The sequence below is a fragment of the Nocardia sp. NPDC004260 genome, from assembly GCF_053603155.1.
This window is the reverse complement of the sequence record NZ_JBSGEZ010000008.1, coordinates 1-55622: the sequence shown is the minus strand read 5'-3', so window position 1 is coordinate 55622 and position 55622 is coordinate 1. Positions and strand designations below refer to the sequence as shown.

General features: G+C 66.7%; 60 protein-coding genes and 1 pseudogene (1 of these 61 running past the window's edge). 31 read left to right on the top strand and 30 right to left on the bottom strand.

The features are described from left to right. From ACWEO7_RS07240 to narI, 4 genes are all read left to right on the top strand, one after another. Positions 1-2537, top strand: the 3' portion of a protein-coding gene (locus ACWEO7_RS07240; RefSeq protein WP_452421521.1) for a nitrate reductase subunit alpha. It extends 1174 nt beyond the left edge of the window; the window shows 2537 of its 3711 coding nt (coding positions 1175-3711); its start codon lies beyond the left edge, outside the window; the stop codon is at positions 2535-2537. Between the two features lie 65 nt (positions 2538-2602). Next, positions 2603-4342: a nitrate reductase subunit beta gene (narH, locus tag ACWEO7_RS07235; RefSeq protein ID WP_452421519.1), complete on the top strand. Its 1740-nt coding sequence runs from the start codon at positions 2603-2605 to the stop codon at positions 4340-4342. Then, a complete protein-coding gene (gene narJ, locus ACWEO7_RS07230) occupies positions 4339-5019 on the top strand; it encodes a nitrate reductase molybdenum cofactor assembly chaperone (protein ID WP_452421518.1) in 681 nt (226 codons plus the stop codon). The genes narH and narJ overlap by 4 nt, the downstream gene beginning before the upstream one ends. Continuing rightward, positions 5016-5774 (top strand): respiratory nitrate reductase subunit gamma, encoded by a 759-nt coding sequence (gene narI / locus ACWEO7_RS07225; protein ID WP_452421516.1) that lies wholly within the window; start codon positions 5016-5018, stop codon positions 5772-5774. The genes narJ and narI overlap by 4 nt, the downstream gene beginning before the upstream one ends. A 77-nt stretch (positions 5775-5851) precedes the next feature. Here the strand turns inward: narI and ACWEO7_RS07220 are convergent, their stop codons facing one another. After that, the gene (locus ACWEO7_RS07220) at positions 5852-6307 is read right to left on the bottom strand and encodes a VOC family protein (RefSeq protein WP_452421514.1); all 456 of its coding nucleotides are present in this window, start codon (positions 6305-6307) and stop codon (positions 5852-5854) included. Between the two features lie 308 nt (positions 6308-6615). On the opposite strand from ACWEO7_RS07220, the gene ACWEO7_RS07215 reads away from it, so the two are divergent. From ACWEO7_RS07215 to ACWEO7_RS07170, 10 genes are read left to right on the top strand one after another with little or no spacing between them, the layout of a single operon-like run. Further along, positions 6616-7359, top strand: coding sequence for a hypothetical protein (locus tag ACWEO7_RS07215; RefSeq protein ID WP_452421510.1), 744 nt, complete (start codon positions 6616-6618; stop codon positions 7357-7359). 6 nt (positions 7360-7365) lie between these two features. Further along, on the top strand, positions 7366-8568 hold the full coding sequence (locus tag ACWEO7_RS07210; RefSeq protein WP_452421508.1) for an SRPBCC family protein: 1203 nt from the start codon (positions 7366-7368) through the stop codon (positions 8566-8568). Continuing rightward, positions 8565-8975, top strand: a complete 411-nt coding sequence (gene gvpJ, locus ACWEO7_RS07205; RefSeq protein ID WP_452421506.1) for a gas vesicle protein GvpJ — start codon at positions 8565-8567, stop codon at positions 8973-8975. Before ACWEO7_RS07210 ends, gvpJ (ACWEO7_RS07205) begins: the two co-directional genes overlap by 4 nt. Further along, on the top strand, positions 8975-9733 hold the full coding sequence (locus ACWEO7_RS07200) for a GvpL/GvpF family gas vesicle protein (protein ID WP_452421504.1): 759 nt from the start codon (positions 8975-8977) through the stop codon (positions 9731-9733). The genes gvpJ (ACWEO7_RS07205) and ACWEO7_RS07200 overlap by 1 nt, the downstream gene beginning before the upstream one ends. Positions 9734-9736: 3 nt before the next feature. Beyond that, complete coding sequence (locus ACWEO7_RS07195) at positions 9737-9970, top strand: gas vesicle protein GvpG (protein WP_452421502.1); 234 nt, start codon at positions 9737-9739, stop codon at positions 9968-9970. A gap of 20 nt (positions 9971-9990) precedes the next feature. Then, a complete protein-coding gene (gene gvpO, locus ACWEO7_RS07190) occupies positions 9991-10311 on the top strand; it encodes a gas vesicle protein GvpO (RefSeq protein WP_452421500.1) in 321 nt (106 codons plus the stop codon). Next, complete coding sequence (gvpJ, locus tag ACWEO7_RS07185; protein WP_412807314.1) at positions 10308-10694, top strand: gas vesicle protein GvpJ; 387 nt, start codon at positions 10308-10310, stop codon at positions 10692-10694. The genes gvpO and gvpJ (ACWEO7_RS07185) overlap by 4 nt, the downstream gene beginning before the upstream one ends. Beyond that, entirely contained in the window at positions 10691-11476 is a 786-nt protein-coding gene (locus ACWEO7_RS07180; protein ID WP_452421498.1) for a GvpL/GvpF family gas vesicle protein, read from the top strand. The genes gvpJ (ACWEO7_RS07185) and ACWEO7_RS07180 overlap by 4 nt, the downstream gene beginning before the upstream one ends. Beyond that, positions 11473-11688, top strand: coding sequence for a gas vesicle protein (locus ACWEO7_RS07175; protein ID WP_452421496.1), 216 nt, complete (start codon positions 11473-11475; stop codon positions 11686-11688). Before ACWEO7_RS07180 ends, ACWEO7_RS07175 begins: the two co-directional genes overlap by 4 nt. Continuing rightward, positions 11681-11980, top strand: a complete 300-nt coding sequence (locus tag ACWEO7_RS07170) for a gas vesicle protein K (protein WP_355079762.1) — start codon at positions 11681-11683, stop codon at positions 11978-11980. The genes ACWEO7_RS07175 and ACWEO7_RS07170 overlap by 8 nt, the downstream gene beginning before the upstream one ends. A 76-nt stretch (positions 11981-12056) precedes the next feature. On the opposite strand, the gene ACWEO7_RS07165 is transcribed toward ACWEO7_RS07170, so the two are convergent. Together ACWEO7_RS07165 and ACWEO7_RS07160 are read right to left on the bottom strand one after the other, a co-directional pair. Next, a complete protein-coding gene (locus ACWEO7_RS07165) occupies positions 12057-12239 on the bottom strand; it encodes a DUF397 domain-containing protein (RefSeq protein WP_397276749.1) in 183 nt (60 codons plus the stop codon). Next, entirely contained in the window at positions 12229-13113 is an 885-nt protein-coding gene (locus ACWEO7_RS07160; protein ID WP_397276747.1) for a helix-turn-helix domain-containing protein, read from the bottom strand. The genes ACWEO7_RS07165 and ACWEO7_RS07160 overlap by 11 nt, the downstream gene beginning before the upstream one ends. 264 nt (positions 13114-13377) lie before the next feature. Here ACWEO7_RS07160 and ACWEO7_RS07155 point away from each other — a divergent pair, with 264 nt between their 5' ends. The 4 genes from ACWEO7_RS07155 to ACWEO7_RS07140 all read left to right on the top strand — a co-directional run bounded on the left by ACWEO7_RS07155 (position 13378) and on the right by ACWEO7_RS07140 (position 15307). Then, positions 13378-13875: a DNA-directed RNA polymerase subunit beta gene (locus tag ACWEO7_RS07155; protein WP_452421494.1), complete on the top strand. Its 498-nt coding sequence runs from the start codon at positions 13378-13380 to the stop codon at positions 13873-13875. Further along, positions 13865-14107: a hypothetical protein gene (locus ACWEO7_RS07150; RefSeq protein ID WP_452421492.1), complete on the top strand. Its 243-nt coding sequence runs from the start codon at positions 13865-13867 to the stop codon at positions 14105-14107. The genes ACWEO7_RS07155 and ACWEO7_RS07150 overlap by 11 nt, the downstream gene beginning before the upstream one ends. Further along, positions 14104-14313, top strand: a complete 210-nt coding sequence (locus ACWEO7_RS07145) for a hypothetical protein (protein ID WP_195046694.1) — start codon at positions 14104-14106, stop codon at positions 14311-14313. Before ACWEO7_RS07150 ends, ACWEO7_RS07145 begins: the two co-directional genes overlap by 4 nt. A 271-nt stretch (positions 14314-14584) precedes the next feature. After that, complete coding sequence (locus tag ACWEO7_RS07140) at positions 14585-15307, top strand: TVP38/TMEM64 family protein (protein ID WP_452421490.1); 723 nt, start codon at positions 14585-14587, stop codon at positions 15305-15307. A 74-nt stretch (positions 15308-15381) separates the two neighbouring features. On the opposite strand, the gene ACWEO7_RS07135 is transcribed toward ACWEO7_RS07140, so the two are convergent. Next, positions 15382-15828 (bottom strand): cupin domain-containing protein, encoded by a 447-nt coding sequence (locus ACWEO7_RS07135; RefSeq protein WP_452421488.1) that lies wholly within the window; start codon positions 15826-15828, stop codon positions 15382-15384. 120 nt (positions 15829-15948) lie between these two features. Between ACWEO7_RS07135 and ACWEO7_RS07130 the strand changes: the two genes are divergently transcribed. After that, positions 15949-16644, top strand: a complete 696-nt coding sequence (locus tag ACWEO7_RS07130; RefSeq protein WP_452421486.1) for a TetR family transcriptional regulator — start codon at positions 15949-15951, stop codon at positions 16642-16644. Positions 16645-16871: 227 nt separating this feature from the next. Beyond that, positions 16872-18575: a metallophosphoesterase gene (locus ACWEO7_RS07125; protein ID WP_452421484.1), complete on the top strand. Its 1704-nt coding sequence runs from the start codon at positions 16872-16874 to the stop codon at positions 18573-18575. Positions 18576-18581: 6 nt separating this feature from the next. Here ACWEO7_RS07125 and ACWEO7_RS07120 read toward each other — a convergent pair whose 3' ends face one another. Further along, the gene (locus tag ACWEO7_RS07120; protein WP_452421483.1) at positions 18582-18914 is read right to left on the bottom strand and encodes a TfoX/Sxy family protein; all 333 of its coding nucleotides are present in this window, start codon (positions 18912-18914) and stop codon (positions 18582-18584) included. 358 nt (positions 18915-19272) lie between these two features. On the opposite strand from ACWEO7_RS07120, the gene ACWEO7_RS07115 reads away from it, so the two are divergent. Beyond that, the gene (locus ACWEO7_RS07115) at positions 19273-21594 is read left to right on the top strand and encodes a hypothetical protein (RefSeq protein WP_452421481.1); all 2322 of its coding nucleotides are present in this window, start codon (positions 19273-19275) and stop codon (positions 21592-21594) included. 256 nt (positions 21595-21850) lie between these two features. On the opposite strand, the gene ACWEO7_RS07110 is transcribed toward ACWEO7_RS07115, so the two are convergent. Continuing rightward, entirely contained in the window at positions 21851-22768 is a 918-nt protein-coding gene (locus tag ACWEO7_RS07110; protein ID WP_452421479.1) for an NAD-dependent epimerase/dehydratase family protein, read from the bottom strand. Positions 22769-22909: 141 nt separating this feature from the next. Here ACWEO7_RS07110 and ACWEO7_RS07105 point away from each other — a divergent pair, with 141 nt between their 5' ends. Continuing rightward, a complete protein-coding gene (locus tag ACWEO7_RS07105; RefSeq protein WP_452421477.1) occupies positions 22910-23911 on the top strand; it encodes a GlxA family transcriptional regulator in 1002 nt (333 codons plus the stop codon). 49 nt (positions 23912-23960) lie between these two features. Here the strand turns inward: ACWEO7_RS07105 and ACWEO7_RS07100 are convergent, their stop codons facing one another. Beyond that, positions 23961-26840, bottom strand: coding sequence for a hypothetical protein (locus ACWEO7_RS07100; RefSeq protein WP_452421475.1), 2880 nt, complete (start codon positions 26838-26840; stop codon positions 23961-23963). A 297-nt stretch (positions 26841-27137) separates the two neighbouring features. Here ACWEO7_RS07100 and ACWEO7_RS07095 point away from each other — a divergent pair, with 297 nt between their 5' ends. Continuing rightward, positions 27138-27914, top strand: a complete 777-nt coding sequence (locus tag ACWEO7_RS07095) for an SDR family oxidoreductase (protein ID WP_452421473.1) — start codon at positions 27138-27140, stop codon at positions 27912-27914. A gap of 89 nt (positions 27915-28003) precedes the next feature. On the opposite strand, the gene ACWEO7_RS07090 is transcribed toward ACWEO7_RS07095, so the two are convergent. The 10 genes from ACWEO7_RS07090 to ACWEO7_RS07045 all read right to left on the bottom strand — a co-directional run bounded on the left by ACWEO7_RS07090 (position 28004) and on the right by ACWEO7_RS07045 (position 39143). Beyond that, positions 28004-28273 (bottom strand): metal-sensitive transcriptional regulator, encoded by a 270-nt coding sequence (locus ACWEO7_RS07090; protein ID WP_379256065.1) that lies wholly within the window; start codon positions 28271-28273, stop codon positions 28004-28006. Positions 28274-28528: 255 nt separating this feature from the next. Continuing rightward, positions 28529-29674, bottom strand: coding sequence for an RNA polymerase sigma factor (locus ACWEO7_RS07085; protein WP_452421470.1), 1146 nt, complete (start codon positions 29672-29674; stop codon positions 28529-28531). Beyond that, positions 29671-30078, bottom strand: coding sequence for a YciI family protein (locus tag ACWEO7_RS07080; RefSeq protein ID WP_379256061.1), 408 nt, complete (start codon positions 30076-30078; stop codon positions 29671-29673). The genes ACWEO7_RS07085 and ACWEO7_RS07080 overlap by 4 nt, the downstream gene beginning before the upstream one ends. Positions 30079-30123: 45 nt before the next feature. Continuing rightward, a complete protein-coding gene (locus ACWEO7_RS07075; RefSeq protein WP_452421468.1) occupies positions 30124-30621 on the bottom strand; it encodes a pyridoxamine 5'-phosphate oxidase family protein in 498 nt (165 codons plus the stop codon). Between the two features lie 451 nt (positions 30622-31072). Then, the gene (locus tag ACWEO7_RS07070; protein WP_452421466.1) at positions 31073-31816 is read right to left on the bottom strand and encodes a sirohydrochlorin chelatase; all 744 of its coding nucleotides are present in this window, start codon (positions 31814-31816) and stop codon (positions 31073-31075) included. Continuing rightward, complete coding sequence (locus ACWEO7_RS07065; RefSeq protein WP_355079805.1) at positions 31813-33054, bottom strand: uroporphyrinogen-III synthase; 1242 nt, start codon at positions 33052-33054, stop codon at positions 31813-31815. Before ACWEO7_RS07065 ends, ACWEO7_RS07070 begins: the two co-directional genes overlap by 4 nt. Before the next feature lie 5 nt (positions 33055-33059). Beyond that, positions 33060-33461, bottom strand: a complete 402-nt coding sequence (gene nirD, locus ACWEO7_RS07060) for a nitrite reductase small subunit NirD (protein WP_379256057.1) — start codon at positions 33459-33461, stop codon at positions 33060-33062. A 64-nt stretch (positions 33462-33525) separates the two neighbouring features. After that, positions 33526-36051, bottom strand: a complete 2526-nt coding sequence (gene nirB / locus ACWEO7_RS07055; RefSeq protein WP_452421464.1) for a nitrite reductase large subunit NirB — start codon at positions 36049-36051, stop codon at positions 33526-33528. Positions 36052-36080: 29 nt separating this feature from the next. Continuing rightward, positions 36081-37577: a nitrate/nitrite transporter gene (locus tag ACWEO7_RS07050; RefSeq protein WP_452421678.1), complete on the bottom strand. Its 1497-nt coding sequence runs from the start codon at positions 37575-37577 to the stop codon at positions 36081-36083. A gap of 309 nt (positions 37578-37886) precedes the next feature. Then, positions 37887-39143 carry an MFS transporter gene (locus ACWEO7_RS07045; protein WP_452421462.1) on the bottom strand — a complete coding sequence of 419 codons (1257 nt, stop codon included), beginning with the start codon at positions 39141-39143 and terminating at the stop codon, positions 37887-37889. 65 nt (positions 39144-39208) lie between these two features. On the opposite strand from ACWEO7_RS07045, the gene ACWEO7_RS07040 reads away from it, so the two are divergent. Together ACWEO7_RS07040 and ACWEO7_RS07035 are read left to right on the top strand one after the other, a co-directional pair. Next, complete coding sequence (locus ACWEO7_RS07040; RefSeq protein ID WP_450021686.1) at positions 39209-39880, top strand: FadR/GntR family transcriptional regulator; 672 nt, start codon at positions 39209-39211, stop codon at positions 39878-39880. 194 nt (positions 39881-40074) lie between these two features. Further along, on the top strand, positions 40075-41556 hold the full coding sequence (locus ACWEO7_RS07035) for an MFS transporter (RefSeq protein ID WP_452421460.1): 1482 nt from the start codon (positions 40075-40077) through the stop codon (positions 41554-41556). Positions 41557-41746: 190 nt separating this feature from the next. On the opposite strand, the gene ACWEO7_RS07030 is transcribed toward ACWEO7_RS07035, so the two are convergent. The 10 genes from ACWEO7_RS07030 to ACWEO7_RS06985 form a co-directional block, all read right to left on the bottom strand. Next, positions 41747-42520, bottom strand: coding sequence for an ESX secretion-associated protein EspG (locus ACWEO7_RS07030; protein ID WP_452421458.1), 774 nt, complete (start codon positions 42518-42520; stop codon positions 41747-41749). An 11-nt stretch (positions 42521-42531) separates the two neighbouring features. Then, positions 42532-43875: a hypothetical protein gene (locus ACWEO7_RS07025; RefSeq protein ID WP_452421456.1), complete on the bottom strand. Its 1344-nt coding sequence runs from the start codon at positions 43873-43875 to the stop codon at positions 42532-42534. Next, positions 43875-44258: a hypothetical protein gene (locus ACWEO7_RS07020; protein WP_452421454.1), complete on the bottom strand. Its 384-nt coding sequence runs from the start codon at positions 44256-44258 to the stop codon at positions 43875-43877. The genes ACWEO7_RS07025 and ACWEO7_RS07020 overlap by 1 nt, the downstream gene beginning before the upstream one ends. Before the next feature lie 12 nt (positions 44259-44270). Further along, complete coding sequence (locus tag ACWEO7_RS07015; protein WP_452421452.1) at positions 44271-44801, bottom strand: DUF3558 domain-containing protein; 531 nt, start codon at positions 44799-44801, stop codon at positions 44271-44273. A gap of 176 nt (positions 44802-44977) precedes the next feature. Continuing rightward, the gene (locus tag ACWEO7_RS07010; RefSeq protein WP_450021697.1) at positions 44978-45448 is read right to left on the bottom strand and encodes a hypothetical protein; all 471 of its coding nucleotides are present in this window, start codon (positions 45446-45448) and stop codon (positions 44978-44980) included. Continuing rightward, positions 45433-46227, bottom strand: coding sequence for a hypothetical protein (locus tag ACWEO7_RS07005; RefSeq protein ID WP_452421450.1), 795 nt, complete (start codon positions 46225-46227; stop codon positions 45433-45435). Before ACWEO7_RS07005 ends, ACWEO7_RS07010 begins: the two co-directional genes overlap by 16 nt. Before the next feature lie 13 nt (positions 46228-46240). After that, positions 46241-46546: a hypothetical protein gene (locus ACWEO7_RS07000; RefSeq protein ID WP_452421448.1), complete on the bottom strand. Its 306-nt coding sequence runs from the start codon at positions 46544-46546 to the stop codon at positions 46241-46243. Then, entirely contained in the window at positions 46543-47262 is a 720-nt protein-coding gene (locus ACWEO7_RS06995) for a hypothetical protein (protein WP_452421447.1), read from the bottom strand. The genes ACWEO7_RS07000 and ACWEO7_RS06995 overlap by 4 nt, the downstream gene beginning before the upstream one ends. 230 nt (positions 47263-47492) lie before the next feature. Next, entirely contained in the window at positions 47493-47714 is a 222-nt protein-coding gene (locus ACWEO7_RS06990; RefSeq protein WP_452421445.1) for a hypothetical protein, read from the bottom strand. A 17-nt stretch (positions 47715-47731) separates the two neighbouring features. Continuing rightward, complete coding sequence (locus ACWEO7_RS06985) at positions 47732-48268, bottom strand: DUF3558 domain-containing protein (protein ID WP_452421443.1); 537 nt, start codon at positions 48266-48268, stop codon at positions 47732-47734. 255 nt (positions 48269-48523) lie between these two features. On the opposite strand from ACWEO7_RS06985, the gene ACWEO7_RS06980 reads away from it, so the two are divergent. Next, positions 48524-48943 carry a hypothetical protein gene (locus tag ACWEO7_RS06980; protein ID WP_452421442.1) on the top strand — a complete coding sequence of 140 codons (420 nt, stop codon included), beginning with the start codon at positions 48524-48526 and terminating at the stop codon, positions 48941-48943. Positions 48944-49038: 95 nt separating this feature from the next. Here the strand turns inward: ACWEO7_RS06980 and ACWEO7_RS06975 are convergent, their stop codons facing one another. From ACWEO7_RS06975 to ACWEO7_RS06965, 3 genes are all read right to left on the bottom strand, one after another. Beyond that, the gene (locus ACWEO7_RS06975; RefSeq protein WP_452421440.1) at positions 49039-49251 is read right to left on the bottom strand and encodes a DUF397 domain-containing protein; all 213 of its coding nucleotides are present in this window, start codon (positions 49249-49251) and stop codon (positions 49039-49041) included. 112 nt (positions 49252-49363) lie between these two features. Next, on the bottom strand, positions 49364-49573 hold the full coding sequence (locus tag ACWEO7_RS06970; protein ID WP_452421438.1) for a DUF397 domain-containing protein: 210 nt from the start codon (positions 49571-49573) through the stop codon (positions 49364-49366). Further along, the gene (locus ACWEO7_RS06965) at positions 49570-50445 is read right to left on the bottom strand and encodes a helix-turn-helix domain-containing protein (protein WP_452421436.1); all 876 of its coding nucleotides are present in this window, start codon (positions 50443-50445) and stop codon (positions 49570-49572) included. The genes ACWEO7_RS06970 and ACWEO7_RS06965 overlap by 4 nt, the downstream gene beginning before the upstream one ends. Positions 50446-50606: 161 nt before the next feature. On the opposite strand from ACWEO7_RS06965, the gene ACWEO7_RS06960 reads away from it, so the two are divergent. From ACWEO7_RS06960 to ACWEO7_RS06940, 5 genes and pseudogenes are all read left to right on the top strand, one after another. Further along, entirely contained in the window at positions 50607-51047 is a 441-nt protein-coding gene (locus ACWEO7_RS06960) for a hypothetical protein (RefSeq protein ID WP_452421434.1), read from the top strand. After that, positions 51044-51373, top strand: coding sequence for a hypothetical protein (locus ACWEO7_RS06955; RefSeq protein WP_452421432.1), 330 nt, complete (start codon positions 51044-51046; stop codon positions 51371-51373). Before ACWEO7_RS06960 ends, ACWEO7_RS06955 begins: the two co-directional genes overlap by 4 nt. Before the next feature lie 39 nt (positions 51374-51412). Beyond that, positions 51413-52045 (top strand): hypothetical protein, encoded by a 633-nt coding sequence (locus ACWEO7_RS06950; RefSeq protein WP_452421431.1) that lies wholly within the window; start codon positions 51413-51415, stop codon positions 52043-52045. A gap of 249 nt (positions 52046-52294) precedes the next feature. After that, positions 52295-53494 (top strand): Cmx/CmrA family chloramphenicol efflux MFS transporter, encoded by a 1200-nt coding sequence (locus ACWEO7_RS06945; RefSeq protein WP_452421429.1) that lies wholly within the window; start codon positions 52295-52297, stop codon positions 53492-53494. 332 nt (positions 53495-53826) lie between these two features. Continuing rightward, positions 53827-55622 (top strand): annotated as a pseudogene (locus tag ACWEO7_RS06940) (DNA-directed RNA polymerase subunit beta); the annotation flags it as partial.

The following is a 55622-nucleotide window of genomic DNA, read 5'->3' as shown; positions in this document are numbered from 1 at the left end:
TGGACGCGCAGGCGCAGCCGGTGGTGCCGAACGGGTCGCTCGGTCACCGGTTCGGCGAAGCGGGAACCGGGCGCTGGAATCTCGAACTCGGGGACGTCGATCCCCTCCTGAGTCTGTACGGCCGCACCGACGATGCTGCGGCTGTACAGATTCCCCGCTTCGACAGCGACGTTCCCGGCGTGCTCGTGCGCGGCGTGCCGACCACCACCGTCGCGGGCAAGCGGGTCACCACGGTCTTCGATCTGCTGCTCGCCCAGTACGGCGTCGGCCGGGACGGACTGCCCGGCACGTGGCCCAGCGGCTACGACGACGCTACCGAGCCCTACACCCCGGCCTGGCAGGAAGCCATCACCGGCGTGCCCGCCGTGCAGGCCCAGCGCATCGCGCGGGAGTTCGCCGACAACGCCGACCGTTCCGGCGGCCGCTCGATGATCCTGATGGGCGCGGGCACCAACCACTGGTTCCACTCCGATCAGATCTACCGCGCGTTCTTCACCCTTACCCTCCTGACCGGCTGCCAGGGCGTGAACGGCGGCGGTTGGGCGCATTACGTCGGGCAGGAGAAGTGCCGCCCGGTCACCGGGTGGTCCACCTTGGCCTTCGGCCTGGACTGGCAGCGCCCGCCGCGGCAGATGCAGGGCACCGTGTTCTGGTACCTGACCAACGACCAGTGGCGCTACGACCCGTTCACCGCCGAGTCGTTCGCCTCTCCGCTCGGCACGGGCAAGTTCGCCGGGCGCACGGCCGCCGACAACATCGCGCTGGCCAGCCGACTGGGCTGGATGCCGAGCTACCCCACCTTCGACCGCAACCCGCTCGACCTGGTCGACGAGGCCGAGACCGCGGGCAAGACCGCGCCGGAGCACGTGGTGGACGGGTTGCAGTCCGGCGACCTGAAATTCGCCTGCGAGGACCCGGACGCGCCGGAGAACTTCCCACGCTGCCTGACCGTGTGGCGGGCGAACCTGCTCGGTTCCTCCGGCAAGGGCAACGAGTACTTCCAGCGCCACCTGCTCGGCGCCGACTCCAACCTACAGGGCGCCGAAGCCACCGGCGTGCGGCCGCAGGAGCTGAACTGGCGGGAGACCGCCGCCACCGGCAAGCTGGATCTGCTGCTGTCGCTGGACTTCCGGATGACCAGCACCACGCTGTTCTCCGACATCGTGCTGCCCGCCGCCACCTGGTACGAGAAGCACGACCTTTCCTCCACCGACATGCACCCGTTCGTGCATGCGTTCTCCCCGGCCATCTCGCCGCCCTGGGAGACCAAGACCGACTTCGACGCCTTCCACCGGATCGCGCGCGGCTTCTCCTGGATGGCCGAGAAGCACTTGGGCAAGCGCAAGGACATCGTCGCCGTTCCGTTGCAGCACGACTCGCCGGACGCGACGGCCCAGGCGGGCGGCCGCGTGCTTGACTGGAAAGCCGGTGAGTGCGAGCCGATTCCGGGCAAGACCATGCCGAAGCTGGTCGTGGTCGAACGCGATTACCCGAAGATCGCGGAGAAGATGGCCGCGCTCGGGCCGCTGGTCGACACGCTCGGCGTCACCACCAAAGGCGTCACCACCTATCCCGACCAGGAGGTCGAGTACCTAGCCGGGGTGAACGGCACGGTCGTGTCCGGTGTCGCGCAGGGCCGCCCGTCGCTGGCCAAGGACACGCACGCGGCCGAGGCGATCCTCGCGCTGTCGGGCACCACCAACGGCAGGCTCGCGGTGGAGGGCTTCCACGCGCTGGAACGCCGCACCGGAACGAAACTGGCCGACTTGGCCGCCGAGCACGAGGGCAAGCGGATCACCTTCGCCGACACCCAGGCGCGCCCGGTGCCGGTGATCACCTCGCCGGAGTGGTCGGGCAGCGAGACCGGCGGACGCCGGTACTCGCCGTTCACCATCAACACCGAGCGGCTCAAGCCCTGGCACACGCTCACCGGGCGGCAGCACTTCTACCTCGATCACGACTGGATGATCGAGCTCGGCGAGCAGCTGCCGATCTTCCGTCCGCCGCTGGACATGACCGCGCTGTTCCGCGAGCCCTCGATCGGCGAGGTCGGCGAGAGGGGCGTCACGGTGCGTTACCTGACGCCGCACTCGAAATGGTCGATTCACTCCGCCTACCAGGACAACCTGCACATGCTCACGCTCTCGCGCGGCGGTCAGACGATCTGGATGTCCGAGCGCGACGCGGCGAAGATCGGCGTGGCCGACAACGACTGGATCGAGGCGATCAACCGCAACGGCATCGTGGTGGCTCGCGCCATCGTCAGCCATCGGATGCCGGAGGGCACGGTGTTCATGTACCACGCCCAGGACCGCGCGGTGGACGTGCCGCGTATCGAGGGCCTCGGCGATGACACCAAGGGCCGGGGCAAGCGCGGCGGCATCCACAACGCGCTCACCCGCATCATGATCAAGCCCTCGCATCTCATCGGCGGCTACGCGCAGCAGTCCTTCGCGCTGAACTACCACGGCCCCACCGGAAATCAACGCGACGAGGTGACCACGATTCGCAGGCGCTCGCAGGAAGTGGAGTACTGACATGGGCGAGTGCGGCACGCGGGCACCATCCACCGACGCGAGAAAGCGGTACTGACATGCGCGTCATGGCACAGCTGGCCATGGTGATGAACCTGGACAAATGCATCGGTTGCCACACCTGCTCGGTCACCTGCAAGCAGGCGTGGACCAACCGCGGCGGCACCGAGTACGTCTGGTTCAACAACGTGGAAACCCGCCCCGGGCAGGGCTATCCGCGGCAGTACCAGGATCAGGAGAAGTGGAAGGGCGGGTGGACGCTGAACAAGCGCGGCAAGCTCACCCTGAAGTCCGGCTCCCGGCTGAAGCGGCTGCTGAACATCTTCGCCAACCCGGATCTGCCCACGGTCGAGGACTACTACGAGCCGTGGAGCTACGACTACGACAACCTGCTGTCCTCGCCGCCGGTCGACACCACCCCGGTCGCGCGGCCCAAATCGCTGATCACCGGCCAGGACACGCAGGTCACCTGGGGCGCCAACTGGGACGACGACCTCGGCTCCGGCCCCGAGCAGGTCGGCAAGGACCCGCTGCTGGCCAAGCTGTCGGAGCAGGTGAAACTGGAGTTCGAAGAGACCTTCATGTTCTACCTGCCCCGCATCTGCGAGCACTGCCTGAACCCCTCCTGCGCGGCGTCCTGCCCCTCCGGCGCGATCTACAAGCGCGCAGAGGACGGCATCGTGCTGGTGGATCAGGACAAGTGCCGCGGCTGGCGGCAGTGCGTGTCGGGCTGCCCGTACAAGAAGATCTACTTCAACCACAAGACGGGCAAGGCGGAGAAGTGCACCTTCTGCTACCCGCGCGTGGAGGTCGGCATCCCGACGGTGTGCTCGGAGACCTGCGTCGGGCGGCTGCGCTACATCGGCGTCATGCTCTACGACGCCGACGCGGTGCTCGAGGCCGCGTCGGTCACCGACGACAAGGATCTGTATCCGTCCCAGTTGGGGGTGTTCCTCAATCCCCATGACCCGCGGGTGATCGCGGAGGCGGAGCGGGCCGGGATCTCGCCGGAATGGATTCAGGCCGCCCAGGATTCGCCGGTCTACAAGCTGATCGTGGACTACCAGATCGCGCTGCCGCTGCATCCGGAGTACCGCACCATGCCGATGGTCTGGTACGTGCCGCCGCTGTCGCCCGTGGTCGACGTGCTCAGCGAGACCGGCCACGACGGCGAGAACGTGTCCAACCTGTTCGGCGCGATCGACGCGCTGCGCATTCCGGTGGAGTACCTGGCCGAGCTGTTCACCGCGGGCGAAGTGGGGCCGGTGCGCGCCGCCCTGCAACGCCTGGCGGCCATGCGTTCGTTCATGCGGTCGGTCAACCTCGGTGAGGAGCCCGATCCCTCGATCGCACCGTCGGTGCGACTGGAGCCCGAGGAGATCGAGGCGATGTACCGGCTGCTGGCCATCGCCAAGTACGAGCACCGCTACGTCATCCCGAGCGGCGCGGGAGCCCGTGCGCACGAACTGGATTCGCTCGCCACCGGGTGCAGCCTGGACACCGACGGCGGTCCTGGCATGACGGCGTTCGATCAGATGGTGGAGAAGTTCCACCTCACCGACGCCAACGATGCCGCGCCGGAGCAGAAGTCGTCCCGGATCAACCTGCTGAACTGGGACGGCAAGAGCACCGAGGGCCTGGTGCCGAGCAACGGCAACGGCAACGGCAACGGCAACGGCAACGGCAACGGCAACGGCAACGGCAACGGATCGAGTAACGGCCACGCCAACGGTGCGGGCAACGGGCACGTTCCGGACAGCGCCGTCTCGGGTGATCCGGCCTCCGCGCCGAGTGGAGCAGGGCGATGAGCCTGCTGAAGCTGCGCCGCCGCCCGGAAGCGGTGGTCGAACTCGCGCAGCGCGACCGTCAACTGGTATGGCGAATCGCCGCGCTGCTGCTGGACTACCCCACTGAGCAGACACTGGCCCTGGTCGACCAATTGACCAGCGCCGCAGCCGATTTACCCGACGAGGTGCGCGCACACCTGAGCGAATGCCTCGACTACCTGCGCACCACCCCGCCGCTGGAACTCGCGGCCGCCTACGTCGCGACCTTCGACATGCGCCGCCGCGCCAGCCTGCACCTGACCTTCTACGCCTACGGCGACACCCGCAAGCGCGGAATGGCGTTGCTGCGGTTCAAGCACGCCTACCGGCACGCCGGTGTCGAACTCGGCGACGAGGAACTGCCCGACCATCTGCCGGTGCTGCTGGAGTTCGCCGCCACCGTCGACCCGATCGGCGGCGAACGGCTGCTCGGCGAGCACGTTCCGGTACTCGAGCTGCTGCGACTTTCGCTGTCGGACAACAACTCCCCCTACGCGGGAGTACTCGCTGCGATCGGGGCGACGCTGCCGCCGCCCACCACCGCCGACCGCAGGCGCATCGCCGAACTCGCCGCCCAAGGCCCGCCCGAGGAGGAAGTCGGGCTGGAGCCCTTCGCGATGGACCCCTCCCTGTTCGACGGATCGGAAGGCCGACGATGAACGCATCCCCGCATCTGCCGGTCTCGCTGTGGTCGATCCTGCCGTACGTCGCGTTCACCTCCTTCGTGCTCGGGCACCTGTGGCGCTACCGCAACGACCAGTTCGGCTGGACCACCCGTTCCTCGCAGATCTACGAGAGCCGCCTGCTGCGGCTGGGCAGTCCGCTGTTCCACTTCGGCATGCTCGGGGTGTTCGGCGGGCACGTGCTCGGCGTGCTCATCCCGGAGTCGTTGACCTCGGCGGTCGGGATCTCCGAGCACGTCTATCACGTGGTCGCCGTCGCGGCGGGGTCGCTGGCCGGGCTGGCCGTGCTGACCGGTGTCGGCATCCTGCTCTACCGGCGATTCACCGTTCCCGCCGTCCGCAAGGCGACCACGGGCAACGACAAGCTGATGTACGGGCTGCTGACCGCCGCACTGGTCACCGGCCTGCTCAACACCTGGGGCAGCAATCTGCTGTGGGGCACTTACAACTATCGCGAGACAGTCTCGCCCTGGTTCCGCAGTCTGTTCACGCTCACCCCGCGACCCGAGCTCATGGTGGACACCCCGTGGACCTTCCAACTGCACGGGCTGGTCGTGCTCGCCCTGATCGGGCTGTGGCCCTACACCCGGCTCGTGCACATGTTCAGTGCGCCGGTCGGCTACCTGGTGCGGCCGTATGTGGTCTACCGCAGCAAGGAATACGACGCCCCTGACAAGCGCCGCTACGCCCGCGCGTGGGACGCGCCCGTGACCCCCGAACGCTGGCGCTGACGACGCCGTCGCGCGAGACCCCGCCCGGACAACGGCGTCCGGGCGGGGTCTTCGGCGTTCGCCGCGGGTCGGTCCGATCAGGCGTTGTCGTAGGCGTCCTGGAGAGCCGCGAGATCCAGCTTGGACATCGACCGCAAGGCGGTGCCGACGGCGATCGTCTTGGCCGGATCGTCACCGCTCATCAGCTTCGGCAGCGCCGAGGGCACCACCTGCCAGGACAGGCCGTAGCGGTCTTTCAGCCAGCCGCACGGGCCGGGTTCGCCGCCGTCGGCGGTCAGTGCCTCCCACAGCCGGTCGACCTCCTCTTGGGTGTCGACGACCACCTGCAGCGACGCGGCGTCCGTTTGCGGGTGGCCGGGCCCGCCGTTCATCAGCGTGACCGCCTGACCGTCCAGGTCCAGCGAGACGATGAACGCCGAGCCGTCGGAGTTGCGAGAGACCTCGACCACCCGCGAGTTGGGAATCACCGCGGCGTAGCGCGCGGCGGCTTCCTCGGCGGCGTTGTCGAACCAGAGGAACGTGTTGACGGACATGATGTGCTCCTGTGCTGTGGTGTGACCTGCTGTCACCTACCGGTCGGAGCCGCCCGCTCGCCTTCGACATAGTTCGCGAAGTTTCTCGAAATTTTTTTCGACCTCTACCGCCGAGTGATCGCTGAAACAGGTTCGCCAGCCAGCGAGTTCCCGGCTTTACGCAGGCAGAACCCATCGACCCATCAGGTAACCAGGCATACGCTGAAGTTTGGCCGCTGCCATGTGGTCTATCCCACTTCTGGGACGTCAAAGTCTCGGCGCCCCGGCTTCACGAAGCCGTGGCGGCGGAGATGAGCAAGGAGTGAGCAATGAAAGGTGGAGCAAGAATTGCGTTAGGGGTGGGCCTCGGGTACCTGCTCGGCCGCACGAAGAAAATGCGCTTCGCGATGACGCTGGCGGGAGCCGCGATGGCGAGGCGATCCGCGGGAACACCGGCCGAACTGCTCGAGCGCGGCACGGAGCTGCTCAAATCGACGCCGGAGCTGACCAAGATCACCGACACCGTGCGCGGCGAACTGCTCGGCGCGGTTCGCTCGGCCGCCGTCACCGCGGCGAGCAACCGCATGGACGCGCTCAGCAACCGGTTACAGCAGGGGACGACGCTCTTGGCGGGCGAAGAACAACGCGGCTCACAGGCGGCGGATGAGGAGGACGAAGAGCAAGAGCAACAGCCTGAGGACGAGTACGAGGACGAAGAACAAGAGGACGAGTACGAGGACCAGGAGCAAGAGCCCGAGGACGAGTACGAGGACGAAGAACAAGAGGACGAGTACGAGGACCAGGAGCAAGAGCCCGAGGACGAGTACGAAGAGGAAGAACAAGAGCCCGAGGACGAGGACGATTCCGAACGGGGCGAGGAAGAGGACGACACCGAGCGGCCTGCCGCGCGGACGCGCACTCGCCGGTCGAGCACCACCGCCAAGCGCGGAGCGAGCTCGCGGGCCGCCGACCGTTCGTCCGACTCCGTGGATCGTAAGCCGTCCGGGACTTCCGGCCGCGGCCGTACTCGCGCCGAGGCCGGCCAGGCCCCCGTGCGCCGCACGAGGAGGTGACCGGCGATGGCGAAGATTTTGCGTGACGCGACGGAAGGAGTCGGCAAGGTGGCCGCCGATACGGCGGGCCGGGCCGCCAAAGCCGCGACCGGGGCGGGATCATCCGCGCAGAAGGCGGGAGGCTCCGCCAAGAAGGCCGGATCTTCCGCCAAGAAGGCCGCGCCGCCGCCCACGCCGACCGGCATTTTGCAGCAGTCGCTGCAGAACCTCACCGGAGCGCTGACCGAACGCGCGGTGACCGGGCTCACGAACCAGGTGTCGAAGACCGCGGGCCGGTTGAACGAGTACGCCGAGGGCGGCGGCGGGGGGAACCTGCTGGCGGCGCTGACCGGCGTGCAGAAGCTCGCCGGTGGCTCTTCGCCGTTGAGCACGGCCATGAGCATGGGCAAAACCAAGCTCGGTCACTCACTACGGGAGCAGTTCGAGAACGTGAAGGAATCGCTCACCGGCGGCAAGGGCAAGGGCGGCAGCAAGAAGCTCAAGCTGACGAACATCGTCGAGGACGTCGACGTCGGCGTTCCGATCGACCTGGCCTACGACCAGTGGACCCAGTTCGCGGATTTCCCGAAGTACACCAAGAAGGTCGAGCAAGTGGAACAGGTCTCCGACGAGAAGCTCAGCTGGACCGGCAAAGTGTTCTGGTCGCGGCGCACCTGGGAATCCACGATTATCGAGCAGGTGCCGTTCGAGCGGATCATCTGGCGTTCCAAGGGGCACAAGGGCTACATCGACGGCGCGGTCACCTTCCACAAGATAACGCCGCAGTACACCCGCATCCTCGTGGTGCTGGAGTACCACCCCCAGGGAGTCTTCGAGAAGACCGCCAACATCTGGCGCGCGACCGGCCGCCGATGCCGACTCGAGCTGAAGCACTTCCGGCGGCACGTAATGACCGAGGCCGTGTTGCACCCCGACGACATCGTCGGCTGGCACGGCGTAATCCATGACAGCAAGGTCGTCAAGGACGACGAGACCGCGCGCCGCGAGGAAGAGGAGAAGTCCGAAGAAGATCAGGGAGAAGAGGAAACGGAACGAGAGCCGGACGAGCAGGAGCCGGACGAGGAAGAACAAGAGACCGACGAACAAGAGACGGACGAGCAAGACGAGGACGAGCAAGACGAAGATCGGCGTCCTCGCCGTCGACCCGCCGCCCGCCGCCGCAGCGCGGCGCCTCGCCGGTCGCGTGAGAAGCGAGGAGCAAACGCATGACCATCGAACCCGCAGGAGGCGGCGGTGGTGGCGGAGCGGGCACGATGGCACGCCCGAATTCCTCCAGCCTGGCCGACGTGATCGACACGATCTTGGACAAAGGCCTGGTCATCGACGCGTTCGCGCGCGTGTCGCTGGTCGGCATCGAGCTGGTGACCATCGACGCCCGCGTCGTGGTCGCCAGTGTGGACACCTATCTGCGCTTCGCCGAAGCCGTCAACCGGCTGGAGATCTCCACCAGCGAACCGAAAGGGCTGACCGACATCGTCGGTGACGTCACTCAGGGTGCGGCGAAGCACAAGACGCAGGGCGCTCTGGAAGCCGCGGGCGAGAAGGTAATGGACTTTCTCGGCGACGTGCAGGACAAGCGCCAGACGGCGAGCAGGCCCAAACGTAAGGAGGGCTGATGGCTACCGCGACATCTGTCTACGTCTACGGCATCGTGCCCGCCGACGTGGAACCCGAGCCGCACGCCAGCGGTGTGGGCGACCCTCCGGGTGAGGTGTCGGTGATACGGCACGGCGAGATCGCCGCGCTGGTCAGCATGCTCGAGTCGGATCGGCCGCTGGGCACGCCCGACGACCTCACCGCCCACGCCGAACTGCTGGACGGATCGGCCGCCGTCGCTCCGGTGCTGCCGCTGCGCTTCGGCGCGGTAATGACCGACGCCGAGGCGGTGCAGAACGAACTACTCGGAGCGAACGAGGACGAATTCCGCTCCGCTCTGGAGGAACTCGAGGGCCGTGCGCAGTTCGTGGTCCGAGGCCGTTACGTCGAGAACACCATCCTCCGGGAGCTGCTCGACGAGAACGCCGATGCCGCCCGGCTGGCCGGGGAGATCCGCGACAAACCGGAGGACGCCACCCGTAACGAGCGAATCGCGCTCGGCGAGATGATCAATCAGGCCATCGAGTCCAAGCGGGCCGAGGACACTCGCAAGGTGGTCGCCGAGCTCGAGGAGTTCGAACCGCTCGTCAACCAGCGCGAACCCACGCATGAAGAGGATGCCGTCCACATCGCGGTGCTGGTCGAACTGGACCGGCAGAAGGACTTGGAGGACACGCTGCGCAGGCTCGGCCAGGACTGGGACGGCCGCGTGGAGTTGAACCTGCTCGGTCCGATGGCGGCCTACGACTTCGTCATGAAGCGCGCTCCCGAGGGGTAAGGCATGTTCGGTGTGATCACATCCATCCTGACGTTGCCCGTAGCCCCGGTTCGCGGCGTGATCTGGCTTGGCGAATTGATCCAGGATCAGGTCGAGCAGAAGATGCGGGATCCCACCGTCATGCGTCGGGAACTCGAGGAGATCGACGCGGCCGCGGCAGCCGGTCAGCTGTCCGAAGAGGAGCGCAAACAAGCGCAGCAGGCGGTCCTGGATCGCATGACCGCTCGCCGCGCGTGATCCGGAAGGAGTGACCGCGCGTGGCACGCAAGACCACTTCCGAGGACGTCGACTCGGCTTCCGACGAACCCCCTCCCAGCCCGGTGCAGGCCGCCGCGATGGCGGTGCAGCACCTGGTGGAACTGACGTCGAAAGAGGTGCAGGGGGTCACTTCGATGGAGCCGACGGAGGACGGCTGGCTGGTGGAGATCGAGGTGCTCGAGGACCGCCGCATCCCGTCCTCGGCGGACATCCTCGCGCTCTACGAGGTAGAGATCGATCTCGACGGGAACTTGCTGGCCTATCGCAGAACCAGACGCTACGCCCGCGGCAGCACCGACATCGGAAGGGATCGGTCATGACGGTGGTGCCCGGCGGATCGTCCGCACCGCAGCCGTACGGAGGCGGGCATTCGTCGACCAACCTCGCCGACATCCTCGAGCGAGTGCTCGACAAAGGCTTGGTCATCGCGGGCGACATCCAGGTGAACCTGCTCGATATCGAACTGCTCACGATCAAGCTGCGGTTGGTGATCGCGTCCTTGGAGACGGCCAAGTCGGTGGGCATCGATTGGTGGGAGACCGATCCCTGGCTCAACAGCAAGGCCCGCACGCTGGAGCGGCAGGATCACGATCTCGAACTCGAGAATCAGAAGCTGCGCGACCGGATCGCGGAACTGGAGGGCGCCAAGGAACAACCGCAACGCATCGAGCGTCGGCGCCAACCGAGGGAAGAGCGGTCGTGACGGAGGATCTCGGGGTCTGGCTGTACGCGGTGACGCCCGGCTGCGGCGGCGAGGAGCTGGGCGAGCTGACCGGAGTCGCGGGCGAACCGGTCCGCACGGTGGTCGTGGACGGGCTGACGGCGATCGTCGGCTCGGTGCCGCTCGAGGTGTTCGGAGAGCAGCCGCTGCGGGCGCATCTGGAGGACCTCGACTGGCTGGAAGGGACGGCCCGTGCGCACGACGCCGTCGTATCGACCCTGGTGCGACGAGGTCCGACCGTCCCGCTGCGGCTGGCCACCGTCTTCCTCGACGACGACCGCGTGCGCGACCTGCTGACCGAGCGGCGAGCGGACTTCGCCGCCGCGCTGGAGCTGGTGAGCGGCCGCACCGAGTGGGGCGTGAAGGCCTACGGCGACCGCGCCGCCCTGACCGCCGCCGTGGCCGAGTCCCGCACCGCGAGCGAAGGCAAGGGTGCGGGAGCCGCTTATCTGGCCCGGCGCCGGGCGCAACTGTCCGCGCAGGAAACCATCGAACGCGACGCGGCCCAGCGCGCCGAGGAGATCCACACCCGCCTGCTCCAGCACGCGGCGGCGGGGCGGCGTCAGGCGCTGACCGACCCGGCGCTGAGTGGCCGTCGTGATTGGTTGGTGCTCAACGGGACCTACCTCGTGGACGACGACCGCACCGACGACTTCGCCACCGTCGTCACGGTGCTCGGCGACGAATTCCCGGGCGTCCGACTCGAACTCACCGGCCCGTGGCCGCCGTATTCGTTCGCGGGCGTGGAACGAGAACCGGCATGAGCCGGGCCACACGGGAGGTCGCCGACGAGCGCCGGGTCTCGCTGGTCGATCTGCTGGATCGGGTGCTGGCCGGCGGCGTGGTGATCTCCGGCGACATCAAGCTCGCCATCGCGGACGTCGACCTGGTCCAGATCTCGCTGCGGGCGCTGATCTCCTCGATCAGCACCCTCTCCGGACCGCTGCACGCGCTGGAGGCACCGGGCGATGACTGAATTCGGCGGCATCCCACCGCGTATCGACACCGACCCGGAATCCGTCGAGCGCGGCCTGGTCAGCCTCGTCCTCACCTTGGTCGAGCTCCTCCGCCAACTCATGGAACGCCAAGCACTCCGCCGCGTAGACGCGGGCGACCTCACCGACACCCAGATAGAACGCATCGGCACCACCCTCATGCTCCTCGAACAACGCATGGAAGAACTCCGCGACCACTTCGGCCTCACCCCCGAAGACCTCAACATCGACCTGGGCCCCCTGGGCACCCTCCTCCCCCGCGACCCACCCTGAGCATCAAGATCAACGGCACATGATGGAGAGCTCTTCTCGGCAAACGTCACAGCCATGTGCCGTTGATCTTGAAGTGTCAGATGCCAGCGGTGAAGGCGTCCCAGGCGGCGGGTGTGAACACCAACGCTGGGCCGGTCGGGTTCTTGGAGTCTCGGACGCCGACCATGCCGCCTGCCAGGTGGGCGACCTCGACGCATTCCTTGCCCCCACCGCTGCGGCTGCTCTTGAACCACTTCGCCCCGGACAAGTCAGCGTTCACTGTCGTACTCCCTCGCCACCTGTCGTAGCAGGCTCTTACTCGTCGGCACATCCAGGGCGGACTGCTGGATGACGTTGTACGCCTGACGATACCTCCCGACATCTTTTGCACGTTCGAGGTACATGTCCCCCGCATAAGACTCCACGTAGACCACGCTGGGAGCAGCTTCGCGCCCTTTTGTGTCGAGACCGAAGTCCAGGATGACGAAAGGCCCGGGAGCGATACCGAGAGGGAAGCCCGATGAGAACGGTTGGATACGGATTGCCACGTTAGGCGGCATATTTGCGAGATGCCGTGCTTGACCTCCCATGACCTTGGGGCCGCCCACAACGTAACGAATGGCCGCCTCGTTCAGGATGACTGTGGCGCTGGCAGGTTGGGTCTTGCGGTGAATCAGGGCTTGCCGCTTGAGTCGCAACTGCGCTCGTCGTTCGAGATCTTCTACCGGCTCGTCCGGGAAGTACGCGCGATCGAGCACGCGCGCATAGTCCGGAGTCTGAAGAATGCCGGGCACGATGTCAGGCCTGTATAAGGCCAGTTGGTGCGCACTGGACTCGAGGCCGACATACAGATTGAAATTTCCTTCGATCAAGTCGTCGAACGCGTGCCACCACGACTTGGCCGTCGCCTGCTGCGCCAGCCCTTTGAGGGCAGCCGTCAGGTCCGGGGCAACATCGTAGATGCGGCATAGGGCCTCGACATCAAGTTCCCGAACCTTCGGCGACTGCCCCTTCTCAACACGCTGAAGCTTGCTTGTCGACCACTGCATCATCGGCCCGACCTGTTCGAGCGTCAGATTCGCCGCCTGCCGAGCCTCCCGCAAGTACCGGCCGAGCTGACGTCTGGGCAGTGTCGTCTCGATGTCGTCGGACACGCTTCCTCTCTTTCCATTGCGCCCGTGACTGATTCCTGTGATGAGAAAAGTCTCGGGCACTCACGACAAACTGTCTGGCGGTTTGCGAAAACTCTCTATGAAAACCCATGGAGCACTTGCAGAGAACGGATGGATAGCGGTTCCCTTGGGTGAGCGCCTGGTCGGACGTAGTTCGAAGCGCTCCGACGTTCCTTCCGCCGTCCGCATAGCGGTTTGGCCGGGACAGAGTCGCAACTTCCAGCAACAGATCTGAGGGAAGCGCAGATGGCGATGCAATCGTTCGGGGACACACCGCGATCCAGGTGTCAGTACTACCGGCGCGAGTGCGATCTACCCGCTGTGATCGACCCGCCCGAGTTGGGGCGGATCATCCTGCGTGCCGGGTACGTGTGCGCGGTGACGATGCCCACGCGTTTGGGGCAAGCAACGAAAGCCCACATGCAGAGCCGGGGCGAACTCCTCGGACCCGTTGTCGGACATCCACGTTCGGACCGTTGGACGTTCCTCATCGTGGCGGATCTGCCGGACGACGACCGGCTGTTCGCGGAGTTGTTCCGGCTGGACGTGAGCGTGGGCCGGTCCGGAGCGACGATCGCACTCCCCTCGCCCACCGCCTCTTCCGGCGCGATCCGCCAGTGGATAGTGCCGCCGCGCGGATCGTATCGACCTTCGGGGCGCGTTGTGCTGAAAGCCATTCGAGCGTGGGCTGATCAGATGCCGAACCACCATCGGGGATTCCGGGTGGTGTCCCGTGCCCGATGACGGTCTCGTGTGGCTCTTCCCTAGCGACGCCAACGGCCGACCGCATTCACTGCGGACCCGATTCACCCACGACAACCCACACTGGCCGGTATCCGGCCGCAAGAACGCGCTCCGAGCCCTCGACCTGCATCGCGCCTGCGACTACCTCACCTGCTCCACCTTCGTCGCCGCCGTGATCGTGAGCCGTGACGACTTCCGCTACTTCCGCGACCGCGAACCGGAGCAGCCGTGACATCCCCACGGCCCGACGAACCCGACGTCCGCCTGTCGATATTCCTGCACGGCATGCGTTTCGACTTCGTCGCCTGCCTCACCGCCGCCCTGCTGTTCGTCCAGGAACACCAGACCCGCCGCTACACCGATGCGGTAACCGTAGCGATCACCGACACCAGCGGCCTACGCCGCCTACCGAACGAGCGCCTGTACCTAGAACCCTGAATCGACGGCGGCTCCTTCGATCACCAGTCGCACGCCCAACAGCTGAACGGTGCGCACCTGACAAGGCGCAGGGAGCCGGGTACAGACCCCGCCGGTTCGCGACCGGGTTTCCACAGAAGCGCGGAGATTCGGGATTCACACCCCGGTCGGCCACCGCCGATAGCTCAAACCGTAGAGCCCCGCTTCGTGATTGTGTCCCGTGCTCCGGCGGCGGGCACTGTGCACCCTCGACGTGAACGTCCGGCCAGCTCGAGGAAGGATTGCGGTCAGCATGACGGACAACGACGGCTTCTTTCGCACCGGACGGCGGCGGCACATCGCGCGGCTGGCGCTGTTCGTCGTGTTCCTGTTCGGGATGTTCTATCTGGTCGCCATCGCGGGAGTGATCGACGTCGAACGCGTGCGCGACGCGATCGCCGCGACCGGACCCGCGGCCCCGTTCGCCTATCTGGTGGCCTCGGCGGTACTCGGCGCGATCTTCGTGCCCGGCCCGATGCTGGCCGCGGGGAGCGGTCTGCTGTTCGGGCCGCTGGTCGGGACGTTCGTGACGCTTGGCTCGGCGGTGGGCACGGCGATCATCACCAGCTTCCTCGGGCGGCGGGCGGGCCGCGAAAGCGCGCGCGGACTGCTCGGGGCGCAGCGCGCCGAGCGCATCGATGCGCAGATCGAGCGGCGCGGGTTGTGGGCCGTCGTCGGCCAGCGCTTCGTGCCCGGCATCTCGGATGCGCTCGCGTCATACGTGTTCGGCTCGTTCGGAGTTCCGTTGTGGCAGATGGCCGTCGGCGCGTTCATCGGATCGGCCCCACGCGCCTTCGTCTACACCGCGCTCGGCGCGTCCATCGGCGACCTGTCGGCCCCGCTGGCCTACACCGCCATCGCGGTCTGGTGCGCCACCGCGGTCATCGGAACTTTCGCCGCGCACCGCGGATACCGCAGCTGGCGTGGCGGCGCGAACCGCGAGCCAGAAGCTGCGCCGGATCGCTGCGGGGACTAGGACAAGTAGATCTACCTCGCCGACATCCGGACGCCATCGGGCTCGGCAACCACCGCCCATACGACCGAACGGTCCTACGCGCAGGCCGGGGCCGGTGCGTCGACGAACAGCGGCTCGCCGGCGGGTGGGGCGTAGACGACGTCGAGGACGAGCGGTTCGGTGCCGCGGTTCAGGCCGACGTGCACGTTCCATTCGCCCGCGGGCTCGTAGATGAACTCGCCGGTGCGGAATACCGAAGCGTCGCAGTCAGGGCCGGGGTGGGTGAGCGTGCCCGACCGCACGAAGCCGAAGACCGGACCGAGGTGGTAGTGCCAACCGGTGGAGCCGCCGGGGCCGATGGTGATCTCGCGAACGACCAGATCGGTGCCCGCGACGAACGGCACCAGCCCGGCGGGAATCTGCGCCTGGCCGAGGGTGACGGCGGTGATGTCGCTACCGGGCGTCGCCTCGGCGTGCGCCGAACTCACCAGCGCGCCGGCGAGCACCACGGGCGCCACCGCGACGCGGAGAAAGAGCGTCATCCTGGCAGCTTAGCGACGGCGGCGGCGCACCGGAACAGTCGGTCGCCGCCCTTCGCTGATCGGCATCCCGCCGCCGTGGTGACGAGTGGCCGCGCTCGGATCCTGGATTACCGTACGTACGTGGCCCGGACAGACGAAGATTCGACGGCGAAGATCATCGACGCCGTCGTGTCGATGCTCGAATCGGACGGCTACGCAGCGGTCCAACTGCGCGCGGTCGCCCGCAACGCGCACGTCTCGCTGGCCACGGTCTACAAGCGGTACCCCACCCGCGACGATCTGATGCTCGCCGCCGTCGAGCAATGGATGGCGACCAACACCTACGCCGCCCCTGCCCCGTCCATCGAGGGCGAGACGCTGGCCGACGGCCTGGTGCGGTTGATGCGTTACGTGTTCGAGCCGTGGGAACGGAATCCCCGGATGCTCGAGGCCTACTATCGCGCGCGGTCCGGCCCCGGCGGCCGACGACTCGACGCGCAAGGCTTCGACGCCGTGCTGCCCGCCGCGAGCGCCCTGCTGGCCGATATTGATCCCGACTACGCCGCCGACATCGCGCTCGTGCTGACCAACATGATCTACGCGCTGATCGGCCGTTTCGCGAACGCCGATCTCGATATCGCCGAGATCCTGCCCGCGATGGAGCGCACCGTCCGCAAGCTGACCGGCAACAACGAACCGCTGGCGGCCGCCGCCGGGTCCGCGCGGCCGGGTGCGCCGGGGTGCCCGTGGAGCGCTTCGCTGGTCTCCCCGTTCTCCCCCGGCACTTCCACGGACCCAGAACAGTCCTCGGGTGCGACGGATCGGCCACCGGCGTAGACGCGTCGGCCGCGGCCCGGCCGGTAGGCGCGGCCCGTTGGCCATCGACCATTCGACTCGGTAACCCAGACCGGTCACCGGTGAAATACGTTCGGGCATCACACATTCAGCATATTTCCGACAAATAGAACAAACCCGAACGGCGAATCCGACTGTTCACGAGGTATTCCCGCGTGCGGTGCGATGTCGAGTTGCTCCGTGCGCCGTGCCGGTACAGCATCTGCGGTATGCCGTCCACACCGCTGAACCCAGCAGGCGACATTCCGGACACCGGAATTCCCGGCCATCTCGCTGCCCACATGACCATGCCCGAGCAGCACGAATGGCACCGCGCCTACCTGCGCCGTCGCCCGGTGTCGCGGCGCAACGTGCTGCGCGGCGCCGCCGCGGCGGCAGCGGTGGCCGCGGTCGGCACGACGCCGTTCGGCAGGCGCGCCTACGCCGACGAGGCCCAGCTCGCGGTGGGTGGACGGCGCGTCGCCTTCGGGCCGGACGCGGCCAGCCAGTTGCGTTTCGCGGCGCAGCTCTCGCGGCGTCCGGCGGGCGCCACGGTGTATCTCGACCACGGACCGACACCGGCGTTGGGCGCGACGGTCCAAGCCGAGGTGCGCAACCTGCTCACCCAGCTGCCCACCGCCGACGGCGGCGTGCTCGCGGCCGAACAGTTCTACGTCCACGCACCGGTGGACGGCCTGCCCGGACGGGTCCCGCACTTCTACCGCTGGCGGACCTCGGACGGATTCGTCGGCGACATCCGGGCCGCCGCACCCGCGATGCCCAGCGCACGCCCCGCGGTCCTTCCGTTCCGGTTCACCATGATGGGCGATCAGGGCACCGACGAAACGCCCGCGCTGCCGGAGGGCGTCGCTCCCGGCGACTACGACGACAAGTACTACAAGGCCGACAACGATCCGGCCGCGCCGCACGCGAGCAACGTGCTGCGCCAGATCGCCGCCGCCCGGCCGGACTTCCACATCCTCGCAGGCGACATCGCCTACGCCGACCCGTCCGGCGCGGGCAAGCCGGGGCAGTTCGCGGCGCACGGAGCGCGGCAGGCGAGCGGTTTCGACAAGTACAACCCCTACGTCTGGGACGTCTACTTCAACGCCATCGAGCCCAGCGCCGCCCAGACACCGTGGATGTTCGCCACCGGCAACCACGACATGGAGGCGACCTACGGCGACCACGGCTACGGAGGGCACCTGGCGCGCCTGGACTTCCCCGGCAACGGTCCGGCGGGCTGCCCGTCCGCGTACACGTTCACCTACGGCAATGTGGCGGTGCTCTCGCTGGACGCCAACGACGTCACCTACGAGATCCGGGCGAACAGCGGCTACTCCGGCGGGGCACAGACGAGTTGGGTGGAACGCACCCTGGCCGCCCATCGCGCCGACCCCGACATCGATTTCATCGTCTGCTTCTTCCACCACTGCGCGTACTCGACCACCGAATCGCATGCCAGCGACGGCGGTGTGCGTGACGCGTGGGTCGGGCTTTTCGACCGCTACCAAGTCGACCTGGTGTTGCAGGGGCACAATCACGTCTACGAGCGCACCGATCCGCTGCGCGGCGGGCGGGCGACGAAGGTCGCGGGCGACAACTCGATCGTCTACCCGGAGACCGACGGCACCGTCTACTACACCGTGGGCGGCGGCGGACGCCCGCGCTACGAGTTCCAGCCCGGGTCGCGGGAAACCTTCCGCGGCAACGAGCTGGCCGACACCTCGGTGCCGAACAGCTACGTGTGGACCCCGGGGGGCGGCAAGCAGGACGAAGCCGCGCCGTGGTCGCGGGTCCGCTTCCGGAATTATTCGTTCCTGCGCGTCGACGTCCGGCCGGGCGTGTTCGCCAGCGAGATGGACGTGGTCGCGGTCGACGAGTACGGACGCGAATTCGACCGTGTGCTGTTCCGGCGGCAGGTCAGGGCCTGAGGCGGGCTACTTCTTCGTTTTGGGTGGGAGGGTCCGGGCGTAGGCGACGCCGCGCTCGACCCATTCCCGCAGCACGTCGTCGTCGTCGACGGCGGTGACCAGCAGCCAGCCGGCCATTTCGCGCCCGCCCATGACCATGGGCTCCACCGTGTCACCGAGGAGCCGCTCGCCCTCGTCGGGATCGATCCGCACCAGCAGACCGCCCTGCCCGCTGGCGGCCACCGCCATATTGCCGCCGATCAAGAAGGCCAGTCCGCCGAACATCTTCCGCTCGGTGAGTTCGGGGCCGGGTGCGATCAGTTCCCGGATTCGCTCGGCCAGCTCCTCGTCGTATGCCATGACGGCATTGTTCACCTGGTGTACGACAAGTCGGGCGATCGACGACCGCGTGTCCTCCCCCGGTCGCCGTCCAGGTCGAGTACCGCGACACCGGTGACGTGCGCTGCACCGAAGGCGGCTAATTGCGCTGAAACGCTCTGTATACCAGTCGATTTGGCGCACTTCGTAAGTAGACGGCCGAGGTGCGTACGTACACTCCCGATCCGCCTGAATGTCATTGGACGTTCAGGCGGATGTTTCCGGCCCTGTCTGTAATACAGGACGTGAGACGGGGCGAGATGCCATCGACGTTCGCGTGCAACCCGTTTCGGAATTCGCAGTCGACTGCGCCCCCAGAGACGGGACGAAGGACTCTTTCGTGCACATCTGCCCCCAGGCGGTGCGATCACGCACTGTCGGCCTCAGTTCGACCGAGCGGCATTCGATCGGAGTCCCCCGCGAGTTCCCCACAGCCGTGACCGCGTTGCTCGCCGGTGCGCCGAACTGGTGGCCGGGTTCTCGGCCGGGCGCTTGGCGGCGGCGGGCGATCTGGAGCGCCCTCACTCTCTTCGCGCTCTTCGTGTTCCCGGGCTTCCTCGGTGCGCTGGCCGTCGCCCAAGACGCGGCGGGCAGCACTTCCGGAACCTCCGGCATCGACGGGCTCAGCTGGATGAATATTCACGATTCGTCGGGCATCCCGCTGTCGGACTACCGATTCGCGACCGGCGACGAGAGCCTGTTCAAGCCGCGCGCCACCATTCTGTGGGCCGTGCTGGGCCTGGAGTTCATCGGCTACATCGCCATCGTGACGACGGCGATCTGGTTGATCGGTTACGCGTTGAGCTTCCGGTGGCTGGACATGTTCAGTGCGGCGTTGCACGGCGTGGCCGACGCGCTCACCGGTCAGATCGCGACCCCGATCATGCTGGTCACCGCGGCGACCATCGGCGCGGTCTGCGTGGCGTGGTTCATCGCGCGCGGCTACCACGCGAAGGCGACCATGCAGGTGGTGACGATGGTGGGCGTCGCGCTGCTGGGTCCGTTGTTCCTCGCCGAGCCTCTCGCGGACGTGCTGTCCTCGCACGGATTGCTCGCCCAGGGCCGCGATCTCGGGATCTCGGTGGCCGCCGGTCTGAACGGGAACGCCGACCCGAATCCGACCCAGTTGGTGGCGACGATGCAGAGCGACCTGGCCGACAATTTCGCCCGGAAGCCGCTACAGGTGTGGAATTTCGGGCACACGGTGGACCAGCGGCCCGCCTGCCGATCGGCGTGGTCGTCGGGGGTGGCGGCAGGTGACGACTCCCGGGTGATCAGCGGCCTGAAGTCCTGCGGAGACAGCGCCGCGCGCGCGAAGGCCGAGAATCCCTCCATGGGGCAGGTCGCCACGGGCCTGATGCTGTTGGTCTGCGGCGGCATCCTGCTGGCCTTCGCGATGTACCTCGGTATGAAGGTCATCAAGGCCGCGCTGGACACGATCTATCACGGGTTCATGTCGATATTCGGCTTCGCGGCGGGCGGATTCGTGTACGGCCCGACGCAAACGTTCCTGGTACGCAATGTCGTCGACAGTTTCGTCGCGGCGGCACGAATGACGGCGTACACCATATTCCTCGGGGTCTACGTCTTGTTCATGGGCAATCTGTTCGCGCAGGCGCGCGGACAGGTCATGGCGGTGATCATCATCGCGGGCACCGTGGAGATCGTCGCCGTCTTCCAGCTCAAACGCCTCAGCAGCGGTTTCAGCCGGGGTAACGACTGGATCGCCAACCGATTCGCGCTCGCGATGCAGGGCAGCGGGATCAAGTCCGGGAGCAGCGGCGGCACCGCCCTCGGCATGGGCGGCGGTGGCGGCGGGAAGTCCGCGCCCGGTATGGGATGGGTGACCCCACTCTCCACGCTCAACACCATCAACTCCTCGCCGGTAACGGCCTGGCTGGCGGGCGGGCGGGTCAATCCGTTCAATCCGCTCTCCAGCACCCGACGGACGATCGAACGATCCACCAGAAGGATCCTGGCCAGCCGCGAAGCGGGGTACGTCGAGCATCAGCTGTCCCGCACCAACTGGCGTGGTGTGGCGGTCGACGCGGCCCAGCAGGTCGGGGGCATACACACCCAAATCGGCGTGTCGCGGGCTTTGAAAGTATTGCGCGACAACAAGGTTCCCGATTCGCGCATCCATGCTGTCCTGCTGTCCTCCGGCGCGAGTCACGAGCGGGTCACCAATGCGCTGACCGCATACTCCGTCCAGGAGTCGACGGCATCGCAGAACCCGTACAGCTTCGCGCCGTTGCAGAAGGCGATCGCGGCGGCGTGGGCGGTGGACAACCACGTCGGCCACGAGGCGCACGATGCCTTCGCCGCCCAGGCGGTGATCGCCGCGGACAGCTTCGTCCGGCACAGCAACGCGCCCGCCCCCAACGCGAACATCGATCAGGCGTTCGTGCAGCGGGTCGAGCAGAATTGGCATTCGGACCGGGCGCTGCGCGCGGCGATCACCCCGGACGAGTGGGACGGCGCGGGCCGTGACACCCGGTGGGCGATCGGCCACCGGGTCGCGACCATGCACCAAGAAGCGGCCAGGGAGTACTACGCGAACCCGAACGACATCAACCGCGAAGCCCTCATGCGATCGGCCAGGCGCGTCGCCAACCTCGATCACCTGGATCCCGACGGTGGACTCGACCCCTGGAATCCGTAGCGAGCCGGGCTCGGCGCGCGGCCAGTTCCACCTGGTGCACGACCGCGGTGCCGCCTACGACACGATCGTCGACACCAGCACGGGCAACCGGCCGAACTGGCCAGAACTCTCCTGCGACGACAGCAGTTCGCGGGGAAGGCGATGCCTTCCTGACCGATGTCCGCGCGAGCGCCGGCGCGGGTCCTCACCTGCCGGCGAAGATCTCGACCTCACTGCGCCGCCACGATGTGCGGTCCCAGCACGGCGTGGTCCCGGATCACCCTCGAGCCGCATGCACCACCTGCGCGAACACCTCGTCGGGGTCGGATGCCTTCAGGCCGAAGGTGTCGCGAATGGCCGAGTCGTCGACCGTGAAGGCCGCGTGCGACATGTGGTAGGTCTCGAACAACTCCGGCCAGAACGGGTCGGTGAGGCCGAGCAGCGTCAGTTCGCGATCGCTCATGACCGCCAGCAGCGGCTCGGGCGCCCCGGCCGCCGCGGCGAATCGTCCGGCCAGCTCCCGCACGGTCGCGGTGATGCTCGGCGCATGCCACGGCCTGCCCCACGCGCGCTCGTCGCGGGCGACGGCGACCGCTGCCGCCGCCGCGTCGCCGACCGCGGTGTAGGCGTGCGGCAGGTCGAGTTCCTGCGGCAGCAGCGCCAACTGCCCCGCAGAGATCTTCGGCTGGGCGAGGAGCGAGAACACCGATATAGCGCCGGGACCGATGAATTGCGACGCACGTACCTCGGTGACGCGCACCCGGCCCGCCCGGTGCGCCTCTTCCGCTTCCCGCCACATGCGCGCGCGAACCCGCCCTTTCGGCCCGGTGGCCGCCAGCGGTGCCTGCTCGTTGACCGGCCCGTCGGCGGGACCGTAGCCGTACAGGTTGCCGAGCATCACGTAGTTCGCACCGGACCGCTCGGCGGCGGAGCGAATGGACCCGAACAACGGCGGGATGGTGTCCGGCCAGGTGTGATACGCGGGCATGGCCATGTTGAACAGGGTTTCGGCGCCTTCGGCAACAGCGGTCAGCGCGTCCGCGTCCAGGGCGTCGAGGGCGATTCGTTCGATGTTCGGGTGCTCGGGCCCCGCGCCGCTGCGGCTGACCATGCGTACCCGGTCGCCGGACCCGGCCAGTAGCGCCGCGGTGGCCGAAGCGGTGGCGCCACGTCCGACGATGACATGCGAAGGCATGCGTATTCCTCTCTGCGACAAGTGTTTCCACACGACCTGCGGCACTCGGGGTGCCGTTCGCCGGTCGTGCGCTACTCAGCCTGCCGGTGCGGCGACGGGTAAGCTACTGGCTGGATTGCCAACTATCCCAAGGATCAGGCCATGCAGACTGTCGCCGTCGTCGCGGTTCCTCCGGTGAAAGCTTTCGACCTGGCCATGCCCGAAACGGTGCTGGGCGCGGCGATGGTCGACGGCGAGCCCGGCTACCGCATCGTGGTGTGCACCGCCGTGCCCGGCGTGCTGTCCGCAGGGCTGGGTGGATTCGACGTGGTCGTCTCCCGGGGCTTGACGGCGATCGATGAGGCGGACATCGTCATCGTGCCGAGCACCGGAAGCCGCGCCGACGCGGACGCCGCCACGCTGACCGCCCTGCGTCGCGCGGTAGCCGCGGGCAAGCGCGTCACCTCGATTTGCAGCGGCGCCTTCGTGCTGGCGCAGGCCGGTCTGTTGTCCGGCCGCATCGCCACCACACACTGGGCTCTCGCCGACGAACTGGCGGCGAACCACCCGGACGTGTCGGTCCGCAGTGACGCGCTGTTCATCGAAGACGGCCCGATCACCACCGCCGCGGGCGCGGCGGCCGGAATCGACTTGTGCCTGCATCTCATCCGCGCCGACTACGGCGCGACCGTCGCGAACGCCGCCGCGCGCACGGCCGTCGTCACCCCGGTGCGACCCGGCGGCCAAGCCCAGTTCGTGGACGCGCCCTTGCCCGCGGAGAACGGCGTGACGCTCGCCGACACCCGCGCCTGGGCGCTGCGACGGCTGGACCTACCGCTATCGCTGGACGATCTGGCCGCCCACGCCCGCACCAGCGTGCGCACGCTCACCCGCCGCTTCCACGAGGAGACCGGCCTCAGCCCGCAGAAATGGCTGCTGCACCAGCGCCTGCAACGCGCCAGGGAGCTACTGGAATCCACGACGCTGCCGATGGACCAGGTGGCCAGGCACAGCGGCATCGGCTCGGCGGAGTCGTTGCGCCAGCACATGATCCGGCACGTCGGAGTGCCACCGAGCAGCTATCGGGCGTCGTTCACCCGGTCGCCGGCACACCCAGGCTTCACGGACAGTGCGGTCGGCACCGGCAGACCGTCCAGCCCATGAGGAGCGGTCGCGCCGACTGAGCAAAACGCCGGCGGTAGTCGAACGCGGCCTACGGGCAGCGGGCTTGCGCGGGACGCGCAACTCCCATCAAGGCGTTCCATTCGGCGCCGGTGAGGTCCGTACCAGCATGCGCACAAGCGGTCCGGATCAGGGCGTCCGGTGAGATGTCCCGTTCGATCAGCGTTCCATCGACGCCGCCGGAGAACGTGGGACCGGGATTCACCGTCACGAGATGCCGTCCATCAGCGGACAAGGCGACGGCGGATGGGACGTGCCAAACGGAATCAGGCTCGAGTTCGCCCAGATTCGTGCCGTCGGCGGCGAAGACAGTCAGATAGCCTGCCTCGTCTTTCGCGACGACCACGTTCGCGTCCGCAGCGGCGGCGAGCTGCGCGGTCGAGTTCCGAGTACTGCGGAACGGGATCGTCCGCTCTCGATGCGAGCCGGTCCGATCCCAGATCTCGATGCTGTCCTTCCGGCGGATCAGCAGATGCCGTCCGGCGAACAGCACCGACTGCGCGTCCTTGCCGTCGATGTCGTGCGCGTTTTGCTCTCGCGCCAAGTCATAGACCGATATGTGGTCGGCATCGCGCATGACCAGGAACTCTCCGGCCGCGTCGATTCCCGCTTCGACGACCTGGTCTGTGTCGACCGCGCCGCCCAGCGGGATGAATTCCGAATTGATGCCGCCGGTGGCCAGATCGTGCAGATACGCCCGTCCCCTGCTGTCGAGAGAAACAGCGGTGGGTGATTCGGACGACACACCGGCCGCCTTGACGCTGACCTGCGGTGGTGGCGAGGACAGGACCGTCACCTCGAACGGAGTCTCCACCTGGGGTTTGTGCGCGGATACACGTCGCTCGTAGCCGGATGCCGGATTCGCGGCGATTGCCAGCATGGTGCCATCCGCGCGCCAGGCGAGTTTCCCGGATAGCCCCGGTATGGAGAGCTGCCGGGAGGCGTCCGGCCCGAGCTGTTGGATGATCACCACGTCACTGTTGAGCGCCGATTCTCCCGGATCTTTGTCCTGGCCGGTGATCACCGCGGTGCGCCCGTCCGGGGACAGCGACAAGCTGGGCGGACAAGAATTGCATCCTTTGACGATCGGCACCGCAAAAGATTTCGCCAGCCGGTCGCGCTGCGCGAGATCCCACAGGGTGATCAATCGCCCGGACGCCGAAACCAGCTGCGTTTCGGAGGTCCCGAGGAAACGCAGTAGCTTCCGGTCGAAGTCGACGGCGGTACCGGTGATCAGCGGCGGCGGCTCCGGAGGCCTCGGCTCGCCGGTGACGGGCCCTACATAGAACCCGGCGTCGGCACTGGGCACCGCCGCTATCCGCGCCGAGCGGCTGAGCACGGCGGGAGCCGACCGCCTCGGCATCGCGACGCCCACATATCCGGGCTCTGGGCGCACGGCGCTCGGAGTCGGACGCAGCCGGAAAACCGGCACCGGAATACCGGGCAAGACGGCGCAGGTGAACGAGGACCCATCGGGCGACAATTCCCCGACGTCTTGGCCTGCGCCGCAGGCGTTGTCGGTGTCGAGAGGTGAAAGATCCAGGTCGGCGCCGCGGCGAAGCGAGATCTGCCGTACCTTGCCGCCGGTTTCGAGCAGACGCAATGTCCTGTCGTCGGTGAACACCATGCTCGTCACCGCTCGGTCGATCGGATGTGACGAGAGAACCCGTCCAGCGGCATTGTCGATGATGTCGACCGTCCCCGGGGTGCCTTCCGCCGCCTTGGTCTGCCTGCGATGGACCGCACCGAACTTCCCCGATGCGGATACGGCGACGACATCGACTTCGCTCGCGCCGGGCACGCCGAAGTCCGGCCGACCGGAGTTGCTGCCCCACAGTGTGATCGAAGCGCCATCCGTGGCGAGAACCGTCCGGCCGTCCGCGGCGACGGCCAGCGAGCGGATCTCGCCGGGCAAACGCGCGACCGAGGTCGTCACCGAGCCTCCGGGCGCCCATGTCACGACTTGTCCATCGGCGAGCCCGGCAACGACGGTTCGACCGTCGGCACTGCTCTGCAAGGCCGTGACCTCCGCAGGTGCCGCAACGTAACGAGCGACTTTCGGACTGGCCAGATTCGCGCGCAGCAGGGCGGCTTGGTGACGTGGACTCGGGTCGAGACGGTACGCCGCCACGGCCAGCAGCAGGGCCGCGCGGACATCCGTGGCCATCTTGGTGTCGGCGACGGAGGCCATGAGCCGCGCCGTGGCGATCCTGGCCTGCTCCTCGGCGCGATTGCTCTGCACCCGAGCCACGACCGCCGCGATCAGCGCCACGACGAGCAAGATGACCAACGCGCCGATGGCGGTTCTCGCCCAGCGCAAATTCCGCTTGGTCTGCTGGTAACCCTCGGATTTGACGTCGGCCTCGGAGACGCCGCGAATCACCGCGGCGATCCCGACCGCGATGGCGTCGATGTCCGGACGCGGGACTCCGTTCGCGTCCGCACGCCATTTGAGCGTTTTGTATACGGGTTCGGACGCGAAAACACCGAACAGGCGTGGCGGTAGGGCGGTCGAGCGCGCCCGGTCCCAATCCCCGGCTTCTTCGTCCCAGAACAGGGACCCGGCACTGAGGACCAGCAATATCGTCTCGGGAGACCGATTCGCCAGCCACCACTCGATTTCGCGGTCCACCCATTTGGAGCCTGCGGCCTCGGGTGAAGCCACCACGACGAGCCACTCGGAACGCGACAGGCCCGCGACGATCTTGCCCCACAGTTCGGCACCGATCGGGACACCGCTGTAGTCGAGGAAGATGCGCGTTCGCGGGAAGCGGTACCAGGGTCGTGGCAGCTTCTCGATCGCGTTCTGGACCAGCGGAAGCACCGCACGGTCCCGCTCGCCGCTGTAGGACAGGAACGCGCCGTATCCGGTGTCCGCACGGGTGGTGCGGCGCCTCAGCCCCGCACGCACAACCGCTCCTCGCGTCCTACCGCGTTCGCGCCACCACGAGCCACGCCTCCCACCGGCATCAGGTCCCCTCTCCCGGTCGTAGAGGCTCCTGCACTCGCCTCGACATCGATTCAACCACCGCGTCAGCGTTCGGAGCTCGATACCAGAAGATCAGTCCTGCAATCATTTTCGCCGATATGAGACGAGGACAGGCGATTCGGCGTTCGGCCACCACGTCATGCCGCGAATGTCCTGGGCGACGCACCGTGTGACGACGGCCTCGCGCGTTCCCGCGGACTTCGGCGGTAGAAGTGGTCCATGACCAAGATTCTCGTCACGGGCGGAACCGGCGCGCTGGGCAGGCAAGTGGTCGATCGGTTGCGTGAAGCGGGCCATGACGTACGGGTGCTGTCCCGTCGCCCTGGCGCGGGCACGCACATCGGTGACCTGCGGACCGGTGTGGGCGTCGCGGAGGCGGTAGCGGGAACCGAGGTAATCGTGCACGCGGCCTCGGATTTCCGCCGTGCGGGTAGCGCGGACCTCGAGCAAACCGAGAACCTGCTGCGGCACGCACGCGGGGTTCGGCACCTGCTCTACGTGTCGATCGTCGGGATCGACCGCATCCCGTTCCGGTACTACCGCAACAAACTGGCCTGCGAGCAAGCCGTCATCGACAGCGGCGTGCCGCACACGATCCTGCGGGCCACGCAGTTTCACGAGCTGATCGCGGCGGTGTTGCAGACCGTCGAGAGGTGGCCGGTGGCGCCGTTGCCCACGTCCTTTCGTTTCCAGCCGGTCGCCGCCGCCGACGTGGCGCGGCGGGTGGCCGAACTGGCCGTGGGCGAGCCGCTCGGCCGGGCACCCGACTTCGGCGGCCCGGAGGTGTTGACGATGGCACAGTTGGCGCAGATTTGGCAGGGTGTCCGACATCGGCCTCGGCGTATCGTTCCGCTCCCCGTTCCGGGACGAGTCGGGAGCACGTTCCGGGCCGGGCTGAACACATGTCCGGACCATCCCGACGGCACGCAGACCTGGTCACAGTTCGTCGCGTCGAGTCCGGCCAATCCCTACACCGGCCAGAAAAAGCGTCCCTGACCGCGAATCCTCGCCCGTACCGGCTCATTCGCCCGGTCGGCCACCGCCGACTCAGCGGGCGCCGGGGGCACTGTCGCGGAACGCGTGCGTCACGCGAGGGCCAGGAACAGTTTCTCCAGTTGATCCACCGTCATCGGATCGGCGGTCTCGGCGTCGGGGTTCGCGAGACATTCCCGCAGCCCGGTGGCGACGATCTTGAAACCCGCTCGGTCCAGGGCACGGGAGACCGCGGCGAGCTGGGTGACCACGTCTTTGCAGTCCCGGCCCTGCTCGATCATCGCGATCACTCCGGCGAGCTGGCCGTGCGCGCGGCGCAGCCGATTGAGTACCGAGGCGATGGCGTCTTCGTCGCCGACCATGATGTTTCTCCTTCTCTTACTTCACCGTCACAATACCCCTTGGGGTATCCTTCGCCGGCTCGGTCCGCTCGTGGGCGAAACTGACGGGGGGCAGAATCCGGCGCAGCCAAGCCGGGGACCACCGGATAGACCTCGACTCCGGCCCCGGACAGCGCGGTCAGCGTCGCCTTGTGCTCGTCGACGGCCTTCACCATGTCGTCGGTGGGGGCGTTCGCACCCGCGATCAGGATGCCGGTGTGGGTGACCAACCCGCGTTCACGAACGCAGTGACTGCCTCACCCGCGCTGCCTCGCGGGTGAGGTGGTCGCGTTCCGGCGCGCTGGTGGCTGCTCGGGATGCCTCGGCGTACAGGTCGGCGGCCTGCTCGAGGTCGCCGGCGCGTTCGAGGAGATAGGCGCGAACGGCGGTGTACCGGGGCAGATCGGAATCCACCTTGCTCAGTTCTGCCAAGCCGGCTTGCGGTCCGTCGGCCTCGCCGACGGCGACCGCGCGGTTGAGTCGCACCACCGGGCTACCCGTGAGGTGCAGTAGTTCGTCGTACCACTCCACGATCTGCACCCAGTCCGTATCGGCGGCGCTCGGCGCATCCGCGTGCAGGGCGGCGATCGCGGCCTGCGCTTGGTATTCGCCCAAGCGGTCGCGAGCCAGCGCGGCTTGCAGAATCGTCACTCCTTCGGCGATCAGGTCGGTGTCCCAACGGGATCGGTCCTGTGCGCCGAGCGGCACCAGGCGACCGCCAGGGCCGAGGCGAGACGCGCGGCGGGCATGGTGTAGCAGCATGAGCGCCAAAAGGCCCGCGACCTCGGGCTCGTCGGTGGAGCCCGCCAACTGGCGGGTGAGGCGGATCGCTTCGGCTGCCAGATCGACGTCCCCGCTGTAGCCCTCGTTGAAGACGAGGTAGAGGACGCGCAGCACCGTCGCCAGATCGCCGGGACGATCGAGCGGCAGCCCCGCGATACGCCGCTTTGCCCGGCTGATCCGTTGTGCCATGGTCGCTTCGGGCACGAGGTATGCCGTCGCGATCTGCCGCGTCGTCAGGCCGCCGACCGCGCGCAGCGTCAACGCGACGGCCGATCCGGGCGACAGCGACGGATGCGCGCACAGGAAATAGAGCCACAGCGAGTCGTCCGTGCCCGGCACCGGACCGGTCGTCGGCTCGACCTCCACAGCGAGTTCCCGCCCGCGCCGCGAGGTTTCGGCCCGGGCGACATCGAGGAACTTGTGCCAGGCGGCCGCGACGAGCCAGGCTTTCGCATCGCGCGGTGGATCGTCCGGCCAGCTTTGCAGCGCGCGGATCAGAGCCTCCTGCACGGCATCCTCGGCCGACGCGAAGTCGGCCCCGCGCCGGACGAGGACACCGATCACCGCGGGCACGAGCTCCCGCAGCAGAGACTCGTTCACTCGGTCACCGTGGGCAAGGCGGTGAGGAACGGTCGCACCTCCAGCCACTCCTGGATCGGCTTACCGCCCGCACCGGGTGCCGCGGACAGCTCTGCGGCCAGCTCGAGTGCGCGCTCGTAGGTCTCGACGTCGATGACCATCCAGCCCGCGATCAGGTCCTTCGTCTCGGCGAATGGTCCATCGGTGACCGGCGGGCGGCCCTCGCCGTCCGAGCGGACGAACGCGCCCTGCGGGGAAAGCGCTTGACTGTCGACGAACTCGCCGGTGGCCTCGAGCCGCGCGGCGAAGTCCTGCATGTACTGGACGTGGGCCGCGAGTTCCTCCGGGGTCCACTGGTCCATCCGCACGTCGTTGACCGGTGCCGGTGCGCCTCGGTAGTGCTTGAGCAGCAGATACTTGGCCATCATCTTCTCCTCGGATCGGTAGTGCCCATTCTTGCCGCGTCGCTCTCAGGCGTGCTGACGTTCGGCCCGTTGCCGGATCAACTCCTCGACTGGGGTCGGCAGGGTGGTTTCGAAGTCGATGAGTTTCGCCCAAGTCGGGGTGACGACGATCCGGACCATGCCGTCGTAGAGCGAGCGGACCTCGGCCTCCCACTCGACGCGCTGCTCGGGTGTCATCTCGTAGCTGCCGTTCATCTGGAGATACTCCTGCGGGATGCCGTCGACGACGTCCAGATCGGCGCGCCCGCGGACGAGCAACATCTTGGGCGGGTGGACCTCGGTGTCGATAGTCAGGGCAACCATCGGGTTCTTGCGCAGTGCGAACAATTTGGGGGCGTTCTTCGTGGTGCACAGCACGATCTCCGAGCCGTTCCAAGTGAAGGCGATCGGGATGCTGCGCGGTGTGCCGTCCGTGGCGACATAGGCCAGGCGGGTCAGGTCGCGGGCCAGCAGCTCCTGGCTGATCGGGCGGTTCAGGATCTCGGTGATCTCGGTCGGTCGCATGGTGATCGCTCCTACGTCGGGGTCGTCGAGCGACATGTCCGTAGCCGCTCGTATCCCTGGGACGGAGCCGACCGGACGTTCTCGACATCCGGAGCGCACCAATTCTGAAAATTTCTGGGCTCGATCGCCACGGCACCGCGAAAACTGAGCTCGACCTGCGAGATCGGGGTGTCTGCCCGACGGGCTCGCTGCCGATCCGCTCGTCCGGATCCGCGAAGCCAGGCGCATTCAGCGGTTGCCGCGTGAACTCGTGCGCCGACCGAGCAAATGTTCCCGCTGGGCGTGGGTGGCGCGCGGGCGAGACCCGGCGCACCACGGCACCCGGTCCCGGCCGAATCGCCCGCGCCGAGATCGGATAGTCACGCGCCGGCCCGGTACAGCAGCGTCGGCGGCGGATCGCCCGCGCCGACGTGCTCGCGCCACGGATGTCCCGGCGGTGGACGACGGATGCTCAGCGAACCCGCGCCAGCTCCCCCACCGCGACCCGGTAGCGCTCGGCGATCAACCGGACCACTGCCGGGTGCACGCCGATGGGCTCGGCGACGCCGTCCGCGCCCGCCTCGTGCAGACGCTGCTGGAACAGTCCGTGCGCGAGCAGATAGGAGGCGACGAACACGCGGCCCGCCCCCGCCGCGCGCAGTTCCGCGACGACGTCCGGCACCCGCGGCGCACCGGTCGCGACGTAGCCGATACGGACCGGAACGCCGAGGCGTTCGGCCAGCAGCGCGGCCGCGCGCCGGACGTCCTGGCGGGCCCGGGCGTCCGAGGAGCCCGCGGCGGCGAAGACCACCGCGTCACCCTGGCGCCAACCCGCGGCACGCAGGCGCATCGCCATGATCCGCGCGAGCGCGGGATCCGGCCCCATGGCGGGCGTGACCGTCACCGCGGGATGGTTGCTCTCGGCGACCTCACGCGGCACGTCCTGGTAGACGTGATAGCCCGAGGCCAGGAACGCCGGAACCACTACGGCGGGTACGGATTCCCCGGCCGGGGTCACCAGATCGCGCAGCACCTCCGAAGGCGAAGGGCCGAGCACGTCCACGAAAGCCGTACGCACCCGAGGCGTCTCGGTGCCGGGCCCCGAAATCCCGGCACCGAGCTCCTTCGTCACGGCCTCGGCGAGCGCCGCGATCATCTGCACGCCCTTGGTGCTGCGGGTCCCGTGGGCCACGAGCACCAGGGCTGGCGCGGTCACCAGCTCCCCGCAGTCTGGATGTACCGAGGTGCCCGGGTCGGAATTCCGACACCGGGCACCTGTGGTCCTCCTGTCGCGGTGGGCCGTGGGTTGTTATCGATACATTCCGCCGGGTCCAGCGCGAGCCGATACCCACGTTTGACCACGGTCTGGATCGCTTTCGGCGTGCCGAGTCCGGCGCGCAGCCTGGCGATGGCGGTCTCCACCGCGTGCGTGTCGTCCCCGCCGCCGGGCAGCGCGGCCAACAGGTCCTCGCGCGAGACGACCCGGCCGGGCTGACGGGCCAGCGAGCGCATCAACGCCATCGGCGCGGGCGCCAGCTGACGCACCTCACCGTCGACCACTACGCACGCGCCGCGCACGCTGATGATGTGGCCCGCGGCGTGAATCCGGTTGGCCCGCCTGGGCAGTTCCTCGGCGACGTGGCGGGCCAGCGCGCCCAGCCTGGCTCGGCCCGGCATCGAGGTGGGCACCCCGAGTTCCTCCAGCGGCGCGGCCGTGATCGGGCCGACGCAGGCGGGCAGCACCCGGCCGCGCAGCGCGTACAGCAGCCCTTCCAGCAACCCGGTCTCCTTGGCGCGCATCAACATCGACGCCACCGCAGGGGCGCTGGTGAAGGTGACGCAGTCCATGCCCGAGGTGACGATGGCCTCGATCAGGTGGTCCATCGGCCCCTGATCATCCGGCGGCACCCAGCGATACACCGGCACCGGCACGACATCCGCTCCCGCGCAACGCAGTACCTCGCAGAAGTCGGGCACCGGCTCCCACTCGGTGGTGGCCCCGTGCAACTGCACGGCGATCCGAACCCCTTCAACGCCCTCGGCGAGCAGGTGATCGAGCACTTCGGCGGACGACTCGGAGGCCGGCGACCACTCTTCGCGCAGTTCCGCGGCGCGGATGGCACCCTTGGCCTTCGGGCCGCGGGCGAGCATCCGGGTGGTCCCCAGCGTCGCGCGCAGGTCCTCGGCGAGGCCCCAGCCCTCGGCGGCCTCCATCCAGCCGCGGAAGCCGATTCCCGTGGTGGCCACGGTGATCTGCGGTGGGTCGGCGACCAGCTGCCGGGTCACCCGCTCCAGCTCGTTGTCGTCGGCGAGCGGGATGATGCGGATTGCCGGTGCGGAAACGATGTTCGCGCCGCGGCGTTCCAGCAGTGTGGCGAATTCCTCCGCCCGACGGGCCGCCGTGATGCCCACCGTGAATCCGGCCAGGCTCGCACCCGCGTCAACTGTTGTCATTGGGTTCATCCATCCGAGGACGCGAGCGCGGTGGCCACCGGCTCGTTGGAAATCGAGACGATGCCGTCGTCCACGCGCACCGCGTACACCGGCAGCATCGCCGATTCGTCGTCCAGGCAATGCCCGTCGACGAGGGAGAAAGCCTGCTTCAGCAGCGGCGAGGCCACGACGGGCGCGCCGCCGCGATCGCCGACGATCCCGCGCGACATGACCGCCGCCCGGCCGATCGGATCGATATTGCCGACGGCATACAGCATGCCGTTCTCCAGGAGGAAAAGCGCGGCCTGTCGGCCACCTTTGAGCAACACCGCAACGCCGCGGCCGGGAATCAGGTAGTCGAGACGGCAGGCCTGCGTCCACCCAGTGGTGGTTGCTGCGGCGATGCCGGGGGTATCGATCACGGTCATCGGTGTCATCCTCCAAACGCCTTACTCATTGGTACCGACGTTCTGTTTCCATGCGGTTAAGCGGTCATTTCCCCTGCGTGGCGACCGGGACTTCCGGCAGTCCGAGCAGGACGGGAACTTTCCGCTCCCCGGATTCGTCGAAGGAAATCGTCGGATCGGCTTCCTCCGGGGCGTTGACGAACGACACGAAGCGAGACAGCTTCTCGTCGTCTTCCAACACCGCGGCCCATTCGTCGCGGTAGCCGGCGACATGCTGAGCCATCGCCGCCTCCAAATCCCCGGCGATGCCGAGGCTGTCCTCGCAGATCACCTGCTCGAGATAATCGATGCCGCCTTCCAGCGCCTCCTGCCACGGAGCGGTGCGCTGCAAACGATCAGCGGTGCGAATGTAGAACATCAGGTACCGGTCGATGTACTTGATCAGCGTCTCGTCGTCGAGTTCACCGGCCAGCAGGACGGCGTGCTTCGGGGTGAGACCGCCGTTGCCGCCCACGTAGAGGTTCCAGCCGTTCTCCGTGGCGATCACGCCGACGTCCTTGCCGCGTGCCTCGGCGCATTCGCGGGCGCAACCGGAGACCGCCAGCTTCAGCTTGTGCGGCGAACGCAGCCCGCGGTAACGCTTCTCCAGCAGCACGGCCATGCCGACCGAGTCCTGCTGACCGTAGCGGCACCACGTGGAACCGACGCAGCTCTTCACCGTGCGCAGCGACTTGCCGTACGCGTGACCGGATTCCATGCCCGCGTCGACCAGCCGCTTCCAGATCAGCGGCAACTGCTCGACGCGCGCGCCGAACAGGTCGATACGCTGACCGCCGGTGACCTTCACGTACAGGCCGAATTCCTTGGCCACCTCGCCGATGGTGATCAGCTGTTCGGCGGTGACCTCGCCGCCGGGCATCCTGGGCACCACCGAGTAGGTGCCGTTCTTCTGCAGGTTGGCCAGGAAGTGGTCGTTGGTGTCCTGCAGCGCGGCCTGCTCGCCGTCGAGGATGTGGTCGCTCGAGGTGGAGGCGAGAATGGACGCCACGGTCGGCTTGCAGATGTCGCAGCCGGTTCCCTTGCCGTACTTGGTGATCAGGCCGGAGAAGGTGCGGATGCCGGTGACCTGGACGATCTGGAACAACTCCGCACGCGACTGCTCGAAGTGCTCACACAGCGCCTTGGACATCTCCACACCGGACTGCTCGAGCAGCTTCTTGAGCATGGGAACGCAACCGCCGCAAGAGGTTCCGGCGCTGGTGCAGCTCTTGATCGAGGGGATGTCGCAGGCGCCTTCGGCGATCGCCCCGCAGATCGCGCCCTTCGACACGTTGTTGCAGGAGCAGATCTGCGCGTCGTCCGGCAGCGCGTCGGCCCCGAGTTCGGCGCCCGCGGGCGAGATCAGCGCGGCCGGTTCGGCCGGCAGCGGGCGGCCGACCAGCGGACGCAGCGCCGAATAGGCGGTGGCGTCGCCGACCAGGATGCCGCCGAGCAGGGTCTTCGCGTCATCGGAGACGACCAGCTTGGCGTAGGTGCCCTTGGCCGCGTCGTGCAGCACCACCGACAGCGCGCCCTCGGTGACGCCGTGCGCGTCACCGAAACTGGCCACGTCGACACCGAGCAGCTTGAGCTTGGTCGACATGTCCGCACCGGGGAACTCGCCCGCGCCGCCCAACAGGCGGTCGGCCACGATCTCCGCGGTGGTGTAGCCCGGCGCGACCAGGCCGTAGCACACGCCCTCCACCGCGGCGCATTCGCCGATGGCCCAGATGTTCGGGTCGGAGGTCTGCAGGCCCAGGTCGGTGACGATGCCGCCGCGGGGACCGACCTCCAGGCCCGCGTCCCGGGCGATCTGGTCGCGCGGGCGGACACCGGCGGAGAACACGACCAGCCCGGCGTCGATCACGGTCTCGTCCGAGAGCGTCACCTGCACGCCCTGGTCGGCGGCCTCGATCGCGGAGGTGCCCACGCCGGTGTGCACGTACAGTCCGAGGTCGGTGACCAGGCGCTCCAGGATGGCGCCGCCGCCCTCGTCGACCTGAGCGGGCATCAGCCGGGTGTTGTACTCCACCACGTGCGGGGTGAGCCCGAGCAGGCGTAGCGCGTTCGCGGCTTCCAGGCCGAGCAGGCCGCCGCCGACCACCACACCCGTCGCGCCGGGACCGGCGGCTTCGGCGGCCGCGCGAATGCCGTCGAGGTCATCGATGGTGCGGTAGACGAAGCACTCCGGCCGGTCGTGGCCGGGCACCGGCGGCACGAACGGGTAGGAACCGGTGGCCAGCACGAGCGCGTCGTAGGCGAGGATGTCGCCCGAGGACGTGGTCACCTTGCGCGCGGCCCGGTCGATGGACTCGGCGCTCTGGCCCAGCCGCAGCTCGACCAGTTCGTCACCGGCGTACTCGTTGCCGGGCAGCGCGAGCGCGCTCGGGTCCCAGGCGCCGACGTAGGACGACAGGCCGACGCGGTCGTAGGCGGGCAGCTGCTCCTCGCTGAGGATGATCACCTGCCACTGGCCTTCGGTATCGCGCGAGCGCAGCGCCTCGACGAACCGGTGCCCGACCATCCCGTGGCCGACGACCACCGCGGTCTTGCGAGCGACTGTGGGGTTCATCTGTGGGTCCTCCTGGACTGGATCGGGTGTCAGGCGCGGGCCGAGCCGGCGGACGGGGACTGGGACTGAGCGGCCTCGGCTTCGAGGACGAAGGTCTCGGCTTCGGTCACGACCTCGGAATCGACGGGCAGGCCGCGCAGGCTGGGGCGGCGCAGGAACACCGCCCAGACGACCAGGGCGCAGACCACGTAGAAGGCCATGAACACCCAGAACGCGGTGGTCGCGGACTTGGTGGACGCGTAGGAGGTGCGCAGCACCAGGTTGATGCCCACGCCGCCGAGTGCGCCGATGGCGCCGACGAAACCGATGAGCGCGCCGGAGGTGTTCTGCGACCAGGCCGCCCGTGCGGCGGGCGTGGCGTCCAGGCTCCTGGATTTCGCCTCGAACACCGACGGGATGATCTTGGTGACCGACCCGTTGCCGATGCCGGAGAGCACGAACAGGGTGATGAAGCCGACGACCAGGGCGGTCATCACGCCGCCGCCCGCCACGCCGTTGTTGTTGTCGGCCAGCGTGCTGGCCACGGTGACCAGCACGGCCGCCGCCATCATGGCGGTGAACGTCAAAAACGTTACTTTGCCACCGCCGATGCGGTCGGCCCACTTGCCGCCGTAGGGCCGGGCCAGCGAGCCGAGCAGCGGACCGATGAACGCGATCTGCGCGGCGTGCAGCGTGGCCTGCGCGACGGTGTCGCCGCCCGCGCGGAAGCTGATCTGCAGGATCTGGCCGAAGGCGAAGCTGTAGCCGATGAACGAACCGAAGGTGCCGATGTAGAGGAACGCGATGGCCCAGGACTGCGGCACCTTCAGCGCCGTCAGCATGTAGGACAGGTCGGCCTTCTGATTGGGGAGGTTGTCCATGAACAGCGCGGCGCCCAGACCTGCGATCGCGATGAGCACCAGGTAGACCGCGCAGACCAGCGAGGCGTAGCCATTGCCGAGGGTCGCGATGACGAGCAGGCCGATCAGCTGGATCACCGGAACGCCGATATTGCCGCCACCCGCGTTCAGGCCCAGCGCCCAGCCCTTGAGCCGCTGCGGGTAGAACGCGTTGATGTTGGTCATCGAGGAGGCGAAGTTGCCGCCGCCGAAGCCGGCGAACGCGGCGATCACGAGGAACGTCGTGTACGAGGTGCCGGGCTGGTTGACGAAGTACAGCGTGAGCAGCGTCGGGATCAGCAGCATCGCCGCGCTGAAGACCGTCCAGTTGCGTCCACCGAAGCGCGCGGTCGCCACGGTGTAGGGAATCCGCAGGAACGCGCCGACCAGGGTCGGCATGGCGACCAGGAAGAACTTGCCCGCCGGGTCGATGCCGAACTTGTCGGTCGGCATGAACAGCACCATCACCGACCAGATCGACCAGACCGAGAAGCCGACGTGCTCGGCGAAGACCGACCAGATCAGGTTGCGCCGGGCGATGTCCTTGCCGCCCGCTTCCCAAGCGGCGACGTCCTCCGCATCCCAGTGCTCGAGATGCGGCCTGCGGATCTTCGTCCGTGCCAGCGCTTCCAGACGGTTACGCGTCAGCGTGCTCAACGGGGCCTCCCAAAGTCGGTTGGCCCCACGGTAGGAAATGGGTATTGCCGAAATGCTGCGCGAAATGACCGTCAAATCAACGGTTGCTCACGATTACCGGTTCTGGGAGGTGAGTTTCGACCAATGTTTCCGGCATGTGACGCAACGGTTTCCGTGCGTCACGAAAAGGCTTATCTCGAATTCGTCGACCGGTGAGGTGTGACGCGCGCTACGCCGTGCAATTCGAATGCGCCCATCCTGACCCTGTTCGCACAGCCGCGCAACCCGAACTGTGAGATTTCCGGCCGACGGCCGCGCGCGTCAATTCCAGGTGTCCTCGAGCACGCGCGGCTTGCAGGCCTGCCACGCACCGGCGAGCAGCACGAGCACGGCGACGCCGAGCATCGTGAACGGAGCCAGCCAGCCGCCTGTGGCCGTGTGCAGCACGCCGAACAACAGCGGACCCACGCAGGCCACCGCGTAGCCGACGCCCTGGGTGAAGCCGGACAGCGCGGCCGATCCGGCAGGCGTGCGGGTGCGCAGATTGATCAGCGTCAGCGCCATCGGGAAGGTGCTCGGACCGAGGCCGAGCACGACCACCCAGAGGATCGGCGCGGCCATCGGCGCGATCAGCAGCCCGGCGAAGGCGATGAAGAACAGCGCCGCGCAACCCACCACCACGGGGAACGGATTGCGGAACCGGGCCACCACGGTCGGCGCGCTGAGCGCGGCGACCAGGCCGACCACGGCGAACAGACCGACCATGGCTCCGCCGTACGCCGCGCTCGCACCTGCCTCGCTCAGGATCTTCGGCAACCAGGCGAACATCGCGTAGGTGGTGAGCGAGGTCATGCCGAACATGCCCGCCATGCCCCAGGCGATCGGCGAACGCCACACCCGCCCGCTGTGCGGCTCCCGCACCGGCACGGCCGTGCGGTCCGCGTCGTCGTGCCCGCGACGGTCGCGCAGCACCGCCACCCACGGCACCGCCGCGGCGAAGCCGAGCAGGCCCCACACGCCGAGCGAGACGCGCCAGCCGTGCGCGTCCGCCACCGGGACCGCGGTGATGGCGGGCACGACCGTGCCGAGTTGCACCATCACTATGTACAGCGAGCTGATCCCGGCCAGGCGATCCGGGAAGTACCGCTTCACCAGGGGCGGGATCACCACGTTGCCGATACCCATGCCCGCGAGGGCGAGCGCGGAGAACACCAGCAGTTCGGCGGTGCCCGACATCAGCACCCGGATCGACATGCCCGCGCCCGCCATCAGCATGGCCGTCAGCGCGGTGCGCTCCAGCCCGAGCCGGACCGCCATGACCGGGGTGAGCAGCCCGGACAGCGCGAACATGGCGGTGGGGAGCATCCCGAAGAGGCCGACAACGGCGGTGCCGTAACCGATTTCGGCGCCGATCCGCTCGGCGAGCGGGCTGAACGCGGTGACCGCGACTCGTAGGGTGAGCGCCGACATCACGATGGCTGCCAGGACCAGCGCCCGGCCCTCGATCAGCGCAAGTCGACGGCGCTCGACAAGGACGGATTCCTGGCGAGCCTCGGTTTCGGGAAGGGTCACAGACACCGAGAAATCATAGGATGACCGGATGAAGGGCGGCAATGATTTGTGATGGGCGGTACTCTGTCGGGGTGCAACCCGTCCGGCGCACCAGCCTCATCGCCCAGGTCACCGAGCAGCTGCGTGCCGAAATCCGTTCCGGCCGTTGGCCGATCGGCTCCCGCATTCCCACGGAGCCGGAGCTCACCGAGCTCACCGGCACCGGCCGCAACACGGTGCGCGAGGCCGTCCAGGCCCTCGTGCACGCCGGCATGCTGGAGCGTCGCCAAGGTTCCGGAACGTACGTGATCGCCGCATCGGACCTCGGCGGAACTCTCGGCAAATATTTCGCCGACGCCGAGGAACGCGACGTGCTGGAGCTGCGCCTCGCGCTGGACGTCACCGCCGCGGGCCTGGCAGCGCGCCGCCGCGACGACTCCGACATCGCGAACCTGCTGCGCCTGCTGGCCGAACGCGACAAGAAATGGGAAGACGACCCCGCCTCCGCGATCGAGGCGGACGTCCAGTTGCACCGCGCGATCGTCGTCGCCAGCCACAACGCGGTGTATCTCGAGTTCTACGATTCGCTGCTGCCCATCATCGAACAGGTCATCCGCGCGCGGACCGCCAAATCGGATGACTCCTATACCGACGAACACGCCGCGCTCGTGCACGCCGTGATCGACGGCGATCCCGATCGGGCCGCCTCCGCGACACGCTGCTTCCTCAACTCTCTCATCGCGGAATATCCGGACGCGCGATAAACGGCGTCAGGTAACCAAGTGGTCACCATTCCCGGCCGCGCAATGTGAGTCGGATTTGCCGGGAACGTCATCGAGGGCCACGGGGACGCAACAAGCGGCTCATACCTTTGTCTCGACCGTAGCTAGGCACTCGACAGCCGCCGGCGGCACTGCGCCGCGATGAGGGCCGGTCGAGCCGAATCGAGAGGAAGCCGATGACCGCCGTAGCAGCCACCGGCCAGCAGTCGCAGCCAACGACTTTCGAATATCAGAAACGTGGCCGGTGGCTCGACCACTGGGATCCCGACAATCCGGCGTTCTGGGCATCCGGCGGTGCGAAAACCGCGCGCAAGAATCTCATCTTCTCCGTGTTCGCCGAGAATCTCGGCTTCAGCATCTGGGTCATCTGGGGCACCGTGGTGACCAGCATGGGCGCCGCCGGATTCGACTTCCTCGCCGGACTCGGCAAGGGCAACCCCACCGCGGTGAGCAACGCGCTGCTGCTGACCTCCACCCCCACCCTGGTCGGCGCCGCGCTGCGCATCCCGTACACGTTCGCCGTTCCCCGGTTCGGCGGCCGGGCGTTCACCGTGTTCAGTGCGGGGATGTTGCTGCTTCCCACACTCGGCCTGGCTTACTTCGTCAACCAGCCGGGCACGCCGATGTGGGTGTTCCTGCTGCTCGCGGCGCTGGCGGGCGTCGGAGGCGGCAACTTCTCCTCCTCGATGGCCAACATCAACTTCTTCTTCCCCGAGGGCAAGAAGGGTGCGGCGCTGGGCATCAACGCCGCGGGCGGCAACCTGGGCGTCGCCCAGACCCAGCTGGTGCTGCCGTTGCTGATCACCCTCGGCACGCACATCATGGCCAAGGATCCGGGCGGCTATCGCTTCGGCATCACGCTGTCGGTGCTGGTCTGGGTGCCGTTCATCCTGGCCGCCGCGTTCGGCGCGCTGCGTTACATGGACAGCATCGGCACCGCCAAGTCCGATGGGAAGTCCTACCGGCGCGCGCTCACCAACCGGCACACCTGGGTGATGGCGATCCTCTACATCGGCACCTTCGGCTCGTTCATCGGTTTCTCCTTCGCCTTCCCGACCCTGATCAAGGCCAACTTCCCGGACCTGGCGAAGATCGGCTGGATCACCACGCTCGGTAACCTCGCGTTCCTCGGCGCACTGGTCGGGTCGTTCAGCCGTCCATTCGGCGGCTGGGTGTCGGACAAGGTCGGCGGCGCGAAGATCACCCTGTACGTCTTCGGCGGCATGGCGGTCGCGGTCGCGCTGATCATGGCCGGGCTGGAGCTGAAGAGCTTCCCGCTGTACCTGATCGCGTTCCTGCTGCTGTTCGTGCTCACCGGCATCGGCAACGGCTCGACCTACCGGATGATCCCGACCATCTTCAGCGCGGAGTCCAAGAAGTACGCCGCCGAGCACGGCCTCGACCTCACCGAAGCCGCGGCCTCGGCCAAACGTCAGGCGGGCGCGGCGATCGGCGTCATCGGCGCGGTCGGCGCCTCCGGTGGCTGGCTGTTACAGCAGGCGCTGCGGTTGTCCAACACCCACTTGCACAGCATGGCCCCCGCGTTCTGGGCCTACGCCGGTGCGTTCCTGGTGATGGCGGCCATTACCTGGTGGTTCTACCTGCGGTCCTCGTTCGCCATCCAGCGCGTCCCCTCACTGGCCTACGCGAACGTCTGACCCTCCGCCTGTCCCGCGGTCCGGACCCCGCGGGACACGGGCGTCACATCCGCCGCCCCCCTCCGGCGGAGCGCCCACCCACAACCGAACGTCCGCTCGTCGCCCGGGTGCGATCCCGGGTCCGGCAACGGGTCCCGGCCTGCACCGGGACGACGCGCGGGCGTTCGGTTATGTCCGAGAAGAGTTCGGGTCAGTACGGTAAATGGACCCCGTCGCGCACTTCCTTGACCGTTCTGGTGATCATCTGTTGCAGGGTGGCGGCGATGCGCTCGGGGGTGGTGGGTTTGATCGTCAGCAGATCCGCGCCGAACGTGACGTAGCGACCGTCGTTTTCGACGTCGTTCAGCTGGAAATCCTTGCGGCCGTATGTATGCCGGTTGTCGACGCTACCCATCGCGTAAACGCCGACGTGACCGATCAACGTCATTGCCCGGGTGAAGAACCGCTCGAACTCCTCCCGCGGCGTCGGTCGCCAAGCGTCGCGGACCGGCGGCCTCGGCCGCGCCAACTCCTCTGCGGAAGCCTGCAACTGTTTCCCCTGCCCCGGGCCGCAGACGGGGAAAACGTCGACCACGGCTCGCGCCACCGCACCGGCGGGTAACAGCGTCAGCACCACGTCACCGCCGTGTTCGGGGTCCGGTCCCGGTTCCTGCACCGCGACCGCGCCGTGCTCGTAGTGCACCCCCGCATGGGCCCGCAGCCTGCGTTTGCGGCGCTTACCGGCGAAACCGGCCACTTCCACCCGGGCCTCCGGCGCCAGTAGCACTTCCACCGCCCGCAACAACTCGTCATCGATGCGTGGGCGCAGCGACTGCGCCGCCGCCTGCCGCAACCGCAGACTCTCCGACCGGAATTCCGTCATGTACTGGTGCTGCAAGGGATACGGCAGCACATCCCGGCCGGTGGACTCCCACAGTGTCCGGAATTCGAGCGCGGTGAACCGCCAGTTCTGCACCTCGGGCATCGGCGACGTCCTTATCGCGGGTTGTCCCCGATGACCGGCGGCACCGTCCCGGGCAACTCGTCCAATCCCATGAGCTCATTGCCGTGCTCCTGAGTGATCAGGTAATCCGGAATGCCCTTGGTGGATTCCTCATCGGACTTGCCGCCGCGCGCACCGGGAGCCATTCCGCCCATTCCGCTCGTACCGGCGCGGCCGGGAGAGGTCCCTGTTCGCGCGGCAGCCGGGACCGCGTTGACGCTGTTCGGTGTGCCTTTCGACGGCACCGACACACCGGGCGCACCCGGGCCGCTCGGACTTCCCGGACTGCCTGGCGCGCTCAGATGCGGGCTGCCAGGACTGGTCGGCGATGTGCTCGGCGTAGGAGTCGTCGAGGCGGGTGCTGTCGAAGAGGGCGTGGTGGAAGCCGGTGTGGTCGAGTCCTGCGTAGTGGACGCCGGGTCGGTATTGGCCGACTCCGACGTTTTCGAGTCGTCGTCCGAGGGCTGGTTGCTCGATTGAGTCGTCGGATCCTCGGTGGAATTCGTACCGGAGCGATCCGAACTGGGCGACGAAGTTCCCGACGGGTTACCGGTGCCATTGTTCGTGCCTCGCGGGCTGCTGCCGTCGCCGATGCCACCTGGGTTCGTGGCGGAAGCCGGACGCGGGATCACGGGCACGTTGGTATCGGACTCCATGACCACCGGGGCGTACACGGTTCGAAGCACACGCAATGCTTCGGTCTTCGCGTTGTACTCGGCGACGTCATCGTTGCGCCAATCCCGACCGGCGACGAAGGCGCGCACGTTGTCCCATCCGCTGCGACGTTCCGGCGCGTGCGGGACCAATTGTTTGGTCGGCTCCAACCCGGTCAGCAGTTCCGCCAACTTGTTCCCGGTCAACCGGGCGGCGTTCGAGACCTGTGCACCTTGGGTGGCGTAGTCTCTGACCGCGCTCGCTGCGGCATTACGCGCCTCACCCCGCCATACGCTGTCATCGGTGGCCCGCTCCATCGCCGTCTTGAAGGTCTCCAGTGAGGTCCGGTGCCGATCCGCGATGGTGTTCCACGCGGTCACCAGATCATTCACCGCCTTCAAGTCGATCTGGTCGACCTTCTGCCGCAACGTGGCGACATCGTGCCGCTCGAACTCATCCGCGTCGAGAACGTCCCTCGGCCGGAAGTCACCTTGGAACCCGACATCCGAGGCCCGGCTCCGCACACCGTCACGCTGCCGGTTGTACTTGTCCTGCACCCCGGCCACATCGACATCGGGCTGCAACTCCTCGCCCGCGATCCAATCGGTGAGACTGCGCCACATAGCCGAGCCCAGCCCCTGATCCAGCTGGAACTGCGGCATACCACCGTACGGGTTCCCCATCACCGCACCTGCTCAGTGGTGCTCGCGATCTGTGTCGCGTTCTCGATGTCCTGCCCGGTGATGCGCTTGAACGAGATCGCCATGACCTCGCGCATGTTCTTCACGGTCTCGATGTGCTCGAGGATGATCTGGTCGATCGAATTACTGTCCCCAGTACCCTGTTTGATAAATTTTGTTTCAAGGCCCCGGGCCATATCGAAGCCACCGAAACCGCTGACATTCTGCGCTCTGCGGGAAAGGTCGCGGATCCCTTCTAGATCAGCGATTCGCTGGTCACACGCCTTCGCGCAAGCAAATGCAGCGTTTTCGTCGTCAAGGTATAGTTCCCCTCCCCGCGCTTGACTGGCGAGTCGACTCCACACCGATGCACTGTCCTCGCTCATAGCCCTCCCTGCTCAACGCGGTAGTACCGGTACGATCGACTCCCCGACACGATCCAGGACTGTGCAGGGATCTTCGAGATTGTCCTGTCCAGCCCTGTTCATCGTCGCTACCTGCACGACGCCCTGAGCTGCCGGAAAAAGCACATCGCAATCGAAATTCTTCGAGGCGCCCTCGACTCTGAATTGACGGCCTTGACGGCCAGCCACCGTGACATCCTTGAAATCGATGTTTCCAGGTTTGCCCTCGAACTCCGCCACGGTACGACCTGTTGAGTACACCGTGATGGAGTATTTCGATCCCTTCCAGCTACAGATTTCCCAGCCGGACTGATGCACACCGGCGATGCCGGGCTCCTCGGTTTTCGGATCGACGCCCGCCGCTCGCAGCGCATCGTCGGGAATCCCCGTGCACGGATCGAAGAGAGCTTGTGCCGCAGTGGTGCTGGAACCCGTGGTGGGCGATCCGCTCGTGGTGTCTTCGCATCCCACGACTCCGGTCGCCAGCGCACCGATGAGCAGTGCCAACAGGATTCGACGACTCATCCCCACCCTCTCGCCCCGTGACGACTCAAGTGCGCCAACACTAGCAGACGAGCAGCCAGTCGAACCTTCCTGCGCTGGTCCAGGGATATGCTGAGTGTGTGGGGCGGCCCAGACGAAAGCGTTCCGACCCGAGCGCGCCGGGTATGACGCGGCCGACCCCAGCCCCGCGTGAACGCTTATTCGCCGTCGCCGCCACCCCGTGACGCACCGAACGGTCGTGACGGCTTAACACATTGCTCGAACACGGCGAGAAGGGAAAAGATGAGCGCCAGATAGAGCGTAGCTGCCCATATCTCCCAGTTCTCGACCTGGCCCATCAAGCCCCGCATCACCGCCGCCGCTCCCGTTACCGCCACCGCCGCGTACGCACTGACGAAAAAACCGCGGACCACCGCCCGCATCCGCCCCTCAGGTGGCTGCCGTCGACTGACCGCAATCCCGAACACCTGCACCGCCAACGCGAATATGATTGCTCCGCGCTGCGCGGCCCCGACGCCCACCCATTCGCCCACGAACGTAGAGGTGAGCGCCCATCCGATTACGGTGGGAGTAACGGCTGCCACGATGAGGCCGAACAAGCGGACCCCAAGTTCCCACCTCTCGATCCGTCTACGCCTGCGCTCGCCCTCGTTCAGCTCAGCTGCCACTTGGATTCGCCATCCCCCTCCACCGAGGCGTCGGCGAATGTCGACGCCTGCGAATCCGGCCACCCTCCAGGGAAGGTACTGTTATCGGACAGTGCAGCATTCAGCTCGCTGAAAGCTTTCGCTTGCAGTCCGACGAAAGTGGTCACCAGCGTGACCGCAGCCCATAGTTGACCCGCGGACAATCCTGATGTCGCAGCGATGTCAGCGATACTGATCGGTGCGCCGATGCCACTCATCAACTCTCCGAGCGCCCTGGCAAGGCCGCCCAGGAAACTCGCGCAGATGACCAGAATCCCGCTATAGAAGGTCAGGCCTCCGACGGCACATTCCATCATCGCACTCCTGGCCTTATCGGAGACATCTCCCATCTTCCCGGAAGCAGCGCTCTGCGACGTACTCGTCTTGAGGTACGAAAGCTGCGCCGCACCTTTCCATGTCCGATTGGCCTGCAGATTATTGGGGTCGATCTCGCCCTGGATGCTTGTCACAACATTGCGTACTGCCGCCCAGTCGCCGCTGCGCAAGTACATATCGTAAGGCGCGCGAATCCCCTGTACGATCTCGTAGATCTTCTCCCACATCCACTTGCAGACCTCGACGATTTTGTCGGCACACACCTTGACCGCCCGCTGGACCGACGGAATCAGACGAACATACGGAAGGTCAAGAGCGGTGCCCTCAGCATAGGGCACATCGACCTTGATCGTTTCGTCGATCTTCGTCAAAAATTCCTCGAGCTCATGTACCACCGAATCGTACGATGCGACGTCAAAAGTCATTACGGGACCTCCCCTACCAGACGTTGTCGATGCGATGCTTACCCGCAGCATCCTCTGCCTCGTATGTGTCAGCACAGAAGCGGAGGGTATCGGCTACCTCGGCGAACCGCCGAGACGCCGCGGCTGATCGGTCCGACATCTTGCTGACGAGTTCGTCATTGGCGTCGACGATGAACTGAAACAATCCGGCTTGAAGACGGTTGAATCGCAATGCATCCAACCTTCCCCCCAGATCCGACATCGCGGCCGACTCACGAGCCCAGACACTCGCGTCTGCGCGCAATGAGTCGAGCGCGACTTCGAATTTTCCGGGACTCACGATTTCCCCCTGGGCGATTGGTTCTGCAGCGATGCCAGGGCGTGGATGGCATCGTTCATCAAGGTTCTCAATGTGTCGGCGGATGCATCGGTCACAGTGGCCAGCAGACGATGCGCTTCGTCATAGGCCTGTTTGACAGCCCAGGCGATCATGCTGCCTCCGGCGTCCAACCCCCACGGGATACGGACGACGCAGTCGACGATGCCGCTGCGACTCAGGGTGACCGACGTATAGAGATCATCTTCCGTTTCGACCGTTCCAACGGATTGGTCGCGCTTTGCGTCGGTGCGGCCGCTCACGGCTTGAAGGGTCTCTTCTACCAGCTGCGGGGTGCCGACCATGGGCCCTCGCGGTGGTGCTGGTGGATCGATTCTCGTCGGGATGACATCGTTCATGTCGAGTGCTTCGAGCCGATCGATGGCTCCGTTGTCGACTGCGGCGGTCATCGTTGACGTGAAACGTTGCTGCTCGGCATCTTTGACCGCGTCGATCACAGCTGGGCCGATCTCACCTCGGTCGACGCGCCGCGCCCAGTTGTCGGAAATGACGATGTCGATCAGCTCGCCCGCCTCGGCGAGGGTAGCTTCGACCACTCCCGTGTTGTCACGACCGGTGGTCCGGGGCGGCGCGGCGGCGAAAACCTCCTGCATCAGACCGGAGATCGCCTTGGTATAAGCATGGAATCGAGCGATTTCATCAAGTAGTTCATCGTTCATGATCACCCCGGTGACTGCTGATAGAAATTTGGACCCGAGAAGCCTCCGCCGCTGGCAGCGGCTACTCATCAGCCCACTTGATCAGTTGCGTTCGCGAACTGCGTTGCGTTCTCGATGTCCTGCCCGGTGATGCGCTTGAACGAGATCGCCATGACCTCACGTATGTTCTTCACGGTCTCGATGTGTTCATTGATGACCTGGTCGATCGAGTGGTCCTCCCCGGTCGCCTGCTATGAGAACTTCTTGACGAGGTCACTGGCCATCACGAAATCTCCGAAGCCGGTAGCGTTCTGCGCGTTTCGCGCAACCGCCAACAGCTTCACGAGACTGTCCAAACGCTGATCACAAGCGGCCGCGCAAAGGATTGCCGCGTTGGCATCCTCAAGATAGAGTTCCCCAGCTCGCGCCTTGTCCACCAACTGACGCCATTGACTGACGTTATCCTGGCCCATACTCCGCCCCTCCCCGATCAACGCGGAAATACTGGCACGAGCGACTCGCCCACCCGGTACAAGATGGCACAGGAGTCGTCGGCCCGGTTACCCAACGCAGCAGCCTTGTTGAGAATCCTCAACTGGATCACACCCTGTGATGCTGGAAAGAGAATGTCGCAGCCAAGATCTTTCGTTGCGCCCTCGACCTTGAACTGTCGGCCTTGGCGTCCCGCAACTGTGACGTCCTTGAACTCGACGTTCCCCGTTTTGCTTTCGAACTCTGAGACCCTACGGCCAGTCGAAAATACCGTGACTAGATAATTGGGTGCATCCCAGCTACAGATTTCCCAACCGGACTGGTGTACACCTGCGATGCCGGGCTCCTCGGTTGCCGGATCAAGCCCGGCCGCCCGCAGCACATCGTCAGGAATCCCCGTGCACGGATTGAACAGAGCCTGTGCCGCAGTGGTGCTGGAACCCGTCGTGGGCGATCCGCTCGTGGTTTCCCCGCAACCCACGGCTCCGGTCGCCAGCGCTCCGATGAGCAGTGCCAACAGGATTCGACGACTCATCCCCACCCTCTCGACCCGTGACGACTCAAGTGCGCCAACAGTAGCAGACGACCTGTCTGACGCTCCCTGCCTGCGCTGGTCGAGATGTGCTCTGTGCGTGGCCGCGTCACTCGGCAGCGGACCGGGTCTGGAGATGCTCTGCACGTTTGGGCGCAGGGAGGTCGGAGCCGGATCTATGGTGGCAGGGCAGTAACAAGCTCGACGAAAGCTAGGACATACGACTGAGTTCGACGAATTCTCGAAGGGGTTGGAATCATGAAGTTCGGCAAGATCGTGGCCGGTTTTGCGTTGGCTGCCGCGGCGTTCTCCGTTGCTCCCGCCGTCGCCTCCGCTGACGATCCGGAGTTTCCGCGCAACGGTGTTATCCCGCCTGGTACCTATCACATCGGGCGGGGCCCCTCCAATGTAATCGGGTCTCCGATCGAGAACTGCGATCTGCAAGTCTTTGTGGATGGCAGGACGGTGGAGCTGGCCTGTGGCGGGTCCAGCCGGGGAGGGCATCAGACGCCGGTCGGCCCTGACGAGACGTACATTTCGTTCGACTTCGTGCCCCTTGGGCTCGATCTGCATGACATCGACCCCCGGCAAGGGCTTTGGAGCGGAACGGTGAATATCGCCGGGACTCCGATTGTTGCCCCGTACCCGCTGGCAGCAGTCTGGCTCAGCCGCCGTTGAATCGGACGCACCGATAGCGCTTGACCTGCGTCATCGGCCGTGACGGATACAGCCCGGACCTCGGCTACGGAGCCGAGGTCCGGGCTGTCTGTTGTCTACGCCGACTCACAGATCAGAGTGCCAGTCGTAACGCACGTGGTGAAGGAGTCCCATTGGCCCGGCGCGAAGATCAGCGCCGGACCGGTCGGGTTCTTCGAATCACGGACACCGACGTGTCCGGCCTCGAGCCACGCGACCTCGACGCACGCATCGGCCTCACCACTGTGGGCAGACTTGAACCACTCCGCTTCAGATAGGTCGATGATCATTGTTCGCATCTCCTGGTCATACTCCGAGCAAGTCTCTCGATCGTCCCTCTTCAAGTTCGGCATGGCGGCCGGAGTCCCGGCACTTGTCTGTTCGCTCCCACTGCCGCACAGATCAGAATGACTGGTTGAACGCACCATCCGCGACGCATGCGGTGAAGGCGTCCCATCCTCCCGGGGTAAAGGTCAAAGCCGGTCCGGTCGGGTTCTTCGAATCACGGACTCCGACATGACCAGAGTCGAGCCAAGCGACTTCCACACACGATTCGCCACCACCGCTGTGGCTCGACTTGAACCACTGCGCTCCAGGTAGGTCGCTGGTCACTGCTCGTATCTCCTTGCCATGGTTCGCAGTAAATCTCTCGATGGTTGTTCTTGCAGAGCAGCACCACGGAGGGCCTCAAAGATGTCCCGAAATCGCGCTACATCGTCATCTTCCTCGAAGATCATTGTGCCGACGGCACCTTCGATGTATACGACAGACGGCTCGTTGTGCAAAAAATCGATGATTATGTATGGCGGTATCGCCGACCCGGCTGGGAAGCCAGCCGTGAACGGCACGACCCGGATCGAGACGTTCTCCTGCGCACTCAAATCCGCAATATGATGATGCTGCCGCGCCATAATTCGAGCGGAACCGACCACAGTCCGTAGCACTGCCTCATGCAGTAGGAACTCCGCTCGCATCGGCCTGTGGCGGCGGGTGAGTATCGTTGATCGCTTCACTCGCAGAGCCACACGTCGCTCGATCTCATCCACAGTGGAAGTCGGCGGATACGCTTCTACGTTCCGTGCATAGTCGGCGGTCTGCAGAAGTCCAGGGATGACCAACGACTGGAAGAAGTGAAGCTCTGTTGCCGCCGCCTCCAACTGCAGATACGTGTTGAAGCCGGGGCGGATCAGGCTGCGGTAATCCTGCCACCACACCTTCGTACCGGAGTGGACAACGAGCGACTTCAAATATTCTGTCTGGTCCTCCGGCAGCCCGTAGTACTGGCAGATGAACTCGATGTCACGAACCTTGATCTTCTCGTTCTGCCCCAGTTCCAGCCGTCCGAGCGCCGATCGGCTGATCTCCAGGACCTGGGCTACCTGCTCGAGGGTGTAGCCGTTGGCCTGACGGGCGTCGCGCAGTGCGCGGCCCAACTGGCGACGCGGCAGCGTCGTCCGGCTGACGTCCGACTTGGTCCCGACCATTTCCGCTGTGTCCTCCCCTGCTGTCCCACGGTGTGACCTGCTTTTTCCCACGGCGAGAATCGACATCCGCGCACTCGGGAAGCGCTCAGCGCGTATGCGCCGATTGCCGGGCACCGGCCGATTCGAGCACCCCGTCGTGAGCACGTTCGCAGCATATGCACATGCCCGAACAACACGGAACAGAACTCGATTTCGTCACGAATTCCCGCGCGTCGGCGCCGGTTTGCGATCAACAGCCGATGATTCACGGCACCGGGCCGCACCGGCCTGGGCGTCGCGAGACCACGGACGGCCTCCTCGTTCCGCCCGGAATCTGCCGTCGCGCCGATGTGCAGTTGGCACACGAGCAGATGCGGGCGCACCTGGCCTGCCGGATCGAGCGGTGTGCGTGGAAGGCGGCGGCGTACCGCACACTCGTCATCACCGGTCGCCTGATACCGCAGGCGGTGAGCCACCGGGAACGCGCCGCCGCCCGAGGACTCCGGTTCCCGTCCCATGACGGACACGACAACGCCGACCGCGCTCTCGACGTGCGCACGATTCAAGCTGTGCTGGAACGATTGTCGGCGTTGGCGGCCCCACCGGAATCCTTCCGGGGGTGAGTCGATTGCATCGGACCACAACGGGAACCGCACAGGCCGGTTGGCGGGTGGTGGGCAGTCGCATCGAAATCGTGTTCTTGCGTGACCAAGCCGATCCCACACCCGCCTACCGGCTGCGCAACAACGGCGACACCGTGCCGATCCCGCTGGGCGAGAACGGATTCGTCGCGTTCGATGAGCGCGCACTGCCGGATCTGGCGCAGGTCCGCGAGTGGTTCCCGCGCCACTTCCGGCTGTGGGACGCGGTGCGCATCGAGTTCTGGGACATTCTGCTGCCCGCACACGGAGCACGCACCACAGATCACCGGACCACCCCGGCCGGGTGAGTTGGCCTGACCGCTTCCACGCCCCTACAGAGAGCGAAAATGCCCGATCGACGAAATCGACCACAGGACAAGTCGCGCAAGCCGACGAGTTCCTCGATCCGATACCCACCCAGCGCCACGATCGATTCACTACTCGCGGCCATGCTGGCCGAGCGTCGCGCAGACGCCGCCGACAGCGACACCGTGCACTTCTGGGGATTCGCCCGCACCGGAAGCCCCACCGCGCACGACGCTGCCCACACTCCGATCGTCCTCGATCCCGACGCCGAACGCTCCCCCGTCCTGGATTCGGCCGAATGGCTGATCCGAAGATTCACCGGCCGCATGTGGGCGTTCGGGCTCGCCTACCTGACGATGGGCGAGATGTTCACCGGCCCGCACGAGGCGATACAAGCCGCGATCGCAGGCCGATCGAGCGAACGCGCCACCGCCGATCCCATGTGCGCGGCAACGATATTCGACGCCCGCGGCCGCACCTACACGTCGCTGACATACACCCACCTGCCCGAACTCGGACCGACGCCCACCTCGGTGGGCGACACCCGCCAGTGCACCGACAGCTGGATCACCCTCTTCGACCAGCGTGCCGTAGCGGCGCACGTGTGGGCGGCGGCCATAACGCTCGATCCGTCCGCGAACCGCGCCGCCATAGCCCGCCTACGGGGGCACTGAAAATCGCGTTGGCCGCGCCTGCACTCGTTGTTATGGTGTGGTCGTGAATTCCCCGGAGTCGTCCAGACGATAGCCGCCCGGCATACGCGCTGGGCGGCGTTGTGAATGCGAAACCGCTGGTCGTAGCGCGACCGAGTGTTTATTTCGCAACGCCCGACGAAGCTTGGTTTTCCGCGGCGGGTGACGGTTCACCCGATTCCGCGACCATCTCGGGCGCTTTGTCGCGCCCTGTATCCGGGAGTTCCCTTTATGCCCATTGTGGTGTTCGTGCTGGCTGTCGCGGTTTTCGCGCAGGGCACATCCGAGTTCATGGTGTCGGGGTTGCTGGAGGCGATCGCCGCCGATGTCGGGGTCTCGCTCGGCACCGCCGGTCTGTTGACCTCACTGTTCGCGGCGGGCATGGTGCTCGGCGCGCCGGTGATGGCGATGGCGGCGGGCAGGTTGCCGGTCCGGCACTCGATAGCGGCGTTCTTGGCGGTGTTCTGCGCTGCTCATGTCCTCGGTGCCGTGACCAGCGAGTTCACGGTACTGCTGGTGACGCGGGTCGTCGCCGCCGTCGCCAACGCGGGATTCCTGGCAATCGCGCTGGCCGCTCTGCCGCACTTGGTCGGCGCGGCGATGGTGGGGCGCGCGACCTCGGTGGTGGTGTCCGGGGTGACCGTGGCGTGTATCGCGGGGGTACCGGCCGGCACTGTGCTGGGGCAGATCTGGGATTGGCGTATCGCGTTCTGGGCTGTCGCGATCGTCGGCGGGGCAATGGTGATTCCGGTGTGGGCGATGGTGCCCCATACGGCTCGCACCGGTGATCGCCCGGCCACAGCTGAGTCCTCTTTGCTGCGGGAGTGGGCGGTACTCGGCGAACGGCCGGTACTCACCTCGGTCCTGGTCGCGGTGCTGGTCAACGCGGCGACGTTCGCGGGGTTCACGTTCCTCGGTTCGATCACCGCAGGGCTCTCCACAGCGGACAGCCGCTGGGTTCCGATCGTGCTGGCCTTGTTCGGCATCGGTTCGTTCGTTGGTGTGACGGTCTGCGGCCGCCACAGCGACCGTCATCGCGAGCGGATCGTCACCGTGGGAACGAGTGGGCTCGTCGGAGTGTGGTTACTGGCCGCGCTGACCGCGCACGCACTGCCCGGCGTCGCGATCATGGCGACAGTGTCCGGGGCGGTCGCGTTCGGAGTGGGATCGACACTGATCACGACGATCGTGCAGACCGCGGCGCCCGCCGCGCCGCGGATCGCGGGCGCGCTGGCCACCACCGCGTTCAATATCGGCGCCGTGCTCGGCCCCCTCACCGCCGCCGTGGTCGTCGACCACACCGATCAGCCCGCGAAGGCGTTGTGGTGTGGCACGGTTCTCACACTCGTCGCGGCCACCGTCGTGCGGGCGGCGAGGCAACCGGTCGCATCACCGGCGGCGACCGCCGCGGCACGAGACCCGCTCGAGTAATGCTGGCGAATTACCGCTAATAGACTTGACGAACGGAGGATCGAGATGTCACCATAAATATGGGAAGACACAGGAAATGGCGTGTCTTCTTTCTTGTCGCCTCTCGACATCGGTCGAAATCGGGTGTAATTTAGGGCTTCGCGCCGGGTCGCGTGCTGTCCAACTCTCGAAATACGAATTGACCGTGGAAAGTGGCACAGTCTGCGTGCCACCTTCTACCCGTTGTTGTCGAGTCATGTTCGGACACGGTCCAGCACGGTGCGCCATGTGAATTACCGCCCACAGGACAAGCAGATACCGTGACGCCCACGCGAACGTATGGGCGTCATGAGGTGCTGGAAGGACGCATCTTGACAGTCTCGAGTCAGACCGACGTCTATGCCGCAACGCCCGCCGATTCCGGAGTCTCCCCCTCGCCGAAACGGCTCTCGTTCGCGAAGATCCGTGAGCCCCTCGAAGTGCCGGGCTTGCTGGAAGTCCAGACCGATTCGTTCGAATGGTTGATCGGCACGCCCGCCTGGCGCGAACGGGCCACCGCGCGCGGCGAATCCGGCGCCGGCGGATTGGCGGAGGTGCTCGCGGAGATCAGCCCGATCGAGGACTTCTCCGGCTCCATGGCGCTGACGCTCTCCGATCCGCGCTTCGAAGAGGTCAAGGCCTCGATCGATGAGTGCAAAGACAAGGACATGACGTACGCGGCTCCGTTGTTCGTGACGGCGGAGTTCATCAACAACAACACCGGTGAGATCAAGAGTCAGACGGTCTTCATGGGTGATTTCCCGATGATGACCGATAAGGGCACGTTCATCATCAACGGCACCGAGCGGGTCGTGGTGTCGCAGTTGGTGCGTTCGCCGGGTGTCTATTTCGACCACAGTGTCGACAAGGGCACGGAGAAGGACTTGCACAGTGTGCGGGTCATCCCGAGTCGTGGCGCGTGGCTGGAGTTCGACGTGGACAAGCGCGACACCGTGGGTGTGCGCATCGACCGCAAGCGCCGCCAGCCGGTCACCGTGCTGCTCAAGGCGCTCGGCTGGACGAGTGCGCAGATCGTCGAGCGGTTCGGCTTCTCCGAGGTGATGATGACGTCCCTGGAGAAGGACGGCACATCGGGCACCGATGAGGCGCTGCTGGACATCCATCGCAAGCTGCGCCCGGGCGAGCCGCCGACGAAGGAGTCCGCGCAGACCCTGTTGGAGAACCTGTTCTTCAAGGAGAAGCGCTACGACTTGGCGCGCGTGGGCCGGTACAAGGTCGACAAGAAACTCGGCATCCGCAGCGGCGGCTCGCCGGCGCTCACCGAGGACGACATCGTCACGATCATCGAATACCTGCTGCGGCTGCACGCGGGCGAGAAGACCATGACCGCTCCTGGCGGCGTCGAGGTCCGGGTAGAGGTCGACGACATCGACCATTTCGGCAACCGCCGCCTGCGCACTGTCGGCGAGTTGATCCAGTCCCAGGTCCGGCTGGGGCTGTCACGGATGGAGCGCGTGGTCCGCGAGCGGATGACCACCCAGGACGTCGAGGCGATCACGCCGCAGACCCTGATGAACATTCGTCCCGTCGTCGCGGTGCTCAAGGAGTTCTTCGGAACCTCGCAGCTGTCCGTATTTCTGGATGAGCGCAACCCGCTGGCGAGCTTGACCCAGAAACGCCGTCTCTCGGCGCTGGGCCCGGGTGGTCTGTCCCGGGAGCGCGCCGGTCTGGAAGTCCGCGATGTGCACTACAGCCATTACGGCCGCATGTGCCCGATCGAGACTCCGGAAGGGCCGAATATCGGCCTGATCGGCTACATGTCGGTGTACGCGCGAGTGAATCCGTTCGGCTTCATCGAGACGCCGTACCGAAAAGTGGTCGACGGCAGGGTCACCGACGAGGTGGACTACCTGACCGCCGACCAGGAAGACCTGCATGTCGTGGCGCAGGCGAACGAGCCGCTCGACGCCGCAGGGCGTTTCGTGAACGCGCGAATCGCGGTGCGCCGCAAGAATTCCGAGGTAGAGCTCGTCGGATCCGCCGAGATCGACTATATGGACGTCTCGCCGCGCCAGATGGTGTCGGTCGCGACGGCGATGATCCCGTTCCTCGAGCACGACGACGCCAACCGCGCTCTGATGGGTGCGAA

What these genes read in the sequence shown, in the direction of transcription:
- ACWEO7_RS06950 (WP_452421431.1), top strand. Translation starts at nt 51,413, where the DNA reads ATGCCCGATCGACGAAATCGACCACAGGACAAGTCGCGCAAGCCGACG.
- ACWEO7_RS07035 (WP_452421460.1), top strand. Translation starts at nt 40,075, where the DNA reads ATGACCGCCGTAGCAGCCACCGGCCAGCAGTCGCAGCCAACGACTTTC.
- gvpJ (WP_412807314.1), top strand. Translation starts at nt 10,308, where the DNA reads ATGACGGTGGTGCCCGGCGGATCGTCCGCACCGCAGCCGTACGGAGGC.
- ACWEO7_RS07220 (WP_452421514.1), bottom strand. Translation starts at nt 6,307, where the DNA reads ATGTCCGTCAACACGTTCCTCTGGTTCGACAACGCCGCCGAGGAAGCC.
- narI (WP_452421516.1), top strand. Translation starts at nt 5,016, where the DNA reads ATGAACGCATCCCCGCATCTGCCGGTCTCGCTGTGGTCGATCCTGCCG.
- ACWEO7_RS07080 (WP_379256061.1), bottom strand. Translation starts at nt 30,078, where the DNA reads ATGGCCAAGTATCTGCTGCTCAAGCACTACCGAGGCGCACCGGCACCG.
- ACWEO7_RS06985 (WP_452421443.1), bottom strand. Translation starts at nt 48,268, where the DNA reads ATGAGTCGTCGAATCCTGTTGGCACTGCTCATCGGAGCGCTGGCGACC.
- ACWEO7_RS07025 (WP_452421456.1), bottom strand. Translation starts at nt 43,875, where the DNA reads ATGGGGAACCCGTACGGTGGTATGCCGCAGTTCCAGCTGGATCAGGGG.
- ACWEO7_RS06975 (WP_452421440.1), bottom strand. Translation starts at nt 49,251, where the DNA reads ATGATCATCGACCTATCTGAAGCGGAGTGGTTCAAGTCTGCCCACAGT.
- ACWEO7_RS07155 (WP_452421494.1), top strand. Translation starts at nt 13,378, where the DNA reads ATGGCGATGCAATCGTTCGGGGACACACCGCGATCCAGGTGTCAGTAC.
- ACWEO7_RS07135 (WP_452421488.1), bottom strand. Translation starts at nt 15,828, where the DNA reads ATGACGCTCTTTCTCCGCGTCGCGGTGGCGCCCGTGGTGCTCGCCGGC.
- narH (WP_452421519.1), top strand. Translation starts at nt 2,603, where the DNA reads ATGGCACAGCTGGCCATGGTGATGAACCTGGACAAATGCATCGGTTGC.
- ACWEO7_RS07015 (WP_452421452.1), bottom strand. Translation starts at nt 44,801, where the DNA reads ATGAGTCGTCGAATCCTGTTGGCACTGCTCATCGGTGCGCTGGCGACC.
- ACWEO7_RS06945 (WP_452421429.1), top strand. Translation starts at nt 52,295, where the DNA reads ATGCCCATTGTGGTGTTCGTGCTGGCTGTCGCGGTTTTCGCGCAGGGC.
- ACWEO7_RS07120 (WP_452421483.1), bottom strand. Translation starts at nt 18,914, where the DNA reads ATGGCATACGACGAGGAGCTGGCCGAGCGAATCCGGGAACTGATCGCA.
- ACWEO7_RS07195 (WP_452421502.1), top strand. Translation starts at nt 9,737, where the DNA reads ATGTTCGGTGTGATCACATCCATCCTGACGTTGCCCGTAGCCCCGGTT.
- ACWEO7_RS07075 (WP_452421468.1), bottom strand. Translation starts at nt 30,621, where the DNA reads ATGCGACCGACCGAGATCACCGAGATCCTGAACCGCCCGATCAGCCAG.
- ACWEO7_RS07215 (WP_452421510.1), top strand. Translation starts at nt 6,616, where the DNA reads ATGAAAGGTGGAGCAAGAATTGCGTTAGGGGTGGGCCTCGGGTACCTG.
- ACWEO7_RS07175 (WP_452421496.1), top strand. Translation starts at nt 11,473, where the DNA reads ATGAGCCGGGCCACACGGGAGGTCGCCGACGAGCGCCGGGTCTCGCTG.
- ACWEO7_RS07020 (WP_452421454.1), bottom strand. Translation starts at nt 44,258, where the DNA reads ATGAGCGAGGACAGTGCATCGGTGTGGAGTCGACTCGCCAGTCAAGCG.
- ACWEO7_RS06965 (WP_452421436.1), bottom strand. Translation starts at nt 50,445, where the DNA reads ATGGTCGGGACCAAGTCGGACGTCAGCCGGACGACGCTGCCGCGTCGC.
- ACWEO7_RS07110 (WP_452421479.1), bottom strand. Translation starts at nt 22,768, where the DNA reads ATGCCTTCGCATGTCATCGTCGGACGTGGCGCCACCGCTTCGGCCACC.
- ACWEO7_RS07210 (WP_452421508.1), top strand. Translation starts at nt 7,366, where the DNA reads ATGGCGAAGATTTTGCGTGACGCGACGGAAGGAGTCGGCAAGGTGGCC.
- ACWEO7_RS07005 (WP_452421450.1), bottom strand. Translation starts at nt 46,227, where the DNA reads ATGACTTTTGACGTCGCATCGTACGATTCGGTGGTACATGAGCTCGAG.
- nirD (WP_379256057.1), bottom strand. Translation starts at nt 33,461, where the DNA reads ATGACCGTGATCGATACCCCCGGCATCGCCGCAGCAACCACCACTGGG.
- ACWEO7_RS07170 (WP_355079762.1), top strand. Translation starts at nt 11,681, where the DNA reads ATGACTGAATTCGGCGGCATCCCACCGCGTATCGACACCGACCCGGAA.
- gvpJ (WP_452421506.1), top strand. Translation starts at nt 8,565, where the DNA reads ATGACCATCGAACCCGCAGGAGGCGGCGGTGGTGGCGGAGCGGGCACG.
- ACWEO7_RS07030 (WP_452421458.1), bottom strand. Translation starts at nt 42,520, where the DNA reads ATGCCCGAGGTGCAGAACTGGCGGTTCACCGCGCTCGAATTCCGGACA.
- ACWEO7_RS07065 (WP_355079805.1), bottom strand. Translation starts at nt 33,054, where the DNA reads ATGACAACAGTTGACGCGGGTGCGAGCCTGGCCGGATTCACGGTGGGC.
- ACWEO7_RS07125 (WP_452421484.1), top strand. Translation starts at nt 16,872, where the DNA reads ATGCCGTCCACACCGCTGAACCCAGCAGGCGACATTCCGGACACCGGA.
- ACWEO7_RS07095 (WP_452421473.1), top strand. Translation starts at nt 27,138, where the DNA reads ATGACCAAGATTCTCGTCACGGGCGGAACCGGCGCGCTGGGCAGGCAA.
- ACWEO7_RS06995 (WP_452421447.1), bottom strand. Translation starts at nt 47,262, where the DNA reads ATGAACGATGAACTACTTGATGAAATCGCTCGATTCCATGCTTATACC.
- ACWEO7_RS06980 (WP_452421442.1), top strand. Translation starts at nt 48,524, where the DNA reads ATGAAGTTCGGCAAGATCGTGGCCGGTTTTGCGTTGGCTGCCGCGGCG.
- ACWEO7_RS07105 (WP_452421477.1), top strand. Translation starts at nt 22,910, where the DNA reads ATGCAGACTGTCGCCGTCGTCGCGGTTCCTCCGGTGAAAGCTTTCGAC.
- ACWEO7_RS06990 (WP_452421445.1), bottom strand. Translation starts at nt 47,714, where the DNA reads ATGGGCCAGGATAACGTCAGTCAATGGCGTCAGTTGGTGGACAAGGCG.
- ACWEO7_RS07140 (WP_452421490.1), top strand. Translation starts at nt 14,585, where the DNA reads ATGACGGACAACGACGGCTTCTTTCGCACCGGACGGCGGCGGCACATC.
- narJ (WP_452421518.1), top strand. Translation starts at nt 4,339, where the DNA reads ATGAGCCTGCTGAAGCTGCGCCGCCGCCCGGAAGCGGTGGTCGAACTC.
- ACWEO7_RS06960 (WP_452421434.1), top strand. Translation starts at nt 50,607, where the DNA reads ATGCCCGAACAACACGGAACAGAACTCGATTTCGTCACGAATTCCCGC.
- ACWEO7_RS07090 (WP_379256065.1), bottom strand. Translation starts at nt 28,273, where the DNA reads ATGGTCGGCGACGAAGACGCCATCGCCTCGGTACTCAATCGGCTGCGC.
- nirB (WP_452421464.1), bottom strand. Translation starts at nt 36,051, where the DNA reads ATGAACCCCACAGTCGCTCGCAAGACCGCGGTGGTCGTCGGCCACGGG.
- ACWEO7_RS07200 (WP_452421504.1), top strand. Translation starts at nt 8,975, where the DNA reads ATGGCTACCGCGACATCTGTCTACGTCTACGGCATCGTGCCCGCCGAC.